The sequence below is a fragment of the Sphingomonas phyllosphaerae genome, assembly GCF_036946485.1.
In the GTDB taxonomy this organism is placed as follows: Bacteria; Pseudomonadota; Alphaproteobacteria; order Sphingomonadales; family Sphingomonadaceae; genus Sphingomonas; species Sphingomonas phyllosphaerae_E.
Genome location: NZ_JAQIJA010000005.1, coordinates 1 through 52,969 on the forward strand (window position 1 = coordinate 1; position 52,969 = coordinate 52,969).

71 protein-coding genes, 1 tRNA gene and 1 pseudogene (1 of these 73 cut by a window edge) are annotated in these 52,969 nt (G+C 66.4%); 38 read left to right on the plus strand and 35 right to left on the minus strand.

Going from position 1 to position 52,969, the window contains the following annotated elements; genetic code table 11:
• The 19 genes and pseudogenes from PGN16_RS08400 to PGN16_RS08490 all read right to left on the minus strand — a co-directional run.
• Nucleotides 1-278: pseudogene (locus PGN16_RS08400) on the minus strand (hypothetical protein); the annotation flags it as partial.
• Nucleotides 275-5,254 (minus strand): phage tail length tape measure family protein, encoded by a 4,980-nt coding sequence (locus PGN16_RS08405; RefSeq protein ID WP_335308961.1) that lies wholly within the window; start codon nt 5,252-5,254, stop codon nt 275-277. The gene PGN16_RS08405 and the pseudogene PGN16_RS08400, both read right to left, overlap by 4 nt.
• Before the next feature lie 48 nt (nt 5,255-5,302).
• Nucleotides 5,303-5,773, minus strand: coding sequence for a hypothetical protein (locus tag PGN16_RS08410; protein WP_335308962.1), 471 nt, complete (start codon nt 5,771-5,773; stop codon nt 5,303-5,305).
• Entirely contained in the window at nt 5,737-6,159 is a 423-nt protein-coding gene (locus PGN16_RS08415) for a hypothetical protein (RefSeq protein WP_335308963.1), read from the minus strand. The genes PGN16_RS08410 and PGN16_RS08415 overlap by 37 nt, the downstream gene beginning before the upstream one ends.
• Before the next feature lie 112 nt (nt 6,160-6,271).
• Complete coding sequence (locus PGN16_RS08420; RefSeq protein ID WP_335308964.1) at nt 6,272-6,718, minus strand: hypothetical protein; 447 nt, start codon at nt 6,716-6,718, stop codon at nt 6,272-6,274.
• Nucleotides 6,719-6,785: 67 nt separating this feature from the next.
• The gene (locus PGN16_RS08425) at nt 6,786-7,223 is read right to left on the minus strand and encodes a hypothetical protein (RefSeq protein ID WP_335308965.1); all 438 of its coding nucleotides are present in this window, start codon (nt 7,221-7,223) and stop codon (nt 6,786-6,788) included.
• A gap of 18 nt (nt 7,224-7,241) precedes the next feature.
• Nucleotides 7,242-7,652, minus strand: a complete 411-nt coding sequence (locus PGN16_RS08430) for a hypothetical protein (RefSeq protein ID WP_335308966.1) — start codon at nt 7,650-7,652, stop codon at nt 7,242-7,244.
• A complete protein-coding gene (locus PGN16_RS08435; protein WP_335308967.1) occupies nt 7,649-8,179 on the minus strand; it encodes an HK97 gp10 family phage protein in 531 nt (176 codons plus the stop codon). The genes PGN16_RS08430 and PGN16_RS08435 overlap by 4 nt, the downstream gene beginning before the upstream one ends.
• On the minus strand, nt 8,176-8,562 hold the full coding sequence (locus tag PGN16_RS08440; protein ID WP_335308968.1) for a phage head completion protein: 387 nt from the start codon (nt 8,560-8,562) through the stop codon (nt 8,176-8,178). Before PGN16_RS08440 ends, PGN16_RS08435 begins: the two co-directional genes overlap by 4 nt.
• A complete protein-coding gene (locus PGN16_RS08445; RefSeq protein WP_335308969.1) occupies nt 8,562-8,867 on the minus strand; it encodes a head-tail connector protein in 306 nt (101 codons plus the stop codon). The genes PGN16_RS08440 and PGN16_RS08445 overlap by 1 nt, the downstream gene beginning before the upstream one ends.
• Nucleotides 8,867-9,712: a hypothetical protein gene (locus tag PGN16_RS08450; protein ID WP_335308970.1), complete on the minus strand. Its 846-nt coding sequence runs from the start codon at nt 9,710-9,712 to the stop codon at nt 8,867-8,869. Before PGN16_RS08450 ends, PGN16_RS08445 begins: the two co-directional genes overlap by 1 nt.
• The gene (locus PGN16_RS08455; protein WP_335308971.1) at nt 9,702-11,111 is read right to left on the minus strand and encodes a phage portal protein; all 1,410 of its coding nucleotides are present in this window, start codon (nt 11,109-11,111) and stop codon (nt 9,702-9,704) included. The genes PGN16_RS08450 and PGN16_RS08455 overlap by 11 nt, the downstream gene beginning before the upstream one ends.
• Before the next feature lie 10 nt (nt 11,112-11,121).
• Nucleotides 11,122-11,313 (minus strand): hypothetical protein, encoded by a 192-nt coding sequence (locus PGN16_RS08460; protein WP_335308972.1) that lies wholly within the window; start codon nt 11,311-11,313, stop codon nt 11,122-11,124.
• A 69-nt stretch (nt 11,314-11,382) separates the two neighbouring features.
• The gene (locus PGN16_RS08465; RefSeq protein WP_335308973.1) at nt 11,383-13,302 is read right to left on the minus strand and encodes a phage major capsid protein; all 1,920 of its coding nucleotides are present in this window, start codon (nt 13,300-13,302) and stop codon (nt 11,383-11,385) included.
• A 13-nt stretch (nt 13,303-13,315) separates the two neighbouring features.
• Nucleotides 13,316-15,115 (minus strand): terminase large subunit, encoded by a 1,800-nt coding sequence (locus PGN16_RS08470; RefSeq protein ID WP_335308974.1) that lies wholly within the window; start codon nt 15,113-15,115, stop codon nt 13,316-13,318.
• Entirely contained in the window at nt 15,063-15,482 is a 420-nt protein-coding gene (locus PGN16_RS08475) for a hypothetical protein (protein WP_335308975.1), read from the minus strand. Before PGN16_RS08475 ends, PGN16_RS08470 begins: the two co-directional genes overlap by 53 nt.
• A 143-nt stretch (nt 15,483-15,625) precedes the next feature.
• Entirely contained in the window at nt 15,626-15,871 is a 246-nt protein-coding gene (locus tag PGN16_RS08480; RefSeq protein WP_335308976.1) for a hypothetical protein, read from the minus strand.
• Complete coding sequence (locus PGN16_RS08485) at nt 15,868-16,062, minus strand: hypothetical protein (protein WP_335308977.1); 195 nt, start codon at nt 16,060-16,062, stop codon at nt 15,868-15,870. Before PGN16_RS08485 ends, PGN16_RS08480 begins: the two co-directional genes overlap by 4 nt.
• A gap of 184 nt (nt 16,063-16,246) precedes the next feature.
• Nucleotides 16,247-16,570, minus strand: a complete 324-nt coding sequence (locus PGN16_RS08490) for an HNH endonuclease (RefSeq protein ID WP_335308978.1) — start codon at nt 16,568-16,570, stop codon at nt 16,247-16,249.
• A gap of 270 nt (nt 16,571-16,840) precedes the next feature.
• On the opposite strand from PGN16_RS08490, the gene PGN16_RS08495 reads away from it, so the two are divergent.
• Nucleotides 16,841-17,029 carry a helix-turn-helix domain-containing protein gene (locus PGN16_RS08495; RefSeq protein WP_335308979.1) on the plus strand — a complete coding sequence of 63 codons (189 nt, stop codon included), beginning with the start codon at nt 16,841-16,843 and terminating at the stop codon, nt 17,027-17,029.
• Here PGN16_RS08495 and PGN16_RS08500 read toward each other — a convergent pair.
• The 7 genes from PGN16_RS08500 to PGN16_RS08530 all read right to left on the minus strand — a co-directional run bounded on the left by PGN16_RS08500 (nt 17,013) and on the right by PGN16_RS08530 (nt 22,330).
• Nucleotides 17,013-17,423, minus strand: a complete 411-nt coding sequence (locus PGN16_RS08500; protein WP_335308980.1) for a hypothetical protein — start codon at nt 17,421-17,423, stop codon at nt 17,013-17,015. The two genes, PGN16_RS08495 and PGN16_RS08500, sit on opposite strands and share 17 nt — an antisense overlap.
• The gene (locus tag PGN16_RS08505) at nt 17,386-18,000 is read right to left on the minus strand and encodes a Panacea domain-containing protein (protein WP_335308981.1); all 615 of its coding nucleotides are present in this window, start codon (nt 17,998-18,000) and stop codon (nt 17,386-17,388) included. Before PGN16_RS08505 ends, PGN16_RS08500 begins: the two co-directional genes overlap by 38 nt.
• A 116-nt stretch (nt 18,001-18,116) precedes the next feature.
• On the minus strand, nt 18,117-18,800 hold the full coding sequence (locus PGN16_RS08510; protein ID WP_335308982.1) for a hypothetical protein: 684 nt from the start codon (nt 18,798-18,800) through the stop codon (nt 18,117-18,119).
• Between the two features lie 38 nt (nt 18,801-18,838).
• Nucleotides 18,839-19,588, minus strand: coding sequence for a hypothetical protein (locus PGN16_RS08515; protein WP_335308984.1), 750 nt, complete (start codon nt 19,586-19,588; stop codon nt 18,839-18,841).
• Nucleotides 19,585-21,111: a YfjI family protein gene (locus tag PGN16_RS08520; protein WP_335308985.1), complete on the minus strand. Its 1,527-nt coding sequence runs from the start codon at nt 21,109-21,111 to the stop codon at nt 19,585-19,587. Before PGN16_RS08520 ends, PGN16_RS08515 begins: the two co-directional genes overlap by 4 nt.
• Complete coding sequence (locus PGN16_RS08525) at nt 21,108-22,124, minus strand: CHC2 zinc finger domain-containing protein (RefSeq protein WP_335308986.1); 1,017 nt, start codon at nt 22,122-22,124, stop codon at nt 21,108-21,110. Before PGN16_RS08525 ends, PGN16_RS08520 begins: the two co-directional genes overlap by 4 nt.
• Nucleotides 22,125-22,129: 5 nt before the next feature.
• The gene (locus PGN16_RS08530; RefSeq protein WP_335308987.1) at nt 22,130-22,330 is read right to left on the minus strand and encodes a hypothetical protein; all 201 of its coding nucleotides are present in this window, start codon (nt 22,328-22,330) and stop codon (nt 22,130-22,132) included.
• A 125-nt stretch (nt 22,331-22,455) separates the two neighbouring features.
• Between PGN16_RS08530 and PGN16_RS08535 the strand changes: the two genes are divergently transcribed.
• From PGN16_RS08535 to PGN16_RS08630, 20 genes are all read left to right on the plus strand, one after another.
• Nucleotides 22,456-23,076: a LexA family protein gene (locus tag PGN16_RS08535; protein WP_335308988.1), complete on the plus strand. Its 621-nt coding sequence runs from the start codon at nt 22,456-22,458 to the stop codon at nt 23,074-23,076.
• A 188-nt stretch (nt 23,077-23,264) separates the two neighbouring features.
• Nucleotides 23,265-23,522 carry a hypothetical protein gene (locus tag PGN16_RS08540; protein ID WP_335308989.1) on the plus strand — a complete coding sequence of 86 codons (258 nt, stop codon included), beginning with the start codon at nt 23,265-23,267 and terminating at the stop codon, nt 23,520-23,522.
• Entirely contained in the window at nt 23,522-23,794 is a 273-nt protein-coding gene (locus tag PGN16_RS08545; RefSeq protein WP_335308990.1) for a hypothetical protein, read from the plus strand. The genes PGN16_RS08540 and PGN16_RS08545 overlap by 1 nt, the downstream gene beginning before the upstream one ends.
• The gene (locus tag PGN16_RS08550) at nt 23,791-24,102 is read left to right on the plus strand and encodes a hypothetical protein (RefSeq protein WP_335308991.1); all 312 of its coding nucleotides are present in this window, start codon (nt 23,791-23,793) and stop codon (nt 24,100-24,102) included. Before PGN16_RS08545 ends, PGN16_RS08550 begins: the two co-directional genes overlap by 4 nt.
• The gene (locus PGN16_RS08555; protein ID WP_335308992.1) at nt 24,099-24,416 is read left to right on the plus strand and encodes a hypothetical protein; all 318 of its coding nucleotides are present in this window, start codon (nt 24,099-24,101) and stop codon (nt 24,414-24,416) included. The genes PGN16_RS08550 and PGN16_RS08555 overlap by 4 nt, the downstream gene beginning before the upstream one ends.
• Nucleotides 24,413-24,634, plus strand: a complete 222-nt coding sequence (locus PGN16_RS08560; RefSeq protein ID WP_335308993.1) for a hypothetical protein — start codon at nt 24,413-24,415, stop codon at nt 24,632-24,634. Before PGN16_RS08555 ends, PGN16_RS08560 begins: the two co-directional genes overlap by 4 nt.
• Nucleotides 24,631-25,278, plus strand: coding sequence for a hypothetical protein (locus PGN16_RS08565; RefSeq protein WP_335308994.1), 648 nt, complete (start codon nt 24,631-24,633; stop codon nt 25,276-25,278). The genes PGN16_RS08560 and PGN16_RS08565 overlap by 4 nt, the downstream gene beginning before the upstream one ends.
• A 14-nt stretch (nt 25,279-25,292) precedes the next feature.
• Entirely contained in the window at nt 25,293-25,643 is a 351-nt protein-coding gene (locus PGN16_RS08570; RefSeq protein ID WP_335308995.1) for a hypothetical protein, read from the plus strand.
• On the plus strand, nt 25,640-26,608 hold the full coding sequence (locus tag PGN16_RS08575; protein ID WP_335308996.1) for a hypothetical protein: 969 nt from the start codon (nt 25,640-25,642) through the stop codon (nt 26,606-26,608). Before PGN16_RS08570 ends, PGN16_RS08575 begins: the two co-directional genes overlap by 4 nt.
• Nucleotides 26,609-26,774: 166 nt before the next feature.
• The gene (locus tag PGN16_RS08580) at nt 26,775-27,065 is read left to right on the plus strand and encodes a hypothetical protein (RefSeq protein ID WP_335308997.1); all 291 of its coding nucleotides are present in this window, start codon (nt 26,775-26,777) and stop codon (nt 27,063-27,065) included.
• The gene (locus PGN16_RS08585; RefSeq protein WP_335308998.1) at nt 27,062-27,280 is read left to right on the plus strand and encodes a hypothetical protein; all 219 of its coding nucleotides are present in this window, start codon (nt 27,062-27,064) and stop codon (nt 27,278-27,280) included. The genes PGN16_RS08580 and PGN16_RS08585 overlap by 4 nt, the downstream gene beginning before the upstream one ends.
• 1 nt (nt 27,281) lies before the next feature.
• Entirely contained in the window at nt 27,282-27,935 is a 654-nt protein-coding gene (locus PGN16_RS08590; RefSeq protein WP_335308999.1) for a hypothetical protein, read from the plus strand.
• Nucleotides 27,936-28,143: 208 nt separating this feature from the next.
• Entirely contained in the window at nt 28,144-28,278 is a 135-nt protein-coding gene (locus PGN16_RS08595) for a hypothetical protein (protein WP_335309000.1), read from the plus strand.
• Nucleotides 28,275-28,499 carry a hypothetical protein gene (locus PGN16_RS08600; protein WP_335309001.1) on the plus strand — a complete coding sequence of 75 codons (225 nt, stop codon included), beginning with the start codon at nt 28,275-28,277 and terminating at the stop codon, nt 28,497-28,499. The genes PGN16_RS08595 and PGN16_RS08600 overlap by 4 nt, the downstream gene beginning before the upstream one ends.
• On the plus strand, nt 28,496-28,675 hold the full coding sequence (locus PGN16_RS08605) for a hypothetical protein (RefSeq protein ID WP_335309002.1): 180 nt from the start codon (nt 28,496-28,498) through the stop codon (nt 28,673-28,675). Before PGN16_RS08600 ends, PGN16_RS08605 begins: the two co-directional genes overlap by 4 nt.
• Nucleotides 28,672-28,833 (plus strand): hypothetical protein, encoded by a 162-nt coding sequence (locus tag PGN16_RS08610; RefSeq protein WP_335309003.1) that lies wholly within the window; start codon nt 28,672-28,674, stop codon nt 28,831-28,833. The genes PGN16_RS08605 and PGN16_RS08610 overlap by 4 nt, the downstream gene beginning before the upstream one ends.
• Nucleotides 28,830-29,096, plus strand: coding sequence for a hypothetical protein (locus PGN16_RS08615; RefSeq protein WP_335309004.1), 267 nt, complete (start codon nt 28,830-28,832; stop codon nt 29,094-29,096). The genes PGN16_RS08610 and PGN16_RS08615 overlap by 4 nt, the downstream gene beginning before the upstream one ends.
• Entirely contained in the window at nt 29,093-29,305 is a 213-nt protein-coding gene (locus tag PGN16_RS08620) for a helix-turn-helix transcriptional regulator (RefSeq protein ID WP_335309005.1), read from the plus strand. The genes PGN16_RS08615 and PGN16_RS08620 overlap by 4 nt, the downstream gene beginning before the upstream one ends.
• Complete coding sequence (locus PGN16_RS08625; RefSeq protein ID WP_335309006.1) at nt 29,302-29,994, plus strand: hypothetical protein; 693 nt, start codon at nt 29,302-29,304, stop codon at nt 29,992-29,994. Before PGN16_RS08620 ends, PGN16_RS08625 begins: the two co-directional genes overlap by 4 nt.
• Entirely contained in the window at nt 29,994-30,371 is a 378-nt protein-coding gene (locus tag PGN16_RS08630; protein ID WP_335309007.1) for a hypothetical protein, read from the plus strand. The genes PGN16_RS08625 and PGN16_RS08630 overlap by 1 nt, the downstream gene beginning before the upstream one ends.
• A 206-nt stretch (nt 30,372-30,577) precedes the next feature.
• Here the strand turns inward: PGN16_RS08630 and PGN16_RS08635 are convergent, their stop codons facing one another.
• Together PGN16_RS08635 and PGN16_RS08640 are read right to left on the minus strand one after the other, a co-directional pair.
• Nucleotides 30,578-31,885: a tyrosine-type recombinase/integrase gene (locus PGN16_RS08635; protein WP_335309008.1), complete on the minus strand. Its 1,308-nt coding sequence runs from the start codon at nt 31,883-31,885 to the stop codon at nt 30,578-30,580.
• 157 nt (nt 31,886-32,042) lie between these two features.
• Nucleotides 32,043-32,132, minus strand: a tRNA-Ser gene (locus PGN16_RS08640).
• Nucleotides 32,133-32,260: 128 nt separating this feature from the next.
• On the opposite strand from PGN16_RS08640, the gene hspQ reads away from it, so the two are divergent.
• The 5 genes from hspQ to PGN16_RS08665 all read left to right on the plus strand — a co-directional run bounded on the left by hspQ (nt 32,261) and on the right by PGN16_RS08665 (nt 34,375).
• Nucleotides 32,261-32,641 carry a heat shock protein HspQ gene (gene hspQ, locus PGN16_RS08645; protein WP_335309009.1) on the plus strand — a complete coding sequence of 127 codons (381 nt, stop codon included), beginning with the start codon at nt 32,261-32,263 and terminating at the stop codon, nt 32,639-32,641.
• A 135-nt stretch (nt 32,642-32,776) separates the two neighbouring features.
• Nucleotides 32,777-33,073 carry a 50S ribosomal protein L21 gene (rplU, locus tag PGN16_RS08650; RefSeq protein ID WP_022687449.1) on the plus strand — a complete coding sequence of 99 codons (297 nt, stop codon included), beginning with the start codon at nt 32,777-32,779 and terminating at the stop codon, nt 33,071-33,073.
• Nucleotides 33,074-33,101: 28 nt separating this feature from the next.
• Nucleotides 33,102-33,371 carry a 50S ribosomal protein L27 gene (gene rpmA, locus PGN16_RS08655; RefSeq protein ID WP_022687450.1) on the plus strand — a complete coding sequence of 90 codons (270 nt, stop codon included), beginning with the start codon at nt 33,102-33,104 and terminating at the stop codon, nt 33,369-33,371.
• Between the two features lie 184 nt (nt 33,372-33,555).
• Nucleotides 33,556-34,107, plus strand: a complete 552-nt coding sequence (locus tag PGN16_RS08660) for a GNAT family N-acetyltransferase (protein ID WP_335309010.1) — start codon at nt 33,556-33,558, stop codon at nt 34,105-34,107.
• Between the two features lie 142 nt (nt 34,108-34,249).
• Nucleotides 34,250-34,375, plus strand: coding sequence for a hypothetical protein (locus tag PGN16_RS08665; protein WP_335309011.1), 126 nt, complete (start codon nt 34,250-34,252; stop codon nt 34,373-34,375).
• A 162-nt stretch (nt 34,376-34,537) separates the two neighbouring features.
• Here PGN16_RS08665 and PGN16_RS08670 read toward each other — a convergent pair whose 3' ends face one another.
• Complete coding sequence (locus PGN16_RS08670; protein WP_335309012.1) at nt 34,538-35,389, minus strand: metal-dependent hydrolase; 852 nt, start codon at nt 35,387-35,389, stop codon at nt 34,538-34,540.
• Between the two features lie 91 nt (nt 35,390-35,480).
• Between PGN16_RS08670 and PGN16_RS08675 the strand changes: the two genes are divergently transcribed.
• The 11 genes from PGN16_RS08675 (at nt 35,481) to lptG (ending at nt 47,020) form a co-directional block, all read left to right on the plus strand.
• Complete coding sequence (locus PGN16_RS08675) at nt 35,481-36,041, plus strand: TetR/AcrR family transcriptional regulator (protein ID WP_335309013.1); 561 nt, start codon at nt 35,481-35,483, stop codon at nt 36,039-36,041.
• Nucleotides 36,042-36,260: 219 nt separating this feature from the next.
• Nucleotides 36,261-37,307 (plus strand): GTPase ObgE, encoded by a 1,047-nt coding sequence (gene obgE, locus PGN16_RS08680; protein WP_335309014.1) that lies wholly within the window; start codon nt 36,261-36,263, stop codon nt 37,305-37,307.
• A 63-nt stretch (nt 37,308-37,370) separates the two neighbouring features.
• Nucleotides 37,371-38,456, plus strand: coding sequence for an RICIN domain-containing protein (locus tag PGN16_RS08685; RefSeq protein ID WP_335309015.1), 1,086 nt, complete (start codon nt 37,371-37,373; stop codon nt 38,454-38,456).
• Between the two features lie 36 nt (nt 38,457-38,492).
• Complete coding sequence (locus PGN16_RS08690) at nt 38,493-39,056, plus strand: Uma2 family endonuclease (protein WP_335309016.1); 564 nt, start codon at nt 38,493-38,495, stop codon at nt 39,054-39,056.
• Between the two features lie 32 nt (nt 39,057-39,088).
• Nucleotides 39,089-40,192 (plus strand): glutamate 5-kinase, encoded by a 1,104-nt coding sequence (gene proB, locus PGN16_RS08695; protein ID WP_335309017.1) that lies wholly within the window; start codon nt 39,089-39,091, stop codon nt 40,190-40,192.
• Entirely contained in the window at nt 40,189-41,088 is a 900-nt protein-coding gene (locus PGN16_RS08700; RefSeq protein ID WP_335309018.1) for an NAD-dependent epimerase/dehydratase family protein, read from the plus strand. The genes proB and PGN16_RS08700 overlap by 4 nt, the downstream gene beginning before the upstream one ends.
• Nucleotides 41,089-41,130: 42 nt before the next feature.
• Nucleotides 41,131-41,373 (plus strand): acyl carrier protein, encoded by a 243-nt coding sequence (locus PGN16_RS08705; protein ID WP_333914478.1) that lies wholly within the window; start codon nt 41,131-41,133, stop codon nt 41,371-41,373.
• A gap of 5 nt (nt 41,374-41,378) precedes the next feature.
• Nucleotides 41,379-42,647 carry a serine palmitoyltransferase gene (gene spt, locus PGN16_RS08710; protein ID WP_335309019.1) on the plus strand — a complete coding sequence of 423 codons (1,269 nt, stop codon included), beginning with the start codon at nt 41,379-41,381 and terminating at the stop codon, nt 42,645-42,647.
• A gap of 47 nt (nt 42,648-42,694) precedes the next feature.
• Nucleotides 42,695-44,644: an ATP-binding protein gene (locus PGN16_RS08715; protein ID WP_335309020.1), complete on the plus strand. Its 1,950-nt coding sequence runs from the start codon at nt 42,695-42,697 to the stop codon at nt 44,642-44,644.
• An 85-nt stretch (nt 44,645-44,729) separates the two neighbouring features.
• Entirely contained in the window at nt 44,730-45,929 is a 1,200-nt protein-coding gene (lptF, locus tag PGN16_RS08720; protein ID WP_335309021.1) for an LPS export ABC transporter permease LptF, read from the plus strand.
• Complete coding sequence (gene lptG / locus PGN16_RS08725) at nt 45,926-47,020, plus strand: LPS export ABC transporter permease LptG (protein WP_335309022.1); 1,095 nt, start codon at nt 45,926-45,928, stop codon at nt 47,018-47,020. Before lptF ends, lptG begins: the two co-directional genes overlap by 4 nt.
• A 136-nt stretch (nt 47,021-47,156) precedes the next feature.
• Here lptG and PGN16_RS08730 read toward each other — a convergent pair whose 3' ends face one another.
• Entirely contained in the window at nt 47,157-48,236 is a 1,080-nt protein-coding gene (locus PGN16_RS08730) for a fatty acid desaturase family protein (protein ID WP_335309023.1), read from the minus strand.
• 120 nt (nt 48,237-48,356) lie between these two features.
• On the opposite strand from PGN16_RS08730, the gene PGN16_RS08735 reads away from it, so the two are divergent.
• Nucleotides 48,357-49,508, plus strand: coding sequence for an N-acetyltransferase (locus tag PGN16_RS08735; protein WP_335309024.1), 1,152 nt, complete (start codon nt 48,357-48,359; stop codon nt 49,506-49,508).
• Between the two features lie 52 nt (nt 49,509-49,560).
• On the opposite strand, the gene PGN16_RS08740 is transcribed toward PGN16_RS08735, so the two are convergent.
• From PGN16_RS08740 to PGN16_RS08760, 5 genes are all read right to left on the minus strand, one after another.
• Complete coding sequence (locus PGN16_RS08740) at nt 49,561-49,812, minus strand: hypothetical protein (protein ID WP_335309025.1); 252 nt, start codon at nt 49,810-49,812, stop codon at nt 49,561-49,563.
• A 156-nt stretch (nt 49,813-49,968) separates the two neighbouring features.
• Nucleotides 49,969-50,772, minus strand: coding sequence for a transporter (locus PGN16_RS08745; RefSeq protein WP_335309026.1), 804 nt, complete (start codon nt 50,770-50,772; stop codon nt 49,969-49,971).
• Complete coding sequence (gene xth / locus PGN16_RS08750; RefSeq protein ID WP_335309027.1) at nt 50,769-51,539, minus strand: exodeoxyribonuclease III; 771 nt, start codon at nt 51,537-51,539, stop codon at nt 50,769-50,771. The genes PGN16_RS08745 and xth overlap by 4 nt, the downstream gene beginning before the upstream one ends.
• A 37-nt stretch (nt 51,540-51,576) precedes the next feature.
• On the minus strand, nt 51,577-51,915 hold the full coding sequence (gene erpA / locus PGN16_RS08755; RefSeq protein ID WP_335309028.1) for an iron-sulfur cluster insertion protein ErpA: 339 nt from the start codon (nt 51,913-51,915) through the stop codon (nt 51,577-51,579).
• Nucleotides 51,916-52,071: 156 nt separating this feature from the next.
• A protein-coding gene (locus PGN16_RS08760; protein ID WP_335309029.1) for a M23 family metallopeptidase crosses the window boundary here: on the minus strand, nt 52,072-52,969 show its 3' portion. 239 nt of this gene lie beyond the right edge of the window; only the last 898 of its 1,137 coding nucleotides appear in the window; its start codon lies off the right edge, out of view; it ends in the stop codon at nt 52,072-52,074.

Sequence of the window (52,969 nt, forward strand, 5' to 3'; positions counted from 1 at the left end):
CTGCGGTAGAAGCCGTAGAGGCTGAGCCATACCGATTGATCGTCGGCGACCCATAGCGCCGAGGTCGCGCGCAGGTCGCTCAACCGGCGATGCACCGCATCGATGTTGGCGGTAGGCACCGCCAGCTTGACCGACATGCGACGGGAGAAGCCCCGCTCGACGACGGTCGTCACCCCGAAGTCGTCGGTCACGCGCCGGCTGAAATCGGTCATGCTGATCGTCGGCGTCGCCTCGGTCACGCCGAGGTCGAAGTCGCCATTCTGCGTCACGACCTTCATGCAGCAGCCATGACGCTGACCGCGTCCCCACCGCTGGCGTCCGTCACATCGTCGAACTTCTTCGCGACGCGGCGGGCGGCGCTGGCAGTATCGGCGTGGCCCGCGTTGTTCTCGTTGCGCATCGCGGCCACCTCTTCCTTGAGCTGCTGCACCAGCGCCATGAGCCCATCGTTCGCCGCCGCCGACGAACCCGCCGCCTGTGTCGTCGTGGCCGCTGCGGCCACCTGATCGTCAGTAGACGTGCCGGTTGCGACCGACATGCGGCTTACCGCCGCATAGGTGGCTTCGAGCGACGCGGCGGTTTCCGCCTGCACCCGGTCGAGTTCCTGACGGCTGGTGGCGACCTGCCCAGCGGCGGTGATGAGCGCCTGCGACAACTGCGGGAGGCTCTTCGCGGCATCCTGATCGCCGGCACGCGCCGCCTCGCTCGCGGCATTGAACCGCGACATGAGGGTTGCGAAGCCGCCCGACGTGTCAGAGCCGGTCAGCCCGCGAATGCGCTCGATCTCGGTCTTGATGCCGTCGCCGACCGACGCCCACGCCTGACGCAGTTCCTCCGCCGCCTTCGCCGCATCCTGCGCGTCCTTCACTGCCCAGATTTCCTGCTGAAGCGCGCGGTTGCTCGCATCCAGCTTGGCGAGGTCGAGGGCGCGGATCGCCGTGGTGTCGCCGCGAAGCTCAAGCAACTGGCGTTCGAGGTCCTGACGTTCCGACAGAATGTCGGCTGCGGACTTCGCCCCCTCCATCGCCCCCTTCAACTCGGCGAAGGCCGGGGCAAGCTGGATCAGGGTGGCGTAGGTCGCGCGCCCCGCCTCGGTGTTGAGGTTCTGCGCCTCCACCAGCGCCCGGAAACCGGCAACGGTGTCGGGCATGGTAGCGCCGAGCCCGGTGATGACGGTGCCGAGCTGCGCCAGCTTCGCGGCATTGCGCTCGGCGGGCGTGTAGAAGGCATCGGCGTAAGCATCGATCGCCGACTGCATGACCGACAGGCTCTCGAACTCCCCGGCCAGCCCGACCTTGGCATCGACGCTCAGCCCGCGCGCGGACGTGCCGAGGGTGTCCAGCGATGCGGTCACCTGTTCGACTGTCGACGAAACGCGCACGATCGTCTCGAACAGTCCCTCGCCGACCTTCTGGAACCGCTCGAAGCCGGGGAACGCACCCGACGCCATTCGGTCGGCCGCAGCGCCGAAGATCGCGGTCAGCTTCTCTTGTATCTGCTCGCCGGTGAGCCCCTTCAGGTCCACCTTCCCGATGTCGATGACCATGTTGTTGAGGCGCGACGTGATGTCGTCTGTCGCCACGCCAAGCGGGCCAGCCGCAGCGACCATCGCGGTATTGAACTCGCGCAAGATCATCGTGAACTGGTTTTCCAGCGCCGCGTCGGCTCCGGTGTACGAAGTCGAATACTTCGTGCCGGTGGTGATCCCGAGGAACTTGGAGGTCTTCTTCGAGTCCGTGTAGTAGGATGCATCGAAGCCATTGTTCAGAATGCTACCGAGCGACTGCGCCTTGCCGTACAGGCCGCCGCCGACGATTTCCGTCTTGCTACCGAACAGGCCGCCGAGGATGCCGCCAATCAGCGGAATTTTGCTCAGGACGGAGCCGATCAGGTTCTTCTGGAAGCCTTCGGAGATGGTCGCGTCGGCGTTGACGTTCCCGGCGCGCACCACCAACGACGCCACCCCGCCGATTTGCCCCTCGATCGTTCGGAGCGAATTGGCCATCTGGCGCGAATAGGTCAGCATCAGCAGGTCGACGTCCTTCAGGCCATCGATCGCGTTCTTGATCGACGCCGACTGCTTGTCAGGATCGCCGAGGACAGTGCCCGTGCCGGTGTTCGCCTTCGCGAGCGTGTTTCGTCCGCCGCCGCCGATCGCCCCGGCCACCTGGATGCCGATCGCTGCCAACGCCGCAATCGTCGCCGCGCCGGCCGCGAGGTTGGCGGGGAATGGCAGCGACGCAATTGCGTGCGCGACCGCCGTGACACCATGCGCCGCGGCTTTCGCCGCGCTCATCGCGATGGACTTCCCGGTTTCGAGGGCGTTCTGCGCCATTGCCTTCACGGACAACGCGAACTCGATCGCGCGGAACGCCTTTTCGGCGGCCGACACGACTGCGTAACCCTTGCTCTTTTCGTCGAAGAAGCCCTTCGCCGCCGAGGTCATGTCGCCAAACAGCCCAATCTGCGCGGTCATGTTGCGACGCTCGAAAAGGGCATTCTCGCGCGCAATTTCGGCGCTTCGTTGCTCGCTGGCGGGAAGCTGTTTCAGATAGCGCAGCCGGCGCTCATGAGCGTCAGCGACGCGCTGCTGATCGGCGAGGTACCGCGAGAAGATCGCAGCGGTGTCGCCGAGCGCGCGCCCCGCTTCGCCGAACGCATCCGCCATACCCCTCGCGGCATTTGCGGCGTTCCCGGCGATTTCGTCGAGCAAGTCCGCTTGGCGCTCCAACGCCTCATTTGCGAGGTCGGTCTTTACCTGAAGCTCGACCTGCGCAGCCGCGATCTCGCCCTGCGTCTCAATCCAACGCGCGCCATCAGGACCGGTTCGGTTCGTCCGAACCGCTTCCTGAGTGGCGTTGAAGATCGCCAACGACCGGGCGCGAGCCGCATCGGTTTCGCCAATCAGGCGAATTTCCTCACGAAGCGCAGCCAGCCGATCATCGCTGGCGCTCTGCGCCGCCTGAAGCGCCGCCCGCCGCTCGGAGTCAGTCAGACGGTCACGCGCCGCGCGACTATCTGCAAGCGCCTTGGTCGCCTCTTGAACTGCCTTCGTACCTTCCTGCCCCTTCAGCGTGCGCGCAGCCTCCAAGGCGGTGAGCAGCGGAAGATCGGCCATTCGGTCTTTCAGCAACGCAGCCGCGCGTTCTGCGGGAATGACCCCGTCAGCTACAGCGGTGTTGACCAAATCCTGCTGCTCGGCTTGCTCGCGCATCGCCGCTGCGGATTTCGCGCTGTCGGCGATCCGTTGCGCGATCGTCAGACGAATTTGCCGATCAACGAATGCCGCGATCTCGCCCTGCTTCGTGATGGCAGCGGTGGTTGCCTTCGTCTCCGCCTCGGCGGTGAGTGCCGCCGCACCAGAGACGCGATAGGCTTCGGCCACCTTGTATAGCCCGGCAATCTGCGCCTCTTGCGCACGCGCTTCACGTTCAAGCGTCTCGGCGTGCTGATCGGTCTTCGGCTTCGGTGGATTGTTGAACCCGATCTTGTCCGCCAACCGGTCGCGAGCATTGTCGACGGCAGCTTTGCGGATACGCCCGCCCAGCTTCGTCAGATACTTGTCGGCGGTGTCATAGGCAGCACCGAAGGTCTTCTCCAGCAGCTTGGGATCGCCCTGGCCGATGAGCGTCTTCGCGAGCCCGGTGAAGCCGCCCTTTTCCAATTCGCCGAGATAGGACTTCATGCCGGCGACGCCTGCATACATGCCTGCCAGCGCTTGCCGGCCATAGGACGTGATGTCGTCGAGCAAGTCCTTTACGTCCTTACCCATCGACTTCATATCGCCGACGAAGACGGACATCACGTCCTTGCCGACCACCTCGAACATCGCCTTGGACGTATCAGCCCAAGTCACCGTCTCATCCTTCAGCTTGAACAGTTCGGCCTTGGTCGCATTTGCACCGCCGGTGATCTTGCCGAGGTCGCGGGTCAGGTCGTCGTTCTTGACGCCCTCGTTGACCCAACGGTTGAACAACGCGAACCCGGCCGTTGCCGCGCCGATCAGGCCGATGAGCGGCGCGAAGCGGAGCGCGAACATGCCGATCTCGGAGGCAAAGCCGCGAATGCCGCCCTGCGCCATCATGGCGATCTGCACGAGCTGACCGCCCTGCTGGATCAGAACCGTCATAGGCTTCTGCCCGGTCAGCAGACCTTGAATGATGTCGGGCGACTGGATCGCCAACTGCTGGACCGCGAACCCCTGTCGCCGCACCGATCGCTCGATGTCGTCGACACCCTGCGCGAACCGCCGCGTGTCGCGCGCCACATCCTCGCCCGCGCCGGCCACCTGTCGCGCGTGCGCGCCCAGCGCCTCGCGTGCGCGCTGCGTCTCTTGCGCATATTCGCGCTGACTGATCGCACCGGCCTTCAACAGCCGATCGGCGCGGGTCATCTCGTCATCGAACCGGCGCTGCGCGGCGTACATCGGATCGAGGGCGGCGCGCACCTCGGCGGCCTCGCGTGCGATCGTCGCCTCGGCCGCCGCCGCTTCCCGTGCGGCTTGCGCCATTTGACGGGCGTGCGCCTCAAACATCTGGAAGCCCAGCGCGGCGCTTCGCGCGTCCTGCGCTACCTTTTCCAGTTCGAGCGCGCGCGCCGCCGCCTCCGCCTCGCGCATGGCGCGGGCACCATCGCGCACCCGAGCCTCGAACAGTTGATGCGCCAGCGCCGCAGAACGGACCTCCTGCGCATGGCGCTCGGCCTGAAAGGCGCGCTCGGCTGCCTCTGCTTGGCGCAGCGCATCCATGCCCTTCCGCGCCGCGGCCTCGAACATATTGTACGCCATCGCGGCCGAGCGGGTGGCCTGCGCCTCCGCCTCCGCGCGCGCCACCGCCGACGCGCGCTGCTGGTTCAACAACGTCTCTTCAGCGCGCAGGCGGCCCACCGCCTCGGTCATGCCAAGCTGCTCGGCCTTCAGGGCCGCCGCTGCGACCTTGGCGGACTGGATTTCCTGACGCGACATGCCGAAGGTGCTGTTCTGGCGCTCAAGGGTGCGGGTCAGCCCCTCAATCTCACGCTCGACCTTCGCCATTTCCTGCGCCGCGCTGCGCGTCTCGCGACCGAGGGCAACCCACTCCTGCGACGCAGCCTTCAGGTCCATGCCGCCCGCGACCGCACCCTGAATGCGCCGGAACTCGTTGACGGCGCGCGCCGCCGTCGCGCCGATCAGGTCGTCGAGGGTCTTCAGCCCACCGAAGCTGTCGCCGAAGTCGATGCCGAAGCTGACGCCAAGGCCGGGAGTGTCGTCGTTCATACGTCGCCCCCCCTCAAAGTGTGGAGCGCGGACGGATTTCGTCCGCGCTCATGGTCCGAACAGCGCTTCAAGCGCGGCTATTTCGAGATCGATTTCGCGTTGCGTGATCGGCGCGCGCCAAGGTGACGGCGCGTTCTCGGACTCGGACCTGCGGCCTTCCGCGACATATTCGATCGACAGCGCGCGGATCAGCCGTGCTTCCCACGGCTCAAGCCGGGTGTGCACGTTAGTCTGCCACGCGCTGATTTCGCCCCAACTGAGCGGCACCGCGCCGCCGGCACCGGACTGCATCAGACCGATCTCAATGAGACGATGCGTGATGTGCGGTGCGGAGTTCGGTGGAAATTGGACGGGCACACCGTCCGCTTTCATCTTGTCGAGCCGGGAAACCTTGTTCGGCTGGCGCTCAACCTCGGCGCGGCGAGAACCGGGGGGCGGCTGCGGCACGGCGTTGAGCCATGCCAATTGCCGCACCCACAGCTTTAATTCGTCGCCGAGCCGGGCGTGAACTTTCCCCAATCACCGAGAAACTTCAGCGCCTGTTCCTTGATCCAGCCGAGTGACGGGTCGGAATACACGGCGAGGTAGAGCGCCTGCCCCGACAGCGGAGTGCCTTCGGGGCCGTCATGCTCGATGTGGCGGAAGCCAGACGTCAGCGTGACGAGATCCTGCGCGTTCTCGATCCGCAGCTCGTCGAGCGGCACATGCGCGATCTTGTTGTCGTTCTCAGCCATGCGCTTGATCGTGCGCGCCGAGCGTCGCTCTTCGACCTGGCCGTATTCGGGCGAGCCGGGACTGAACAGGTCGATGCCGACCTTCTGGCCGTCCTCGTACAGCAGCGTGCCGTCAGGCCCCTTGAGGTGCAGGAAAGCGGTCAGCGCGACGGCGTACTGTTTGATCTTCATGATGGGTTATCCTGTCGCGGGAATTTCGCGGGATGCACCGACCCGCCCCGTCCCGCGAAGCGCAGGGCGGGCCGATGCCCATGATCCGGCTGGACGCCGGAAACGGGTTGGATCAGGCCTTGATGGGCTTGGTGGTGATGCCGATGTCAGCGTTGGTCATCAGCACCGAGTCCGCGCCTTCGATCGTGTCGGGTGCGCTGAAGACGCGGCCCTGCGCATAGACCACCGTACCGTTCGGATAGGTGGTCTTGAACGAATAGAGCTTCTGCGTCTCGTCGGCGGCTGCGGCGCGCAGCAGCGTCTGACCCGCGTCGGCGTCGTCATACGCCGCCGAAGGTGCCATCGAGCCATAGTCGGCGCTGCCCTTCAGCTTGTCCTTGCCGCCGACGAGCGGCTGGAACTCGACCTTGGCGAAGGTCGCGGAAGGAACCGGCCCGATCTTGTCGAGGCCGCCGATGACGGTGAAGGCGAGCGCGGCGAAGGCCGCTGCCGTCTGTGCGGACGGCGTACCGGCCGAGATGGCGAGCGTCGAGCCCGCCGCAGTGGTGGAACCGGGCATTGATATTCTCCAGTTGGGCGAGCCGGACGGGCCGGCGGATCATCGCCCGCCGAAGCGGGCGAAACGGTCAGGCGTCAGCAGGCTTGCGGCGGCGCGCCGGCTTGCTTGCAGCGGCTTCCGGCTCTGCTTCGGCCTGCGCCTCGGGCGCGGCGTCGGCGGACGCTTCGGCATCGACCGGGGCAGTCGCGTCGGCTTCTGCGGCGGGCTCGACGACCTCTGCGGCGGGCTGCTCCACCTCGGTGGCGCTCGACGGCTCGATCGCAGCGGTTTCGGCTGCGGGCGATGCTTCCACGGCGGCGACCTCGGCGGGGGCCGCGAAGTCAGCGGGGGTCGGCGCGGCGGTGTCGACTTCGGCGACCGCATCCGGGTCTTCATCGGTCACCAGCTTGGCGGCCTCATAGTTGCCGAGAACGCCGTCACTCACGCCGGTCATCGGCTCGCCGCGCGCGAAGCTGCGGCCCGTGCCCGCGTCCTTGAAGTCGCGGGCAGCGTACATGGGTTTCATGATCGTTCTCCTTGGGGGTCAGTCGTCGGCGTCGAAGGCGTCGAAGGCGACGCGGAAAGTCTGGGTCTGCTCGAAGGTGTTGCCCGGCCCGATCACATCAGGGCCAAGGCCGGCGGTGAGCACGACGACGTTGCGGGCAGTTCCGACGGTGCCGACCGCCTTCTTCGGCACCGCACGCACCAGACGAATGGCTTTGTTCTGATCGTCATAGGACTCGGCACGCACCATCACGGACACGAGCGCGTCGGATCGAAACCAGCCGGGGTGAACGAGCGGCTGACGGTCCAGCAGGCTGACGACGCGCACCAGAAGCGAAGGAAGCGCTGCGCCGTCAGGAAGCCGGCCACCTTTGATGCGATTGGTCGGGATGAACGCAGTCAGCGGCGCTTGAGCGTAGAGCAGCACGCCAAGAACCTCGGCTCCGGTCATTCGTCATCTCCGGCGACCGACCCGCCAGCGATAGCGCCGTTGCGGATTTGCTCATCTATGTACGCCTGCGCCGCCCGCGTCGCCTCGGCCAGCTTCAGGTGAACCGCGGGGCGCAGGAAAGGGGCTTGCCGTGCGCCCGGATGCCAGACAGTCGCACCAACCGGCTTGCCGTTGATGACCAGCGTGCCGGTCTTCGCCAGCGTGTTCACACGGCGGGTTGTGCGACCGCCCGACTGCTTCGCATCCACGCTGATGTAGTGCCCGACCGTGCCATATTCCGCCCAGATGGCGAGGGAGCGGCCCCAGCCGGGTTTAACGTCGATCGTGACCCGAATGTGGTCGTCGAGGATTTCGACCGTCTTGAAGATGTTCTCGCGCGTTTCGTCAGCCGGCGCTTCCGCCTTTGCTTCAGCGACGATTACCCGCCCGCCCGCGTGCCCCGCTCCGCGTAGAATGCGCTTGATGCGATCCGGCGCGTTCCGAATATACCGCTGAACATCGTCCAGCCCGGTGACAGCGACCGTCACGCCGCGTTCCCGGCCGGACTATAATCCTCGACCATCATTTCTAGCCCGTCGCGCCGCCCGAGTTCGGCGGGCACGGTGGTGATCTGCATGATGCGATCGGCCGGAACCCATGTGTCGGTAGCGCCGTCGTAGCGCAGCAGCACAATCCGCATCGCCGCGGTCACATCGGTACGGTACCGCATCCGCACGCGCGCAGGGCGGGTGGTGGCATTCAGACCGTCCGCCAGTCGTTCGCCGCGGCTCGGTAGCGCATCCTGAATGCTGGCGCGCGTGTCGGCGACCTTCGCCCAGGTGCCCGCGCCCGCGCCGGTGAACGACGCGCTGGCGACAGGCCTCTCGATCCGCACGCGGCGGTCGAGGCGGCCGAGCCGAACGCGGGCCATCAGGCCGTCAGCCGCTTGAGTGGCCAGAGCAGCCAAGACACGGCGAGCGGCAACTCGACGACCGCGGAGTTGGCGGAGACTGCCTCGGGATTATCGTACCATGTGCGGATGAGCAGGAGAGCGGCCATCGCAGCGACCGGCTTGTCGTCACCGAAAGTCGTGGGGCCATCCGCAAGCGTCCGACCGGTCTGCAATTCGATCGTGCGCGAAGCAGCGGCGATGAGCCCGGTAAGCAGCGTCACGTCCGCGCCCTCGTCGAGATCGAGGTGTTCGCGGACCTGATCAATGGTGACGAGATCGGCCATCAGCCTCGCTCCGCATCACGAACCGCGGCCGACCGTACCGTCTCGGCAAGCGGGTAAAGGTCAGCCTTGACCTCGGTGCCGTCGTCGCGGGTGATCGTGAGTTGCATATCCTCGTCGACAAAGGCTGCGAGGATCGATGCGCCGTCCTTACCGCGCTCGCCATCAGCGCCTTGCGGGCCGCGCTCACCGCGGTCGCCCCGCTTGCCGCGCGACGCCGATAGCATCCAGCCATCGCCGGGCAGTTCGCCGGGATCGTCGCGCTTGGCGCGCCATTCCGAACCGTTGAAACTGACCACGTCCATCGCGCGGTAGCTGGCGTCGGGGTCGAATAGTCCGCGGGCTTCGCCGGCATAGGCATCTTTCCCGTCGATCCCGTCACGACCGGGCTCACCCGGTGCGCCCGGCTCACCGTCCTTGCCGTCAGCGCCCGCCGCACCGTCCGCGCCATCAGCGCCATCGCGCCCATCAATGCCGGGCGCGCCATCCTTCCCGTCAATCCCGTCCTTGCCCGGCGCGCCGTCCTGACCGTCACGGCCATCAGCGCCCGCTGCGCCGTCTTGACCGTCCCGGCCGGGCTCGCCCTGCGCGCCCGGCTCGCCACGATCGCCCTTCTGCCCGTCAGCGCCGTCCTTGCCGTCGACCCCGTCGCGAACCGTGGCGAGGCGATCTTCGACCCGCCGGGTAAGCGCGGATAGCGCTTCCCGCTGCTCAGCCATGAAGGCGCGATGCTCGGCGTCGCGCAGCCGCTCGGCGGCATCGGCTCGCTCTCGCAAGTCGGCGATGACGCGGCGAACCGCGTCGCGCGATCCTTCGATCAGCGCGCGAAGTTCAAGCTCAGGTGCCATGAAAGAGTTCGTCCGAGACGGAGCGGATGAGGTCGGGGAGCTGCTGGCGGGATGCATTGGGCTCCTCCGGGGGTTCTGGCGCGGGCGGCGCAGGTTCGGTGGGCGCGGGCAGCGCCTGCGAGCCGTCCAACATGCCGAGCGGGATGTCCTGCTGCTGGCCGAAGATCTGATCGCCGCCGTCGATCTTGCCCAGCTCGAAGTCGGCGCGGGCCTCGTCGCTTGAGAAGATGCGGCCCTTAACGCCCTCGACCCACGCCTTCACGCGCGTGCTGAAATCCGAGCGCAGCAGCACCGAGGTATCGAACTCGGTATATTCGACGAGCCCGCCGGGAAGACCGAACAGCCGGTCAAAGCCCTGCTCGATGTGGTTCAGGCAGAAACCCAAGCCGCTGGCGAGCCACGACGTCATCATTAGCTCGGTGGTCGAGAACTTCTGATCTCCGATCCCGAGCACCTGCAACGGCACGCGGTACGCCAAAGCGACGTTCTGCTCGCTCATCTTCATGATCTCGGCGAACTGCGTGTCCTTGGCCGCGACCGTCATCGGGGTCCACGTCAGCCCGTTGGCGAGGATCGGCGTGCCGCCCGCGTTCAGCCCCCGCGACTGCTCGTCCCAGCGCTCCCGCAACTCCTTGACCTGATCTGCCGTGAGGCTGTTGGAGGTGTTCAGCGTGCCGGACGGCCGCGCCTGCCGATCAAAAAACGCAATCGCCTGCCGCGCCATCGCGTTGGACATGGCGAGATCGAGCATGGCGGCGGTCAGCGGTGTTTCGCCGATGAGCGGGTGCCGTGGCGTCTCTAGATGAACGTGCAGCACGTCGCGCGCCGGCACGGCTTGGAGAGCGCCCGGCGCGAGCTGACGTTCAACAACCTCGTTACCGGATAGCGAGTAGAAGACCGAGCCATCCACCGCGACGAGCGGCGCGCACGCGCCGGTCATGATGTGCAACTCGACGATCTCGAACCGTGCGTTGCGCACCGCCAGCGCATAGGCATTGCCGCGGCGGTAGAGCAGCGAGGTGAGGTTGAGAATGAAGTCGGAAGGCGACTGGTAAGCGTTGGGTCGCAGCAGGATGCGGGACAGTGCCGAGTTGGTCACGCGGTCACGTCCCCCGTCCGCGCGCGATTTCCAGTGCGATCCAAGACACATGGCGGCGGTCTGGGCATAGGCGGAGACGCAGGCTTGCACGATCGCCGTGCCCCCGCCGCGCTCAACGTCGTATCCCATCTGCCAGAAATTCAGGTTCGATCCGACATCGGCCGAAAGCCAGCCGCCGCTGATCGGGAGATAATAGGGACCGTCGCGGTACGCCCCCTCCGCCGCTTTCGCGACAACGCGAGACGCGTCATAGCGCGCCTCGGCCGCCGCGGCGCGCGCGGAGAGGGTGTAGCTGGTCACCGGTTAGGGCTCAGTTCGCCTTGGCCTGACGGGTGCGATACCCGCCAGCCTTGGCTACCGGCTCGCCGCGCTTGGCTGCGTCGAGTTCGGCTTGCGTCGGCGTCGGCACCTCGGCGTCGGCCGCCTCGGCCTCCGCGACCGCGCGCGCACGCACGTCGTCCTGCTCGCCGGCTTCCACCGCCGGCTTCGTCTCGTCTGCCATCGTTTCTCTCCTGCTGATGGTCGGGTTGACCCGCGCGCGAAGGGCGCACGCGCGCGGGTCCGAGGCGCGTTACCAGCTCACCGACTGGACGAACGCGACCATGCCGGCGCGGCGCATCGACCAGTTCAGGTCCATAATCATGCGCAGCGCGAGGCTGTCGGTCTGGAACATGGACCGGATCGGTGCGGCCACGACGTTGGGGGTGCCCGCCGCGGAAATCTGCTGCGGCGTGGTATCCTCCATGTGGAGCACCGCCTGATCGCTGACCTCGAACCGCGGCTCATCACCGGTGGCGGTGAAGAAGTCTGCGGCGTCGACCAGCGCGACGGTGCCGAGCGGCACGGTCGCCGACTGCGCGACCGGATACCCGAGCAGGGTGCCGTTGCGCAGGTCGGCCGCGAACGGGAAATCGCCCGCGCCATTCTGCGTCAGCGAGATCGACAGCGCTTGCACCGGGTTCATGACCCAGACCGGCTGACGGATGTTGCCGCCCGACGAGACGATCAGCGCCGCGACGAGCGCCTTCAGGTCGGCCACGAGCGCGTTGAAGCCGCCGCCGGCCGTCGCGGTGACACCGGTCACGCCGTTGCGCAGGCCCGCCGGGCGGATCGTGGTCGCAGCGTTCGCGTCCAGCAGCACGGTGTCGATCGCGACGCCCGTATCTTCCTGAATGGCGGTGCGCAGCACCTGCTCGATGTCGGGCGTCGACTTCTCGGCGATCTCGCGCGTGAAGGTGGTGATGACCGCCATCTTCTTCGGCGTCAGCGACGTGGCGCTGAAACCCGCCTGACGCACCGGGATCGGCGCGCCCTGGCCGACGAACGAGCCGGCAACCGACGGCGTGGCCGAGCGCGCCGGGATCGACACGACGCCGTTGCGGCCGAAGGTGAACCGTCCGCCGAGGTCGCGCAGCACCGGGTAGACCGACTTGGCGACCAGCGTGTCGATGAAGTCGAGCGTGGCGGTCTGCACCAGTTCGGCGGCCCAGCCCGTGGTCGTGGTCGTCGCGGGCGCGGTAGCGGAACGGGTGGTGACATCGAGCATCGTCTTGATGCTGTCGTCTTCACCGTAACGCGCGGTCAGCACGTCCAGCACCGAGCGGCCCTCGATGCGCGCCAGCACCTGCACCACCGCCGAGCGAACGATCAGGTCACCGGGCGCGGTCTTCTTTGCCGGCGCGGCGAACGGGCGGCGCGGGTCGGTGCCCTTCGGCTCCTGCTTCTCGGTGATCGTACCGAGCGCCTTCTCCGCGCGCTTCAGCGAAGCGACGGCGGTTTCCTGCTTCTCGATCTTGTCGGCGAGTTCGATGGTGACGGTTTCGTCAGCATCGTCGGCCTTGACGTGTTCGGTCAGCGCATCCTTGAGACGCACCAGTTCATTCTGCGCATCAACGATACGCTCGGCGAGAGTAGCCATCTTCACGTTCTTTCGATTGGGGGTGGAAGCGGCGGTCTCGCCGGATGCTCCGCGCCGTCCGTTGTCGTCGATCTCGTCGGCGGACTTGCCAAAGATCAACTGACGAACGTCGTCGGAAAGGTTGAGCGACTTGGCGACTGCCAGCGCGTTCGGATTGGCCGGGATCGACACCAAGCTGCATTCCATCAGCTCGGACGCCTTGAAGCGGACGCCCCCGACCTTTGATCCCTCAAGCGGCTCGGCGACCAGCGGGCGGAAGCCTACCGATACGGCGCGCATCATGCCCGCGGCGACGAAAGCCCGCATCTTGTCGGTGATCGGGCAAGCGCCTTCCGGGCCGAACTCGAGTTCGCCGACAAGCTGGCCGCCTTCGACGCGCACGTTCTTCCAACGGCCGATCGGCATGTCGCTGTCGTGATTGAACAACGCCATCGGGTTGTTCTTGAAGTTGCGCAGCACCCAGCCGTTCTGCTCGATCACGTCGCCCATGCGATCGACGGTCGCGTCGGACATGACGAACGTCAGCGGGTTTTCGCCGGCCGGCTGGGCCGTCGACTTGCGGACTGGCTGCATCGTAGGAACTCCCTCAGCCGAGCATCGCGGCGACTTCGACCTGCGCATCAGGCGGGACGATCATTGGGGCGATGGCGTTCAAGGTCGCATCGACGCCGTCGATCTTCTGCGGGCTGTTCGGCGTCTCCTTCTTTGGAAGGATGCTTCCGTTCACCCGACGATCAACCACGGCGTTGCCGACCATCCACGTCATGACCGCATTGGCGTCGTGACGAAGCCGGGCCAGGCCGGACTTCACGCGCGCCTCGAAATTTCTCGCAGGATCGGTGATATTGTTGGCGTTCTTGGCCAACTGCGAGGCGAACGCTTCGCCGCCGTCGTCGAAATCCTGATTGAGCCGCGACGCCATTGCGAGGGCGCTGTTCCACTGGTCGAAAGTCGCGCGGCGCACCGCAAGCCGACTCTTCAACTCGCGTATCTGCGCCTCGATGACGTTGTGATCGATGAAATCACCCTCGGTCGCTGTCAGCGCGCCTTCGGCGACCCAGCCCTTGTAGAGATCGGTGACCTGCTTGAGCGCCGGGTTCACATTCTCCAAGCGCACTTCGGGCACATAGAACCACGGCTTGACCAGCAACTGCCCGGCGGGTGTCTCCGCGGCCAGCACCAGCGCCGAAAGATCGTCGACATTCGAGAGATCGCCGCCGAGATAGCAATCAAGGCCGACGAAATCGTCGAGCGTCAGCGCCGGGTCTGCGCATTTCGCCCACTGCGTCACGTTCAGCCAGGCAGACGCCGCGCCCAGCCACATATTCAGGTGCTTCGTCTTAAATTCGCCCTCGGCCGCCGGGCTGGCCTGCGCTTCGATCGCGCGTTTGGCGACCTCGTCACGCAGCGGTCGCGACGCCTCGATCAGCGGGTTCGCCTTGATCCACTTCGAGGCATCATATGGATCGTCGCCGTCCTTACGATCGTCGCCGTAATCCTCGGCCCGGTCGATCGTGAAGATGATCGCAAACATATGCTCGGCGATGACCGTGCGCTCCAGCACCTTCGTCGCCAGCGTGCGCTGCTCGTAGCATACCCCGTGCAGGTTGAAGCCCGCGGTGGTGATGATCCACATGAGCGGATTGCGCCGGGCACCGAACGCCGAGTTCATCACGTCGAACAGGCCACGGTCGGAATGCGCGTGCAGCTCGTCCATCGTGACGAGGTGCGGGTTGTGTCCGTCCTGCGACTTCGCTTTCGAGTGCATCGGCTGGAGGTATCCGCCGTTGTCTCCGCAGGTGATCGACTTCGCCCACGGGATCAGCGCGAACGCTTCCTGCAAGGCCGGGGTCTTCTCGACCATCCGCTTGGCCGGGTGGAACACCTTCTTCGCCTGATCGAACGTCGTTGCCGCGGTCAGAACCTGCGGGCCGGGCTCATCCTCGCACGCGAGGCAGTACAGCGACACGATCGCGGTCTTGGTCGACTTCGCGTTCTTGCGCGCCTCTTCCTCGTAGACCGAGGTGAACCGCCGGCCGCCGGTGTCGCGCCGCCGCCAGCCGAACACCACGCACAGGATGAAGATCTGAAACGGTTCGAGCGTGATCGTCGGGGTGTCCCAAACGCCCTCGACGTGAGGCAGCTTCTCGGCGAAGTCGCAGATGTCGTTCGCGTGCCAAGGGTCGAAATGATAGCCCCATGCTGCGTCACGCTGGCGCGTCAGGTCGTCTAGATGGCGCTGCGCGGCAAGCCGAACCCATTTGCAATGGCGCTTCTGCTTCTTGTCCGCCGCCGCCGCCTTCGCATACGCGAGGGCGATGGCGGCATAATTCCTAGCGTGCCCCGCGTCCGTTGCGGGCGAAGGGGTTGCTCGACTTCGCGGCATCCGCAGCACTCCCGCCACCAACGCGGCTCTTGGGTCCGGCAATGCGGAGCAGTTCTTCGTGCTGGCGAAGCACCGTCAGATAAGCGGCCGGCGGCGGCTCGCCGCCTGCGTTGAACGCCTTCCGCACCAACGCCTCAAGCGAACAGTATCGGGCGAACAGCGCGCTATCGACTTCGGTGACCCCGGCCGACATGACCCGCCCGATTGCTTCCTGCCAGACGATGATTGCCTCGGCGGTCAGATAGTCAGGCGCGATCGGCGGATTGCCCGGCACGACGAACTCTGTCACACCCGCGTCGCGGAAAGGCCGGAGCGTCCCGGTCGCCGCCTTCTCCGTCGGAGTTTTGCGCTTGGGTCCGGGCTTCATAGCCGCCTCAAAATTTAATTCGGCCCAAAAGTTTAATTCGGGCGCGCGATAAAAGACCCCGGTTTACGGTCCTAGGCCGGATCAACCCGAAAGCCGAACATACCCCCCCCCTATGCCCGGCTATTGCCGGGCGACGGGGTCGGTCACGCTCTCCACTCGACCGTCACGACGCCGCCCACCATCTCCATCGCGATAATGTCGCCATCGAGGTAGATCTTGCCCGCGGCGTCGTGCTTGCATCGCGTCACGGTCTGGGCGTCGAGATCGTAAGCCTCGGCACGGCCATGCTGGTCGACGCCATCAAGCCGCACGGTAAGGCGCTCGCCAATGGACGGGTCGTAGTCTGGATCGCTCACAGACAGCCGCCGCGGCACGCTCACCCCGCTCATATGGTCTTCACCAGATCGAGCGCCTGCGCTTCGGTGAAGCCCTCGGCGACATAGGCGAGGAAGATGGCGCGCTTGGCGTGCGCCACGTCAGCGGCGACCTCGGCAAGCGACGACCACAGCGTCACCATGTTCGACACCGCCTCGGGCAGGTTGTCGCGCGGGCGATCGGCGCGGGTCGGCTCGGTGGTCATAGCTCAGCCTCAAGGTCGACAGGGCCGCCGAGGACGACGGCCGCTAAACCGATGATCCGCGCAGCGACTTTGACACGCCACAAGGCGCGCCGCTTACCGCGGACGCGCACCCGGATATGCATGGAGGTGAGCGCGTCACTCGCGTCGACGGTGACATCTGCGAAGCCAACACCCTGAGCCATCGCTACTTCCTCGCCCTTGCCCGCGCACTTTCCTGCGCCGTCTTCGCCTTGCTGCAGGGCTTGCACAGCCCCTGATAGTTGCTGCGATCGTCCGTGCCGCCTTCAGCCTTGGGAATGATGTGGTCGGCGATCTCGGTAGTGGCGACCCGGCCGGCGGCGAGGCAGGCGCGGCATAGCGGCTCTTCCCGCAACACCTGCGCCCGCATCAGTTCGTGCGCCCGGCCATAGCCTCGCGCTTGCCGGCTCTTTCGGGTGGTGCCCCATGACGACAGCTTGCGCGCGGCGGTGATCTTGCGGGGGCGCAGGCTGGGCGGCTTGCTCGGCATCGGCGCGCCCTCATATAAATAGTGACTGACTCACGATTTCCGTTGACGGATAGTGAGTCAGTCACTACTAATCATCTCACCGGACGGCGACGGTATGGTGCCCAGCCCGCCGGTGACCTGAAAGGAACCACGATGCACTTCGTGATCCGGTTCAGGATTTGGAGGATCTCGATCTCCCTAGTGGAAATCAAGATCACCTAACCTGAACCCCCACCCCGGACTGGTACTCCGGGGTGGGATAGGGTCGAAGATACGGAGTGGCGACGAACCATGCAACCCGACGAATTGAAGGCAATCCGCAAAGCGCTCGGCCTATCGCAAGCCCGGCTGGGCGAGGTGCTGGGCCTGACCGGTCAGTTCGTCGGGTTCATGGAGAACGGCAAGGCGGCGATCGAACCGCGAACTGCGCTGGCCGTTCTCTACCTCTCCGAACATCCCGAGCTTATTCGTCCGAGCTAGGCTTGGTTTGACGGAAAACGCGCGAGCCGAGGAATGCCACGATTGCGACGACTACTTTACCCATCAACTCATCTAGCTTCGCCGGCTCTTTGATCTGGTCGACTAGCCAGAAGCCAGCCGCAACGAGCGCTCCGATCGCGACCAGAACGCCGCCTGCCACGATGACGTAGCCAAGCCAGCGTATGCAGATAACCCGCATATCAGCCCACGCCTTGTCTTCATCGGTGCGGTGTTTACGGCGTCGGCCCTGCTCTTCCTCAGGCGATATGCCGGATACGTCTTGAGAGGCTTGCCCGACCTCACGGTCGGGCGTGTCCCGCAGTTCGTCCAGCGTTTGCTGGCGTTCTTTAGCCGGATCAGGCGGCGGCAGTGCTGGGCGAGCGGGCAGCGTCAAGAATGCGCCTGATAACCGAAAAGAAATGCGGCCGGATCACTTCATCGGGGATTACCCGATCACGTTCCTTCGGATCGTATGTGACGCTCCAAGGCGTACCGGGCTCGTGCGTCTTCTGGCGAAGCTGCCACCCAGAAAACCGGCGGTATGCCGCCCACACCTTATCCAAAATCAGCGTTGTGTCGGCGTCACTCTCGGGAACGCGCGGCTCAGTCGTTTCGAAATTATCGAGGTTGAACTCCGTCGCCGGCTCACGGATCGCTGAATTACCGAAGCGCTTGAACTCGTTATAGAGCGACCGGATCACGGGGCCGTGATCCCAAGCCTCAATAGGCTCCTCGAACAGCCGCTTACCGGTCAACGCCAGCGCCCAGCCATAGGCAATATAGACCAGCTTTTGCAGCTTCATCTGGGTAACCGGCGAGCCTTCCTGCGCCGCTCGGTCGAGGAAATAGTTCGCTATGTGCTGTGGCGTGTAAGCCATCGCTAACCTCGCCTCTTGCGTGAACTGCCTTGAGGTAAGGTAGGTGATCCAAAACGGAAACACCAGAGGAAACGAGCCGGGAGACAGGCTCATTTCAAGACTTCGTTATATGTCCATACCGCAGGACACCCGCGCCGGGCATGACCGACTGAGTTTGAACGGGGATGCGGAAGAGCAACACGGCTCCACATCGTCTTTCCCCTGCGCCGTTATGCGGCGGTGCCCGTCAAGGCTGTCTCGCTCCTTACAGGATTGTCCCGCAATCTCCAAGCCTCAATCGTCATCGTCAGCGCCCCGCCGAAATGGATCACCGCGGAGGTGCCTTTGCCCTCCACCACCTTCCCGACCAGCCCTTCGAGCGCCGGCATCCCGTCGACTGTCACCTCTTGGCCACCATCCAGCGCCTTCGTCTCTCGGCGCAACGCCGCTCGGCGCGCGCGCAAGGTGCCGAGACGTTCGGCACGCGCTCGGTGTGCCGCTGCGCGCGTCTCCGCCTCGCGCTCGGCGGTGATCGCGGCGAGGGCTTCGGCCTCGGCCTCACGTAGCCCGGTCACCGCTGCGTCGCGCACCAGCGCGGCCCGCTGGGCAACGCTGAACACCGTGAAGGGCGGACACGGCCCCTGTTGCTGATCCGACAGCCGCCACAAGTCGGCGAGGTCGTCCTCGGGCGCGAATACCCAATTCGCCAGCATCGGTACGGTGACTTCCACCATCACCTTGCGCTGGCCGAGCGCCAGCCGCCGCCGGTTGCCAGGCGCATCACGCTTCACGGTTCGGCTGGGTGTCCACGCTGCAATACCTTCACCGCGTAGCGCCGCGGCCAGCGCCAACGTCTTCGACGCGGTGGTTTGAAGGATGCACCAGCGCACCGCCTTGGCTGCCCCGTCGTTCATAGCTTTGCCCTCCAACGCCTTACCCATCTCGATCCTCGTCACACGCCTTCCCCCGATGCCGGTTGACAGGGAGCGGGCGGTCGGGGTAGCGCTGAAGGCGCTTCCCCGGCCCCCTCCCACCGGCTTGCCCCCGCGCCTACGGCCCAGAGCGGCACCGCACCGGGAACCATCCTCCGTCGCCTGTAGGTCAGCCGATCCTTGCCGCTGTGGAGGATCAAGGCGCTATCGCTGTCGACCGCTTCCACGACCGCACCGGCGACGAAATGAACCAACCCAAGGCGATCCAGCCGCCGTGCGGCCGGGTCTAGTTCCGATCCCCACACGTCGAGCGTCGACCAGCCCAGCGCGATAAGGTCCGATCCCCACAAGCGCAGGAGGTGCGCCGCCGCCGCGACGGTCGCCCGCCACTCGCGCGCATTCGCACCGGTGGGGCAGCGCATAGCGCGCGCCGCCGCGACACCCCGCTCCCAATCTGCGACAGTTGCGACGCCTGCGACAGTAGGGCGGGCACCGCCCTCAACACCGCAGAAATCCGCCGCTTTCGGTGTCGCAGGCAGTGTCGCAGGCACCGCGACATTTGGCTGCGACAGCAACCGCTCAGGGCGCTGCCCCTCGGTTTCTGCGACACTTGCGACACTTGCGACACCGCCGTCTAAAAGGTCGGGATTACCAGCCTTTTCCAAGGCGCGACCTTGCCCCTGTCGCGTCGCAACGACTGTCGCATCGGTTTGCGACACCGGCTCCGCCTCGTCCCATACGAAGCCGCCACCGAACAGGTCGCCGGTCATGCCGGGTCCATCGGTACGACGGTGTACGCTTCGGCATAGGTCTTCGGCTCGCCTTCAAGATCGAGCAGCGCAGGGCCGTTGATCTTGACGAGGTGCTGATGCTCAACCAGCACCTCGATCGCGCGTTTCAGGGCGGTGGCGGCGCGCACCTGCGTCGGGCCGCGGCGGTTCAGGTATCTGACGCCGACAGCGGCGTGTCCCTTCTTCCTGATCCACTCGATGAGAAGCGCGGCATTGTGCGTGTCGTCGTCAACCGCGGACGCGCCATAGAGGCGCGCCGCCTCGCCAGCATAGAACTCCACCAGCGCGATCCCTGCCTTTGCGGCATTGAGGCTCAGTCCGTCGCGGATCAAACCCCTGCCCGCCTGGAAGAACGCGACGACCGCCGCCAACCGCACCGCGTTCTCGGTCATCTTCGACGCGAAGTCGGCAATCTGCTCATACTTGCCGCCCGGGCCGAGCTGGCGTTCGCAATGGTCGCTGAACTCGATCAGGTGCTTTCGGGCGTCCGGGGTCAGGTGGACGACGGCAAGGTCAAGAGCGCGCGACGTGTCGTCTCGATATTGGAAATCAAGCTCAAGCAACCGTCCTAAGCGACCCTGATAGTCGCGGAGATTGGTGCGGTGCTCCTCCGACGGCTCTTCATAGAAACGTGAGCCCTTCAGGCTGCGCGGAGCGGCGACGAGGATACGGCTCAAAAGCCCCTGATTTCGCACCGCCTGATTGCCCAGCAGCTTTCCAGCGATGTCCGGTTGCACCATCAGGTGCAGGCATAGACGACGCCCATACAGGATCTGCGTGCCATTCTCTTTGTCGGCGCGAATGCGCTTGATCGGCGATCCGTCCCACAGCTTCGACAACATGCCGCCGGTGGAGGCTTGGTTCTCGTCTTGCATCGACCAGCCGCCAAGGAAAGTCGCGCCCTCATCCGAGAACAATCCCAGCGCCGGCATCGCTTCCGCGAAAAGCCTTTGCAGACCGGGGCCGGTCGGCTCGTCCGCAGTCAGAAGTGGCTGGATAGGCGGGCGCGGCGGCGGCCCGACGTTCTCCAGCGCCTGACGTATCTCATCCCGGCTCTTGTTGCCGCCCTTAGCCTTCGTGATTGACGTTTTGTACGCTGCATCGTCGATCGCGTAGCTATTCTGCAAAACGTTGAACCGCTCTGCGAGCAATTCCTCACGTTCCTTTACCGGCAGGATCGCGAACCGATCTGACGTTGACTTGCGGTCGCCTGACGCGGCGATCGTGAACAGGAACAGCGAAACGGGACAGAATTGCCCGGTGATTGTCTCGACATTGATGTGCGGCTGCGCGGCGAGTGATGCCGCGCCCATCACCGATTGCGCGGCGAGCGATACCGGCACCTGCGCTATGGCGACGATTGCCTCAATCGCCCTGCGCAGCAGCGGGCTCAGCGCGGCGAGCGGATATTCTTCGGCCTCCCCAAGCTGCGCCTTGATGTCGAGCGGCTGCGGTACTGCGCGAACGCCCTCGTCATAGCGATCGTCGAACATCCCGCTCATGACCGGATGCCCCGGAGCTGATCGTTCCAGTCCTTAAACTCAGGCTTCGGATAGATGACCCGCGCGGCGAACCCGCGCTCCAGCAGCGGCCCGCGCGTGGCCTCCGCCGCCGTGCGGCCCGGCCCATCATTCTGGCCTGCGACCACGATCGACCGCACGGACGGCGGGTACTGCACCTCCGGCATCATGGCCGTTCCCAAGGTCACCCAGACCGCCGCCGCCGGCATCTCTTGCATAAGCGTCAGCCCGTCTTCCGGTCCCTCGCAGACGATTACTTCGGCCGGATCAGCGTGCGCGGTCAGGCGGACGGCGGAACCCCGCGGTCGGCCAAGGCTCAACTTCGATCGCTTTCCCCAGCGCTTGTCGGTGCCGTCATCACGCAGGAAGACCCGTTGCAGCCCGATGATGTCGCCGCCGCCGTCCGTGCAGGCAAAGACCGCCGCCGGATATGGCCGCTTCCACGCGCCGTTCTCATCCCGCGAGGTCGGCACCCGGCCAAACCGCACCGTTGGCGGTAGCGGGGCCGAAATCGCGCGCGCTTCCCGTAGGTAGCGCTCCGCAGGCGTGCCGATCGGCGAGACGCACCGGTCCCACATCATCCGCGCGTCAGCGATGGCCGCAGCACGGCTCTCGGCTTCCTCGGCGGCGGCGCGCGCCTTCTGGGCAGGGTCAACCGCCGGAAAGGTGTCGTTGGTCAGCGCCTGATATGCGTCGCGGAACGCCAGCCCGTCGAGCAGCTTGAGCGCGGTGAAGTGGTCACCGCTCGCGCCGCACCCGTGGCAATGATATGTGCCCTTCGCGTCGTTCACCTCGAAGCTGGGCGACCGCTCCTGATGGAATGGGCAGAGCCCGACCAGCTCGCGCGCGCCGCGGCGCTTGAGGCTGGTATGCCGCTCAAGCACGTCGGACAGGTTTCGCCCCGCCTTGGCTTCATCAATAAGCGCGCGGAACCGGGCCTCATCGAGATGAGACCGCACCGCGCTTCCCCGCCCCCGGCGGCGCGCACCCTGCATCGACCTTACTCCGCCGCGGCGGAATAGAGGTCGGGAAGCTGCACCTTCCCGCCCGTCTCGCGCACGATCGCATTGCGAACATTTTTCGATCGCGGAACGCGACCGTCAGCGTAGCGCTTGACCACGCTACCGTTGGCAACGCCTATCCGCTTGGCAAACGGGCGGTATCCCGTGCCGGTGTCCGTGAGCCACTGCTTCAATGTCATGCGCGCATGGTATCCGTAATGGATACTTACCGCAAGCATGTTGTCTCATTGCGGGAAACCCGGCCCATTCCGAGCGGGCAACTCTGCTATTCACAAGCGTATCCGTTACGGATACGAACCGGCTCATGACTGATCCTGACCTTCAGCAGAGCCTCGCCGAGATGCCATTCGGCCTCCGCGTCCGCACCCTTCGCGTCATGGCGAACATGACGCAGGAAGAGCTTGCGGAGAAGGCGGACACCACCAAGGCTACGATCAGCAAAATCGAGCGCTCAACGACGAAGGTCAGCTACGATTGGGCGCGCCGGCTGGCCGCCCCTCTGAATTGCAGCGTCGCCCTTCTCCTGATGGGCGAGGATCTGCCCGACAATAACCCGGTCATGGTGCCGGTCATCGGCCTCATCGCCGCTGGCAACTGGCGGGAGGCTATCCAGCAGCCGCTTGACCGCATCGCCGTCGTCGGCGCGAAGCCGCATATGTTCGCGCTCCGCATCATCGGCGACAGCATGGACCTGCTTGCGCCCGAGGGCGCCAACGTCACCATCGACCCTACCGACCCGAGCCTCACGGACGGCTCGCTCTACGCCGTGCAGAACGGCGACGGCGAGGCCACCATCAAACGCTTCCGCCGTTCGCCCGATCGGCTCGAACCCGTATCGAGCAATCCGGTGCATCAGCCGATACTGCTCGGGGCGGAGCCGATCACCGTAATCGGTCGGGCGACCTCGGTCACTTGGTCGCTGTAGTTTCCGAAAAAGATACTGTCCCTCGTTGACACGGTTTCCGAAATGGATACATTGGCCGTGTCAGGTGAGCGCAGCCGTTAGGCCAGCCGACCCTGATCCGCAGGGTTAGGAAAGTCGTGCTCGGCCGCCAGAGATAGGGGCCAGCCTCCGCCGATCCACCTGCATCACTCATGTAGGGAGGTTGGCTCATGGCCGCCGAAGCACAACGCGCACCCTTGGTGCGTGAAAGGACGAGCTTTGCCGCAGCACTGCGGCGTTTCATCACCGCAGTCGAGCCTTGGTACAATTGGGGCGAGATTAGCGTCGAGCGGATGCAGAAGCTGCGCCTCGACGATGGTGGTCGCGTCTGCTCGGGTGGTGAAGGCGAAGTCCGCTTCTTCGAAATTCAGTGGCTGGGAGTTCACTTCGCCGTCCAGGTCGGCCGCACGCCGAAGGCGGTGCGCTAATGGCCGCCGCCGCACAGATGCTTGATGCTGCGGTCGCGCAGCGCGTCCTCAACCTTCACTCGACCGCTGATTACGTCGACGTGCTTACCGACATCATCCGCAACGAACTGTGGGACTTGCGCCAGCAGGTGGAAAATCACGGTGCACTGGCCGCGCAGCGCGAGGGATGGGGGCAGATGGAAACGCTGCTCAACCTGCTTTCCGATCAGGGGCGCGTTGTCGGCAGCGTCGCCGAGGCTTTTGACGCCGCTTGGTTGCAGGTGGCGGCATGAGCGGCGCGGCTTACGAGCAGCGGATCGACGCCGAGGCGGCTGCAATCAGCACGCTGGGCAAGGTCACCTTCAACAACACCACTCCCTTCGACGGGAGCGCTGACGACCTCGCTTGCACCTCGCTGACCATAGCGCATTCGCTGACGCTGGTCCTCGGCAACGCCATCGCTGATGCCGGCGATGGCTGCCTGAGCAGCCGGAATTGCCACCTATCGGGCGTTCTGGATGCCATCTCGCATTTCGTTTCCCTCGCCTACGTAGCGAACCGGGCGGCGCTGCGTGAAGCAGCACGGGAGCGGGCAAAGTGACCGCGCCCGACCCGCTTTTGTCGTTCCTCTGCACCCGCAATCTGGTGATGCGCGAAGCGAACGACCGGTCGCCGATGTCGGACGACGAGATGAATGGCTTACTTGATCGCGCCATCGCGCTTGAGAAAGCCATCATGGCGACGCCGGCCACCAGCGTCGAAGGCTTCGCCGCCAAGCTGATGTTGCAGATCGAAGTCGCGATCGAGGGCTTCGAGGTCAACGACGATTTCGCTCGCGCCCTGATCCGAGAAGGCCGGGACGCCTTCGGCATCGGCGACTTCATTACCCCAGCATTGGAAGGTGTCGCGCAATGACGACGACGACCAACGCCGATCGCAGCATCAAAGAGAACGATCTTTGGGCGCAGGCGGCCATCGCCTCACAGATCGCGGCTCTCTGCAAGACGATGGCAGACGCGCTCAGTGCTGACCCCGACGCTTCGGGCACTGCTGATGCCGTCGATGGCTTGGGCACGCTTGCGCGGCACCTCTCCGAGAACCTGAACACACTCGCCGCGGGAGAAGCATTGTGACCCAGCAGCAGCTTTGGGCGACGGCGCACGCCGCATGGTCGGCGGCGCTCGGCGAAGAGAACGTCTATGACCGCGACATCTGGTTGCCCGCCCATAACGAAGGCGCGCTGACAGACGCGATGGATGCCGAAATCGAGCGGCTTCAAGAGCGACGCTGGACGGCGGAAGATGCGCTTCTCGCCATCCCAGCCGTCAACGCGCAGCAGCTCGCCACGAAGGTCTTGATGGCCTTCGACAATGGTCGCGAAGGCGGCGGCTTCGTCCCGCAGCTTCTGACCGACAGCCGCCGCTTCGCCGACAGTAGCCTGACGCATGGCGATTTGAGCCCTGACAACGTGGCCTCCTCGCTGAGCGATGCCGGGCACCGCGGATGGATGCGCGAACACGTTGCCGCGCTCGAAGAGGGGGTTGCCGACCAGAGCGAGGAACCGCCTGCATTCAGGCGCGCGGCGACGATGGCGGAGATCGTGCTGTCGACTCCTGCGGTCACCGACGACGATGTCATCTCGCGAATGGTGATGCTGACGATGGAGGTCGCCGCTGGCGGCTGCGCCAGCACCGACCATGCGCGTTCGATCCTACGCGAAGCCATCGCGCACTTCGGCATCGGCTCGACGGCTGATTTCGAGGGGGTGCGGTCGTGACCGCCTCCCCCCAGATGCTCGCCGCCTTTCAGGCATGGAAGCTGGCAGAACTGGCGATGCACTATGCGTCGCCGTGCCCCGACGAGATCATGGATCATCTCGTTCAGCAGACATACGTCACCTTCGACGCCTTGCAGGCCACACCCGCCGAAAACGCGGACGACGTGCTGCTCAAGCTCTATCCGATCATGCTTCGCGAGTTCGAACCGAAGAAGGGTGAGCCGCCCCTGCGGCTCAGCGGGTCGAGTTCCTACGAGTACGATGAGGCGTTTCGCGATCGGCTGAATGCTGACCTCTGCGGAGTGTCCGCGCAGATCGCCGCCGCCGCCGCGGAAGTGAACCCGCATGGGCGGAGGGCGGCATGACCCAGCCGCTCAACTACACGCCCAAGGCGATCGAGGCGCTGCTGTCGTATCCGTGCCCCGGCGCTCCGGGGACCGCCGCAGCGATGCAGTATCTCGCGGGGAAGCTGCGCGAGGCGCAGGTCTTCGTGCTGTCCGATCATGGCGAACTGCTCGACCGGTCCAAGCCGCGCCCGCAGTTCCCCGGCTTAATGCTCAAGCCTCCGTTCCCGGTGATGGCCCTCGAATACACGGCGCAGCGCGCGACGGGGGGCGATGACCACTACACCGGCGCGTCTTGCACGAAGCGGATCGCGCTCGTGTGGGAATGGACCGCCGACCTTCCGGCCTTGCATCGCGTCGCCTTCGGCCCGCTCGATCTCGGGCCGGGCGTCGTGATCGCCTCCCTCGCCTTCTATGACGATCAGCAACTCTGGATGCCGGTCGCCGCGGCGATGCACCTGCCATTCGATGCTTTGTGGATGGAGGAAGACGCAGAGATCGCGCCGTTCGCCCGCGCAATGCTTGAGGCGGGCAGGATCACCAAAGAACAACTCCTGTCGCCGCGCTTGGCAGGGACCGCCATTCCGCTGTTGCTCGAACCGTTGTTGCAGATGTCGATGGCGCTCGGCGGCATGTCGGCCGCGCTCGACACCGTTGCGTCTGACGTGTCCGATGAGGTCGCCGCTTACATCGACCTTTGCAGCGCCCTCGCCTGCAAAAACGTCGGCACCCGCGCCACCGCTGCGCCGGACAAGCTGAACCGCCAGCGCATCAAGGCGGGCAAGGTGCCGCTGAAAGGCTTCCACGTCCTTGAGCTGGCTTCGGGTGTGAACCTGCCTGGGCAGGGTGGCATCGGTGATCGTTCAGGGCCGCGCTCACACCTGCGCCGCGGGCATATTCGCCGCTTACCCGGCGAGCGGGTGACATGGGTCAACAGCGCGATCGTCCGCGGTCGCGGCTTTGTCGACAAGGTGTATGCGGCGTGAGCGGCGGAGATGAGCGCGGAACCGTGATCCCGTTCCCGACCCGGCCGGAACCACTCGCCTTCGCGGCAGGCGTCCCCCCTTTCGACCGCACGAACCCCGCGCACGTCCGAGCATGGAACGCGCTGTGCGGCTTCGGGCAGGTCGCATCCAATTGGAAGAGCGACACATGATCCACGAGGACATGCGCTGTGCAACGTGCATCTTCTGGAGCCGCACGCTGCCCCCTATCACCACCGGGCACCGCCGCCCCTGCGGCGCTGACGACGATCTTGGCACCTGTCAGGTCAATGCACCTGTGGTGCTGGTGATCGGCGGCGCGGCGGTGTCCATGCAGCCCAGCACGCACGCGACGCGCGCCTGCATGGACTGGAAGGGTGACGCTGGCGACCCCGATGGCCCGGGCGGCGGTAGCGAAGCCGAGGTGATTGACCTTGCTGCGCGGAGGGACGCGGCATGAGCCGGGGCGACTTCGACGTGATCGCCGCCGCCGGCCCGTACCGCGTCCAGTTGGACGGACGCCGCCGCGGTGTCGCGCACGATCGCTTTGCCGCCGCCGAGGCGGAAGCCCTGCGGCTGGTGGCGGCAAATCCCGGTGCCAGCTTCGTCATCACGCAGGAGGTCGCGCGCGTGCAGCGCGCCGGCCACCGCGCTTCGCATACCAAGGGGCGCTGACGTGACCGCGCCCATCACCCCCGCAGAGGCGGCGAAGCGCCGCGAACTATACGATCGCGGTCTAAGCGATGCAGTCATCGGCGAGGCGCAGGGCGTCTCTGCCAATGCCGTGCGACGCTGGCGCATCCGCAACAACCTCCCATCGAACTGCAACCGCCCGGTGCGGCGATCAGGAAATTTGAGCACCGCTGAAAACGCGGCTCGGATGCTGCTCTACCAAATGCGCTATTCGGATCGCCGCATCGCGCGAGAGCAGAAGGTCGTATGGACCAGCATTCAGAAGTGGAGGAACCGGCGGGGTCTTAGTCCGCATGGACTATCACGCGCCAACTGGGATCGTCGCGCAATGAAGCGCGATACGACGCTGGAGCGTATCAAGCGCGCAATTGGGCGACAGCTTCCCGGCGACATCGCAGATGATGCAGTCGGCGACCTCTACATGGCCGTTCTCGACGGGACGGTGTGTCTCGACAAGATCGAGGCAGAGGCTCGCCGCTTCGGCAATCGTGTCCTCAACAACTTCGCCAGCAAGTTTGGCCCTCGGTCACTGGATCAGGAGCTGGGCGACGACGGCGACGGCTTTCGCATGATCGACCTGATCCGCGACGACCGATCGTCGTCGTGGCTCGAAGAAATGGGAGCGACGGTATGGTGACGGCCTCAGTGGAACGGGCAATCGCGCTCACACACATCGTCGCTCGATGTAGTCCGACACCCGGAAGCTATTCCGACCGTGCGATCGTCAACACCGCCCGCAAGGTGTCGCGCGCGCTTGCGGCCGATGGTCATCAAGCCGCAGCCGACCTCCCCCCGCTACCGCGCCCCGAGACGTCGTCCGGCCTTCCCATCGTAAAGAGAAACGCATGAACGATCTCACTGCAATCAGCATCGTCGCTGCGTGGGCGGCGTGGTCCCTCGCGAACCTGTCGGCACGCGCCGGGCGCATCGCCGCCGCAGTCGAGGCGCTGCGCGACATGGCAGAAAGGAACAGGCGATGAAGCGCCTTATCAACTGGTCGCTGGTCGGGGTGCTCCTGATGATGCTGTACGGCATCGGATACGGAGAGGGCGCGCGCGCCGCGCGCCGCGCCGCCGCACAGACCTGCGCGCGCGAGATGACCCCTATCTGCGCCGCCGTGTTGCTGGCGAACCTCAAGCAGGTCGAGCGGATCATCGCAGCCAAGAACCGGAAGCCGATCGTGGTGGAGTGTCGTCGATGACCGGCGGTGTCGTTGTCTTGCGCGCCGACGAATGGCGAGCGGCGCTCGCAAGCGAGGAAGCGACTGCTCGGTACATTGAGCGCGTCATAGAGCAACTCGACGAAGCCGCCGGCACCCAAGGCTATTGCGGCCCGCGGATGCCGTGGCACGAATGGCTGAAGGATCGCCGAGGATGAGCGCGCAGGGCTGGAACCCATCCGATTGGCTGGCAGCAGGCGCGGCCGACCTATCCGACGAGCAGACTCGCGCACCTCGAAACCGCATCCGTTACCGGATCGCGCGTCACCCGCTGCTCAAGCGCGCGCGATCCCCCGACAAGGTCCCGTCGAAATGAGGATACCCGAGATCCGTGATCGGATGCACGCGCTTGCCGACGAGCACGGCATCGCCGAGCTGCACGACCTGGCCGAGCAGACGCGCCGGCGCAAGCCGATCCGGCGCGCGCCGCCACGCTGGCCGCGCCTGACCGAGAACCAGAAGGCCGCGGTGCGCGACGCCTTCGCCGCCAATCCGAAGCTGGGCGTGCGCGAACTCGCCGACCGCTTCGCCACGTCCATCGGCCGCATATCCGAGGCCATCAGGGGATTTCGAGAATGAGCCAAGGGGTCGATCGCAGTCGCGACAGCCTTCTGCGCCTCACCGAGGTTCGCAAGCGCACGGCGCTTTCCCGGACCACGATCTATCGCCGCATAGCTGCGGGCACTTTCCCGGCATCCACGCCGATCAGCGACGGGCTGGTGGCGTGGTATCAAGCTGACATAGACGCTTGGGTCGCGAACCCGATGGGTTGGCGTGCCGGAGCATGACCCGTTACGTGAAGATGAAATCTTCAGGAGAGCGAGTCGTGTCGGTCGAGCATCACTTCGTGGAATGTCGCCGTAAATGGGTGCAGGCCATCCATGAAGCCGTTGGCCCGACGCCTCCCCAAACCTCAGTCTGGCGGGGGCCGTCCGCTATCGCAGAAGCGATCCGCCCCTTCCTTGCCACCACGAACCACCTTCATTTCGCAACCGGCGGCGGGCACGATCTCGCTGATGTCAGGCTTGGGCATGAGCCGGGAACGCTGGAGTTCGTTGTTTCTGAGAAGGTCGTCTACTTGGGGCGCCCTAGCTCCATGACGCTCGAGTATATCGCGGCCGAGCCCGCCGAGTCCTTCCTGATGATTGAACTCGATCCCCTTGCGCCTAGCGGTGTTTACGAAGCCGACCGCGTCGCACGAGACGAGGAGATCGTCGAACTGGCACCTCGGCAATATGTCGAGCGAGCCGTATGGGATCACGGCTACATCGGTCATGATGGCGACGGGTGCGAGACACCGCTTCCCGCATCTGCCCGCCGAGTGCACCGAATGTTCGACGGGAGGCTGATGCTTGTTACTAAGGGCAGCATCTGGAACGGCATTCCAGCCACCTACAACGGGATGCACGACCAGATGTCGAACGACGAAATCCGGCGCAATCTTGAGCGGGTAGTCACCGCTGGTGAGGATGACTGATGCTCAGCGATCAGGAAATTGACGCTGCGAAGAAGCGGCTACCTCGCTCGCCCGACACGCTACACGAGCACAATGATTGCATTCGGCTCGCTTACCAGTGGCTCGATGCACAGAAGACGGTGGCAAGCGCGCCTAAAACTTACTTGCCCCTGAAGCACATGATTGAACATTGGGCTGGCCGATATGTCAGCCAATCTGATGTGGAGGTCGCAGCGCTTCTGCATCCTCGCATTGAGGGCAAATACCCAAACTACAACCTTAGCCGTCGCCTCACCCGACCGAGCGATCGACGCTTATCGGGCATCGGCGAGGCGCTCAAGCATGAGCAATATCGCGAGCGGCTTGATGAAGACGGTTACAAGCTAACCGAAGAATGATCGTCTAAGGGGGTATTGCAGATGAAGACCATATGGTACGTGAAAGTTACGACGTTGAACGGAGAACTGCACTACTACGCAGGTGCCACGAACGCGGCCGACGCAATGCTTATGGCCGCTCGCGCCGGGTTCGAGAGCGATGAGGTAGAGGTTCACGAAATCCCCAACAAATTCGGCATTGTGGCAGGCGAGTTTAGACGCGTTGTCTAAGCGCCGCGGCGGCGGCCTTCTATCAGCGCCGCCGCCGGCTTCATGCCCCTCATCAGCAGGTCTGCCCATTCCTGCGACAGCTCCCGCCTACGCTCCATGTGCCCGGCCCGATCATAAGCGGCCTTCACCTTGTTTTGCGGGACGTGGGCAAGCATCAGCTCGATCACCTTCTCGTCGCCCATGCGCTTCTGTCGCACCGCCAGACCGTTCATCGTCGTCGAGAACGACGACCGCCAGCCGTGGGGTACGTGCCGGCCGTGATACCCCACGCGATTATAGAGGTAGCCGATCGCGTTCTCGCTAAGCGGACGATGGCTGTGCCGCTGGCCGGGGAAGATGAGCCGATTGCGCCCGGTCAGGCGGTGGATCGTGCGCAGCACGTCGACCGCCTGCCAGCACAACGGGATCAAGTGCTCGAACGCTTCCTCGTCCTTGAGATCCATCACCAGTTTCATGCGCGCCGCTGGCACGCGCCACATGGCGAGATCGGGACCATATCGCCGATCATCCCAATCCACGCCCTCGATCTCGTCCCACGAAACGCCGCGCACCATGCCGGGGCGGCTCTGCGTCAGCGCGAGAAAGCGTGACGCCAGCTTCGTGATCGGCGATGCGCCGGACGCTTCGGCATCAAGCAGCACCTGACGCGCCTCGTCGGGATCGGTGATCGCCGGCTGCCTGCCCTTCTTCGGCAACGGCTTGAGCGCGTTGCCGACTGCCGCCGCCGGATTGATCTCGGTCACACCTTCGGAGATGTGCATGTCGTAGACGGCGGAGATGCGCTGACGCAGTCGCTTGGCCGTTTCGATCGATCCGCGGTTCTCGACAGCGCGCAACGTCGCCAGCACGTCCGGTGCCTTGATCGCCACCAGCGCGCGGGCACCAAGCGTCGGAAACACGTCACGCACGAGGCTGGTGATGACATCCTCGCTATGAACCGGGGTCCACCGGCCGCGCTGCATGTCCCACCAGCGCCGCGCCGCTTCCTCGAATGTCAGCAGCCGCGCCTGCTCGGCCCGCGCCGCCGCCCGCTCTTCCTCGGCCCGCTTGCGGGCACCCGACGGGTCGATGCCGCCGCGCAGCTTCCGGCGCGCCTCGTCGCGCTGGTCGCGGGCTTGCGACAGCTTCACGTCGGGATAGGTGCCGAAGGTCAGCAGCTTTTCCTGCCCGCCGACCTTGAACTTCATGCGCCAAGACTTGAGCCCGGAGGGGGCCACGTACAGGTAGAGGCCGCCGGAGTCGGCCATCTTGTACGGCTTCTCCCGGACCTCCGCCTTTTTCACCGCCGCGTCTGTCAGCGCCATCGTACCCCACTCCGCGAAATCGATACCCCGCTTGATGCCCCCCGATACCCCGCGCTTCGGCGGAACAGATCGGGTTCATCTGGGGCAAGGCATAGCGCAAAAACGCACGCAAATCAGCGGTTCTTGGTATCGTTCGGGCTTAGCTGGAAAGGGTAAGTGGCGGAGAGGGTGGGATTCGAACCCACGGTACCCGTGAGGGCACGCCGCATTTCGAGTGCGGTGCATTCGACCACTCTGCCACCTCTCCGCGAGGGTCACCGGCGACTTCGAAAAGCGCCCGGCGGTTGGTCGAGGCGCGGCCCCTAGCGGCTTGCGATACGCAGCGCAAGCGCATCTCGTGTTGTGCTGCACGATTTCTGCACTAGATACGCTGGCATGACCCGCGATGCGCTGGCTGATACCCGCCTCCCTGACGATCCGATCGCGCCGCCGATCGCTCATGCCCGTTTCTCGATCGGCGACGTGGTCCGCCACCGGATGCTCGATTTCCGGGGCGTGATCTTCGATGTCGATCCCGTCTTCTCGAACAGCGAGGAATGGTATCAGTCGATCCCGGAAACGCTGCGCCCTGCCAAGGACCAGCCCTTCTACCACCTGCTCGCCGAGAATCTCGAATCGAGCTACGTCGCCTATGTCAGCCAGCAGAACCTGGAGCATGACGACAGCGACGAACCCGTCGAACACCCCGCGATCGCCGGCTTGTTCGACCGGCTGGACGATGGCCGCTACGGACTGAAGCGGCTGCACCGGCATTAACCCTGCGGCGCGGGCGGGGAATCGGTTGACATCCCGCAAGTGCTATCCTAACCGCCACGCTTCAACCGTGCGGCACGGCCGTCGCGGTCCATGACATTTAGGGAAGCAATTCCCGTTGAAGGAAACATCGTAGCCATGTTCGCAGTCGTGCGCACGGGCGGCAAGCAGTACCGCGTCGCCGCCGGAGACAAGATCGTCGTCGAGAAGATCGAGGGCGAGGCCGGCGCGTCGGTGACGCTGGGTGACGTGCTGCTCGCTGGCGAGGGCGCGGAACTGAAGGACGTCGCGGGCCTGACCGTCGCCGCCGAAATCATCGCCCAGGCGAAGGGTGAGAAGGTGATCGTTTTCAAGAAGCGTCGCCGTCACAACTATCGTCGCCGCAACGGCCATCGCCAGAACCACACGATCCTGAAGATCGTCTCGGTCGGCTGAGCCCCAAAGCGCGAAAGGAACAGACACAATGGCACATAAGAAAGCAGGCGGTTCGTCGCGTAACGGTCGTGATTCGGCCGGCCGTCGCCTTGGCGTGAAGAAGTTCGGCGGTCAGGAAGCGATCGCGGGCAACATCCTCGTGCGTCAGCGCGGGACGAAGTTCTACCCGGGCCGCAACGTCGGCATCGGCAAGGACCATACCCTGTTTGCGCTCGTCGACGGCCGCGTGGTGTTCCACGACGGCAAGCTCGGCCGCAAATTCTGTTCGGTCGACATGATTGCGGCCGCGGCCGAATAACATCGGGTGACCATACGGGTTGCCCACCAGGGCGACCCGGGGTTCCGCGACGGAACCCAGCCAGACAAGGGAGACGGGTCCGCCCCGGCTCCCTTTTTTCTTGCTGCTCCCTCCCCTTACCCGTTCCCGTGTCGCGCGCGCGTCATCGTCGCGTGCCACGGGCCCGCCGCAGGAGATGGAGCACATGTTCGCGTTGACGCCCCGCTTGACGTTACGGCCCGGCTGGTTCGAGGACGCGCCCGCGCTTGCGCAGGCGATCGGCCATGAAGCGGTCGTCAACCGCCTCGCGCGCGCGCCCTGGCCTTATACGCTGGAGGATGCAGAGACCTTCCTGTCGCTCCCGCGCGGTGCGACCGAGCCGCGTTTCGCGATCATCGAACGCGGCGGCGCACATCGGCTGATCGGCGGGATCGGACTGCACCGCGCCGACAATGGCGATCACGAACTCGGCTATTGGCTGACGCCCGACGCTTGGGGCCGCGGCTATGCGACAGAGGCGGGGCGCGCCGTGATCGACATCGCGCGCCATGCGCTCCCGCTGACGCGGCTCACCGCCTATCACCACGCCGACAATCCGGCCTCGGGGGCAGTCCTGCGCAAGCTCGGCTTCGTCGAAACCGGTCGGTCGCCGCGCTGGTCGCTGGCGCGCGGCGGGATGGTCGAGGCGGTCGACTTCGCGCTCGATCTCGACGCGCAGGCCGCCCGTACCAACGCGGCGATGCCGATCGCGGCGTGAGCGTCCATCGGCCCAAATCCTGAATCGTCGCCCCGGACCCGATCCGGGGCGACGGTCTTCGGGAGCGGTTCTCGACCCCTTCAAAGCCCACATCCGAAGGGCATGAACCATCGCTATCGGGGCATAAGCGCAAACATCGGCGATGCAGATCGGCGACAGACCGGCGCAGGGAGCGGGCAAGCCACCGCCCTTCTCCCACACCACCGAGATGCGTCACGTCGCGACCGAGACGATCCCGCCTAACGAAGATTGCCCGGCGTCGAAGTGACGTGCGCGGCCACGCGGTCCTACAGCGCCGCCTGCGCCCTATACACCTGCCATGGCGTACCCTGCACCTGTCCCGCTGGCCGCTCAGCCGGCACCGAAGCCATGTGCGCGACTTTTTCCGGCGCGCTGCGCAAACATCGCCAACTTCCAGCCGACAGCGCGCTCAGGCGGTCCGCGGCAGCACCGCCGCCTCATAATCGCTCTCGGCCAGTCCGATCAGCGCGCGGTCGTCGTGTTTCCACGGGTGGAAGCCGGGCAGGAAATACGCCAGCCACACCCCGGCCACCTTCCGCGCCATCCCCGGATAGCCGAACGCATACCACGCCATCCGCGCCCACACCTTCGGCCCGGTCAGCCCGTCCTGCCGCAACAGCTCGGTCATCCCGCGCGCGCGGCCGTGAACGAACCGCCACGTCGTGATCAGCATCACCAGCGCCTTGACACGCCAGCGCGTGAAGCGCGGCCAGTCACGCGTCGCGTGCAGCCAGGTGTCGTAGGCGACGCCCTTGTGCTCGATTTCCTCGGCGGCATGCCACAGCCACAGCGCGCGCGCCTGCTCGTCGCCGCCAGCCAGATGGCGCGGGTCGGCGATCAGCTCGTGCGCGAGCATCGCGGTGAAATGTTCGAGCGCGGTGGTGGCGGCCAGGCTTCCGATCGGCGGCCGTCCCTTGGTCAGCGCCAGCGCGGCATCGACGTCGCGATCGAGCAGGCTCGTGTCGCACCCCTGATCGGCGACATGCCGGTTGAAGGCGACATGTTCGCGGGTATGCAGCACCTCCTGTTTGATGAAGGCGTTGATCTCGCGCTCCAACCGCGGCGGGGTGCCGTCGCGGAACGTGCGGACGCTGTCGACGAAGAACCCCTCGCCCTTCGGGAAGGTCACCGACAGCGCGTTGTAAAAGGCCGTGGCATAAGGGTCGTCGTTCAGCCACCAGCGCCGGATCGTGGCACCGCGCCCGAATCGCCGGTCGCGCGGGGTGATGGTCAGGTCGGCGGGCGTGGTTGCTTTCGCCACGGAAACCTCCACTAATGACGGGCATTATCCGTTTACTTACAATGGTGTCAGTTAATTGCCCCCTGCTGCGATTGCAACCCCGCGCCGACGGTTGAGCCCCGAGGCGTCGCGTGATGCGGCGCTGGAGGCAGCGCGCGTGCTGCTGGTCGAACAGGGACCGCAGGCGGTGACGCTGAAGGCGGTGGCGGGGCGGATCGGGCGGACGCACGCCAATCTGCTCCACCATTTCGGCTCGGCGGACGGGCTGCAATCGGCGCTGATCCAGCGGATGACCGCGCTGGTCGTCGCGCCGATCCGCGATGCCGCGCGCCGCTCGCGCGAACGCAAGGACCCGGCCGAGCTGGTCGACGTGGTGTTCGACGCGTTCGGCGCGAACGGCGCGGGCGCGCTGGCGACGTGGATGATTCTCAACGGCAATCAGGACGCGCTCGACCCGATCCTGACCGCGGTCCACGATCTGGTCGAGGAGCTGTCGCGCGAGCAACGCCGGGACGCGCCGATCAAGGACGAGACGCTGCAACTGGTGCTGGCGGCGCTGGGCGATGCGCTGCTCGGCGCCCCGATGGCGCGCGCGCTGGGGCTGCCGAGGGACCGCGCACGGGCGATCGCGCGGACGATGCTGCTGCGGGATCGCGGCGTGGTGGAGGCGTAGCCCATCCCATGTCGCCCCGGACCTGATCCGGGGCCCCGCTTCTTCTGCAACATCGGCCAGTAGCGGGACCCCGGATCAAGTCCGGGGTGACGGTGAAGGGCAGCGGGTCGTGAACAATCCGCCGCGGCCAAGCCGCGTCGTCGGTCGCGGGCAGCGCCCGCGCCGGCCGGGCGCGCTCCGATATCGCTTTAGCCGCGCTAAAGCGGTACGGAGCACGCCATGCACTTTCTCGATCAAGCCAAAATCTTCGTCCGTTCCGGCGCGGGCGGCCCCGGCGCCGTCAGCTTCCGGCGCGAAAAATACATCGAATATGGCGGCCCCGATGGCGGCAACGGCGGCAAGGGCGGCGACATCGTCTTCGAGGCGGTCGCCGGGCTGAACACGCTGATCGACTTCCGCTACACCCAGCATTTCCGCGCGCCGCGCGGCATGGGTGGCTCGGGCAGCAACCGCACCGGCGCGGGCGGCGACGATCTGGTCATCAAGGTGCCGGTCGGCACGCAGATCCTCGCCGACGACGAGGAGCGCACCCTGCTCGCCGACATGACCCGCGTGGGCGAGCGGATCACCTTCCTGCGCGGCGGCGACGGCGGGCGCGGCAACGCCAGCTACAAGACCTCGACCAATCGCGCGCCGCGCCAGCACGGCACCGGCTGGCCGTATGAGGAGGCATGGGTCTGGCTGCGGCTCAAGCTGCTGGCCGACGCCGGGCTCGTCGGCCTCCCCAATGCGGGAAAGTCGACCTTCATCAACCAGGTGACCAATGCGCAGGCCAAGGTCGGCGCCTATGCCTTCACCACCACCCGCCCGCAGCTCGGCGTCGTGCGGCACAAGCAGCGCGAGTTCGTCGTCGCCGACATCCCCGGCCTGATCGAGGGCGCGGCGGACGGCGCGGGGATCGGCGACCGCTTCCTCGGCCATATCGAGCGCTGCCGCGTACTGCTCCACCTGATCGACGCCAACGACAAGGATGTGGCGGAAAGCTACCGGATCGTCCGCGACGAGCTGAGCGCCTATGGCGGCGGGCTCGACGAAAAGCCGGTGGTGGTCGCGCTCAACAAGATCGACACGCTCGACGACGAGCTGATCGCCGCGCTGTCGGCTGAGCTGGAGGAAGCGAGCGGCGCGGAAGTGATCCCGATCTCGGGCGCGAGCGGCGTCGGGGTCGACTGGGCGCTCGACCGGTTGCTCGAGGCGATCCCCGCCCCCGATCGCCCGGTCGACGACGACGGCGAGGAACAGGAAGTCGAATGGTCGCCGGTGTGATCTGAACCGGCCCTTCCGCTCGCCGGGGCAGCGCCTATCTCTTATGCGAAAGGTAGGTTGCTGATGCAGGTGAGGCGCGCGCGGAACTGGGCGTGGACGATGGCGCTGGCGGTCGCCGGATGCGGCGGCGGATCGTCGGACACGCCGACCGGCGCCGCGCCCCTGTCGACGCCTTCGCCGACGCCCTCACCGACGCCCTCACCGACGCCGTCGCCAACGCCCACGTCGACACCAACGCCGCTCCCGACCCCGACCAGCGCAGCGGTCGAGCCCTATACGCTCGGCACGCTGACCTACACGCTGGCGCCCGATATCCCTGCGGACAAGCTGTCGGCGATCCGCGACGCGATGGATTTCGCGATCGGCCACACCAACACGCTCGGCGCGTTCGCGGGCACCATCAACGTCGTCTATGGCGCGAACACGCCGACCGCCGATGCCAGCTATCGCGGCACGATCCGCTTCGGTGGCGCGATCAGCCGCCGCGTCGCGCTCCACGAACTGGCGCACTGGCTCGGCTCGGGTTCGACCGCCGCCTGGGCACGGACGATCAGCGATGGCCGCTTTACCGGCGCGACGGCGGTGGCTCGGATCAAGGCGTTCGACGGCGCGAACGCCGTCCTCAACGCCGACAGCCAGCATTTCTGGCCCTATGGCCTCAATTACGACGGCGAGACCAGCGACACGCAGCGCAACACGCAGCTCGTCAGCGCACAGGTCGCCGACATGGCGCTCGGCGACGACGCGACCGCGGCGATCGCGGGCCTCCGGCGCTTCCAGAACCGCTCGAGCGGCCTCACGCTCCGTGCCGACAGCGCCGCACCGGCGCAAGCCACGCCCGCCGACGGCACTGCCCAGCGATGGCGCGTGATCTTCGCCGACGGCTTCATCACGCTCGCCAGTACAGCCGACGACCGCCGGATCACCGCGACGGCGCGCGGCGACGATGCCGCGGCGACGCTCACAGCTGCCGCGGGAACGCCCGAGCAGCAATGGGAGATGTTGCCGACCGGCGACGGCTGGTTCGTGCTCCGCAATCGCGCGACCGCCACCTGCCTCGACAATATCGGCAACCTCGCGCCCGGCGCCGCGATCCGCCTGTGGAGCTGCGGTGCTCACCCGAACCAGCAATGGCGGCTGATCCGCTGACTGTCTTTCGCCCTCGTCAACGGTTATGATACGCGCATGGCCGCGCAGATCGCCCCCGAGTATCCGATCCTGACTGCCGCCGAGTTTCTCCAACTCGATTTCGGCGACCTGAAGGCGGAACTGGATAATGGAATCATCCGCATGATGGCGGGCGGTTCGGCACGGCACGCCGAGGTGGCCGGTAACATCTTCGTCGCGCTCGCCAACCGGCTACGCGGCAGCGGGTGCAAGCCCTACACGTCGGACATGGCGACCCGCACCCACGACCTGTCGGTGCGCTATCCTGATGTCTCAGTGTTCTGCGGCAAGAACGATCCCGCGCACGATAGCGCCAAGGCGTTCGACGACCCGCGCGTGCTGTTCGAGGTGCTGTCCGCCACCACCGCGCGCACCGACCTGCGGACCAAGCTCGACGAGTATAAAGCGCTCGACAGCGTCGACACGATCGTCTTCGTCGACATCGCAAGCGAGCGGCTGCGCGTGATCCAGCGCACCGGCCCGCACGGCTGGAGCGACGTCGCGCATGACGAACCGTTCGACGTGCCGCTCCCCGCCCTGTCGCTCACCCTGCCCCATGCCGAGATGTTCGCACGCGATTGAGCGCCGCCGCGCGCCGCGCTAACGCCGCGGCTATGTCGCTCTTCCCCCCCGCCGCCTGCCCGCGATTGATCGTCAAGATCGGCTCGGCCTTGCTCGTCGATCCCGAAGGCGGGGTGCGACGGGCGTGGCTGGAGGGGATCGCGCGCGACATCGCCGAACGCGCCGCCGCCGGGCAGCAGGTCGCGGTCGTCTCGTCGGGTGCGATCGCGCTCGGCGCGCGGCGGCTCGGGCTCGCCAAGGGTGGCCGCGCCAGCCTTGAGGATGCGCAGGCCGCCGCCGCCACCGGGCAGATCGCGCTGGCGGGCGTGTGGGCCGACGTCCTCGCCGCGCAGGGGCTGACCGCCGCGCAGATGCTGGTGACGCTCGGCGATCTTGAGGAGCGCCGCCGCTACCTCAATGCCGCCGCGACGCTCGGGCGGCTGCTCCAGCTCGGCACCGTGCCGGTCATCAACGAGAACGACTCGGTCGCCACCGAGGAAATCCGCTTCGGCGACAACGACCGGCTCGCGGCGCGGATCGCGCAGGCGGCGGGCGCGCAGGGCGTCGTGCTGCTCTCCGACATCGACGGGCTCTACGACCGCAACCCCGCACAACCCGGCGCGCAGCACATCGCGCGCGTCGAGCGGATCGACGCCGGCATCGAGGCGATGGCCGACCGCGGCTCAGCCTCGGGCATGGGATCGGGCGGGATGGTGTCGAAAATCGCCGCCGCGCGGATCGCCAATGCCGCCGGTGCCGCGCTCGCGATCGCCTCTGGCCATGCTCCGCAACCGCTGTCGACCGCCGCGCGCCACACCCTGTTCGTCGCCGAACGCACCGCTCCCGCGCGCAAGGCATGGCTGGCGGGCGGGCTGACCGCGGCGGGAACGATCCACGTCGATGCCGGCGCCGCGCACGCGCTCACCGAAGGGCGCAGTCTGCTCGCCGCGGGCGCGACACGCGTCGAGGGCGCGTTCGCGCGCGGCGATCTGGTCGCGATCACCGGCCCGGCTGGCCCGATCGCGCGCGGCCTGTCCGAATATGATGCCGCCGACGCCGCACGGCTGCTGGGGCGGCGCAGCGACGAACATGCCGCGCTGCTCGGCTACGCTCCGCGTGCGGCGCTCGTCCACCGCAACCATATGGCGTTGCTGTGATCCTCGCGCTGACCGGCGGCACCGGCTTCGTCGGCGGCGCGCTGATCGAGCAGGCGCTCGCCGCCGGGCATCAAATACGCGCGCTCGCCCGCCGCCCGCAGCCGCCGCGCAACGGCGTGACGTGGATCGCGGGCGCGCTCGACGATGCGCCAGCGATTTCCGCGCTGGTCTCGACTGCCGAGGTCGTCATCCACGTCGCCGGTGCGGTCAACGCGCCCGATCGCGTCGCCTTCGCCGCCGCCAATATGGCCGGCACCCGCAACGTGGTCGAGGCCGCGCGGACGTGGGACGTCCGCCGCTTCGTCCATGTCTCCTCGCTGGCGGCACGCGAGCCTTCGCTGTCGAATTACGGCTGGTCGAAGGCCGGGGCGGAAGACGTGGTGACCGCCAGCGCGCTCGACTGGACGATCGTTCGCCCGCCCGGAGTCTACGGTCCCGGCGACATGGAGCAGCGCGACCTGTTCCGCGCCGCGCGCCGCACCGGCGTGGTGCCGATCCCGCCGCGCGGGCACCTGTCGATCATCCACGTCGCCGATCTCGCCCGCGTCCTGCTCGCACTCGCCGAAGCGCCCGGCGACCACGCCATCTACGAACCCAGCGACGGCCACCCGCTCAGCTACGCCGACTTCGCGCGCGCGATCGGCGCGGCGGTCGGGCGGCGCGTGCGGCCGCTTCCCCTCCCTGCCGCGCTGCTCCGCACCGCCGCGCGCGCGGACAAGCTGCTGCGCGGCACAAAGGCGAAGCTGACCGCCGACCGCGTCGCCTATATGGTCCATCCCGACTGGACCGCCGACCCCGCCAAGGCCCCGCCGCCCACGCTCTGGCAGCCGCAAATCGCCGCCGCCGACGGGCTGGCCGAAACGGCACGATGGTATCGCGCCCACGGCTTGCTATAGCGCGGCCAGACAACCGCCGCATTTCAGGGCCAGAGCATCCGCATGACCGACCGCACCGCCATTCTCGACACGCTGCGCACGCAGATCGAACCCTTCAACAAGAAGGGCGTCGCGATCACCGAAGCGACCAGCTTCCAGGGTGACCTGGAATGGGATTCGCTGACCGTGATGGACTTCGTCGCCGCGATCGAGGACGAGTTCGACATCATCATCACGATGAACATGCAGGCCGAGATCGAAAATGTCGGCCAGCTCGCCGACGCGGTCGAGAAGCTGAAGGGCTGAATCGCATGACCGAGACCGGCCTCCAGAGCGAGAAGCTGCCCGCCGAACCCGTCGCCGCGCCGCCCGCGCGCGACCTGTTCGCGAAGTTCGATCCGCTGCTCGCCGAGCGCGAGGCGCTGATGAGTTCGGGCGTGCGGGATCCGTTCGGGATCGTCATGGAGCAGGTCACCTCGCCGACCACCGCGGTGATCCGCGGGCAGGAGACGATCCTGCTCGGCACCTACAATTACATGGGGATGACGTTCGACCCGGACGTGATCGCCGCCGGCACCCGCGCGCTCGAACAGTTCGGCAGCGGCACCAACGGCAGCCGGATGCTCAACGGCACCTTCCGCGATCACGTCGAGGCGGAGGAGGCGCTCAAGGAATTCTACGGCGCGAGCGGCGCGATCGTCTTCTCGACCGGCTATCAGGCCAATCTCGGCACGATCTCGACGATGGCGGGCCGCGGCGAATACGTCATCCTCGACGCCGACAGCCACGCCTCGATCTACGACGGCTGCAAGATGGGCGATGCGGAAATCGTCCGCTTCCGCCACAATTCGGTCGAGGACCTCGACAAGCGGCTGGGCCGCCTGCCCAAGGAGCCGGGCAAATTGGTGGTGCTGGAGGGCGTCTATTCGATGCTCGGCGACATCGCCCCGCTGCGCGAGATGGTGCAGGTCTCGAAGAAGCACGGCTGCATGGTGCTGGTCGACGAGGCGCATTCGATGGGCTTCTTCGGCGAGCATGGCCGCGGCGTCTACGAGGCGCAGGGGCTGGTGCTGGGTGAGGACGTCGATCTGGTGATCGGCACCTTCTCCAAGTCGGTCGGCACGGTCGGTGGCTTCTGCATCTCGAACCATCCCAAGTTCGAGGGGCTGCGCTTCTCGTGTCGCCCGTACATCTTCACCGCCTCGCTGCCGCCGTCGGTGGTCGCGACCGCCGCCGCCTCGGTGCGCAAGCTGATGACCGCGCACGATAAGCGCGCGCGGCTGTGGGACAATGCCCGCCGCCTCCACGCCGGGCTGAAGGGGCTTGGGTTCGCGCTCGGTACCGAGACGTGCGATTCGGCGATCGTCGCGGTGATCCTGCAGGATCAGGCGCAGGCGGTGGTGATGTGGCAGGCGCTGCTCGAGGCCGGGCTCTACGTCAACGTCGCCCGCCCGCCGGCCACGCCGTCCGGCACGTTCCTGCTGCGCTGCTCGATCTGCGCCGAACACACGTCGGAACAGATCGACCGCGTGATCGCGATGTTCGCGGCGGCAGGCCGCCTCGCCGGTGCGACCAAATGATGGCGCGTTCGCCTTCCTTTAACGCTTGTTAACCTAACGTCGCGGCCGTGACCGATCGCGACGACATCACAGGACGACTGACCGGCGCCTGGCGCACCATCACGCTCAGCGTGATGGCGATCGCCGGCGCGGTCGTGCTCGCGCTGCTCGTCGTCACGCTGGCCGAGGTGAACGGCCAGCGTGACCGCGCGCTCGCGTCGCAGCGGCACAGCTACGACGTGATGATCCTGGCCCGCACCGTGCAGGGCACGATCGCCCATGCCGAGGCGTCGCTGGGCCGGTACGTGATCTCGGGCGATCAACAGCTCGGTCAGATCTATTATGACGACTGGCGGCGCGCGAAGCAGGCGATCGGTCGGCTTGCCAAACTGGTGCACGACAATGACGTGCAGCTCACGCACGTCGCGACCTTGCAGGAGGCGTTCCGCACCCGCGGCGACGAACTGGCGCTCACCGCGCTCAGCACCAATTACGGCAAGAACAACCAGGCGCTTTCGCGCTTCTATCAGGCGCGACAGAGTGATGCGCTCACCCGCATCAACGATTCGCTCGACGGGATCATCACCGACGAACGGCTGCTGCTCGAAATGCGCACCGCGCAGGCACGCGCCTCGGTGCGCCGCTCCACCACCATCGCCAAGGTGCTGGCGGTGTTCGGCGTGATGCTGGTCGGCGGCGGGATCACCATGGGCTGGATCATGGTCGAGGCGCTCGCGGACCGCGCGATCGCGCGCAGCGAGGCGGAAAGCGAACGGCTCCGCGCCGACGAGCTGGCCGAGGCGGTCGCGCGCGCGACCGATGAGTTGCGCGAGCAGGAAGCGCGGCTGCGACAGGTGCAGAAGATGGAGGCGGTCGGGCAGTTGACCGGCGGCATCGCGCACGATTTCAACAATATGCTCGCGGTGGTGCTGAGCGGCGTCGAACTCGCCGCGCGCCATTTGCCCCCGGGCGCGAGCGAGGCGGCACGGCATCTGGACGGCGCGCGCGAGGGAGCGGACCGCGCCGCGGCGCTGACCGCACGCCTGCTCGCCTTCGCGCGCGAAACCGCGATCAACCCCGAACCGATCGCGGCGGCGGCGCTGTTCGACGGGCTCGGCGATATGCTCACCCGCTCGCTGGGCGACGGCATGACGCTGGTGCTGGAGGACGATAGCGCCGGCTGGTGCGTGCGCGTCGACCGCGTCCAGCTCGAGAACACGCTCGTCAATCTCGCGGTCAACGCGCGCGACGCGATGGACGGTCGTGGCACGCTGACGATCCGCGCCACGCGCGCGACGCTGCCCGGCGGCGATGCGACCGGCCCGAGTGGTGATTTCCTCGCGCTCGCCGTCACCGACACCGGCTGCGGGATCACGCCCGAGGTGCTCGATCGCGTCTTCGAGCCGTTCTTCACCACCAAACCGCTCGGCAAGGGGACCGGGTTGGGGCTCAGCCAGACCTTCTCCTTCGCGCGCCAGATCGGCGGGGAGGTGACGATCGCCTCGCGCGTCGGGGTCGGCACCACGGTCACGTTGCTGCTGCCGCGCGATCAGCGTGGCGAGGAAGCCGTTCGCGCCCCCTTACCGCCCGCACCGCTCGTCGCTGCGCCCTCCGCCGCGGTCCCGCCTGGTGCCGGGCGCGCGATCCTCGTGGTCGAGGATGATCCCCGCGTCCTGGCCTCGACGATGGAGGCGCTCACCGACCTCGGCCATCTTGCGGTCGCCTGCGACGATGCGACGCAGGTCGCCGCGGTGCTGGAGGCGATGGAGCGCGTCGACCTGATCCTGTCCGACGTCTTGATGCCGTCGCTGACCGGGCCGGAGATGATCGCGACGCTGCCACCCGCCTTCGCACATGTGCCCGTGCTGTTCGTTACCGGTTTCGCGGGCGGGGCGAACGGCGGAATCGAGCTGGGCGACCATCCCGTGTTGCGTAAGCCCTTCACCTTGGCCGCTCTCGACCGCGCGGTGGCTGCGGCGGCGCGCGGCGACGATCCGGCACCGCTCGCCGCCGAATGACCCAAATCGGCTGCTGACGCGCCCGTTTGCGCATCCTATAGCCGGTCGTCCCGTCTTCCCACGCAAAGGCAGCGCCGTCCCGCCCATGACATCGATCGACCGCTACATGGCCCGGCTGATCGCGCTGCCGCTGTTCTCGACGTTGCTGATCGCGGCGATGCTGCTGATCCTCGATCGCATCCGCCGCCTGTTCGACTTCGTGGCGACTCAGGGCGGGCCGGTCAGCGTCGTGTGGAAGATGCTGGCTAATCTGCTTCCCGAATATCTCGGGCTCGGCATTCCGATCGGGCTGATGCTGGGCGTGCTGCTCGCCTTCCGCCGGATCGCGACGTCGAGCGAGCTGGACGTGATGCGCGCCGTCGGCATGAGCTACGGCCGCCTGTTGCGCGTGCCCTATTATTACGCGATCGTACTGGCGGCGCTGAACATCGCGATCGTCGGCTATGTCCAGCCCAAGGCGCGCTACGCCTATGAGCAACTCCGCTTCGAACTGCGCACCGGGGCGCTCGGTGCGTCGATCAAGGTCGGCGAATTCACGCACCTCGGCGATCGGATGACGCTCCGTATCGAGCGCAGCCAGGATCGCGGGCGCCAGCTATCGGGCATCTTCGTCCACGCCGAAAGCCCGAAGGGCGACTGGGTCGGCGTCACCGCCGCGACCGGTCAGTTCCTCGCCACCGACGATCCCAACGTCATCATCTTCCGCCTCACCGACGGCACGATGATCCACAATCGCCCGGATTTCGTGACACCGCGCACGCTGACCTTCACCTCGCACGACCTGCCGATCAATCTCCCCCGCTTCGAGAGTTTCCGCACCCGCGGCGGCAAGAACCTCGAATATACGCTGCCCGAACTCGCGAAACTCGGTCACGCGCCGGCGCGCAGCGAGGAGCAGCGTGACGGCAGCCGCGCCGAATTCCACTTCCGACTGGTCGAGGTCGCGTCGATGTTCCTGTTGCCGCTGCTCGCGGTCGCACTGGGCGTGCCCCCGAAGCGCTCCACCTCGGCGCTGGGCGTGTTCCTGTCGATCGTGATGGTCGTCACCTATCACAAGATCAACCAATATGCCGCCTCGCTGGGCGAGCGGGGCACCGTCGACCCGGCGATCGCCCTGTGGGTGCCGTTCGTGATCTTCGCCGCGCTGATCCTGTGGATGTACCATACGATCGCCAATGTTCCCGGCGGACAGCCGATCGGTGCGCTGGAGCGGTTCTTCGGCAAGGCATGGGCGATGGTCGCGCGCTACCTGCCCGGACGGCGCCGCAAGGAGGCCCGCGCATGAGCGCGCTGTTCCCGTCGCGCACCGTCGCGATCTACATGGCGCGGCTGTTCCTGACGCGCACCTTCGGCATCCTGTTCGGGCTGGTGCTGGTGCTCCAGACGCTCGACCTGCTCAGCGAGAGCGGCCGCATCCTCGCCACCGCCGGCAATGGCGATGCGGAGGTGTGGCGCTACGTCTCGCTGCGCGCGCCGCAGTTGATCTCCACCTTCCTGCCCTTTTCGGTGCTGCTCGGCACGATCCTGACGCTCATCACCATGAACGCCAATAGCGAGGTGGTGGCGCTGAAGGCCGCTGGCCTGTCGGCGCATCAGGTGCTCGCGCCGCTGGTGATCGCCAGCGTCGGGATCGCCATCGTCACCTTCGCCTTCAACGACCGCGTCGTCAGCCGCGCCACGGCCGAGCTGAGCGCGTGGCAGAAGGTGAATTACGGCACGATGCCGATCGACCGCGGCAATCGCACCAACGTCTGGGTACGCGCCGGCGACGATCTGATCCAGGCCGATGCGATCGGCGGACGCGGCGCGGGCGCGCGATTGGGCGGCGTCACCGTCTATGAGCGCAACCCCGACGGCGGGCTGCGCGGGCTCATCAACGCGCCGCGCGGCGTGCGCGACGGCGATGGCTGGCGGATCTGGCCCGCACGGCGCTTCGACGTGGCTTCGGGTGCGGTGACGCGGCTGGGCGCGACGGTGGTCGGGCGCGGCGTAACGCCCGATCAGTTCACGCTCGCCAACGTCGACGGCGACGCTTTGTCGTTTCGTGGCCTAAGCGAGGCGATCAGCGATCTGGAGGAAGCCGGCCGCCCGACCAAGGCCTTGGAAGGCGTGCTGTGGCACAAGCTGTCCGGCCCGCTGTCGTCGGTGCTGATGCCGCTGCTCGGCGCGGTCGCGGCGTTCGGGATCGCCCGCTCGGGTGCGCTGTTCGTCCGCGCGGTGATCGGCATGGCGCTGGGCTTCGCCTATTTCGTCGCCGACAATTTCGCGCTCGCGATGGGCAATCTCGGCGCCTACCCGCCGTTCCTCGCCGCTTGGGCACCGTTCCTGCTGTTCCTGCTGATCGGCGAAGCGGTGCTGCTCAGGACCGAGGAATAAGCGCAACGTTTACACGGATATGCGCCAAGTTCGTCATTGCGAGCGGAGCGAAGCAATCCAGAGCCGGACAAAGGCGCCCTGGATTGCTTCGCTCCGCTCGCAACGACGGCCTACTTTAGCTGAGGCGACCGACCCCTTACCGCCCCCGCAGCGTCGCCATCGTCAGCTTGCCGACCAGCCCCGGCAGCCCGCGATAGTTCGCCTTGTAATAAGGCGACTCCGGCTCCAGCACCCCGATCAGCCGCTTATGCGCCTCGCCCAGCGCGTGATACGGCACGCCCGGCAGCAGATGGTGGAGCGCGTGGTAGCGCAGCCCGACCGGCGCCCACAGCACCGGCAGCAACGCCGGCGGCGGCACGTTGACCGAGTCGAGATATTGCGCGGTGACGGTCATCACCTCGCCCTCATTCTCCCACAGATGCGCAACCAGCGTCCGCACCTGATTGATCAGCGCCACGCCAGACCCGACCGCAAGGAAGATCAGGAACGCCTTGAGCGGCAGCACGCCGGTGGCGGTCAGCACGATCAACGCCAGCGCCCACACCGCGGTCGCCGCCTCGACACGGTCCCAGCGCGTCTTCTCCTCGCCCTGCGGCATCCGACGGCGGAACTGCGGGTTGATCGACAGCGCCGAATACCGCGACACCACCGCCGTCCGCAGCTTGGGCGACAGCGCCGACAGCGGCGCCAGCACGCCGAAGCGGATCAGCAGCCCGACCGGCGCCAGCGCCGAAACGATGATGAACACCGGCAGCGTCCACGGCTTCATCAGGGCGAGCGGCAGGTATTCCGGGTCTTCAGACGTGCCGTAGCGCGTCTTGGCATGGTGCAGGTTGTGCACGCCTTCGTACATGAACGACGGGATCATCATCGGCACGCCGATCAGCGCGTTCCAGCCCGCGCGGAAACCGGGCAGCGCCGCGTGCTTCACGTGCGTCAGCTCGTGGATCATGCTCATCCCGCGATACAGCGCGAGCACCGCCACCACGCCCGCGACGATCGCCAGCGCGGTCGAGGTCGAGACGATCGCCACCGCCAGCGCGCCATAGCCGACCACCGAAGAGGCGATCAGATCGGCCCAATAGATGCCGGGACGCGGCTTCAGCAGGTCGCGGGTCAACTCGGCGGCGGCCTTCAGCATCGCCTTGTCGTCGGCGATCACCGGGCGCGGCGCGCGGACGGCGGCCGCCGCACGATCGAGAGTCATGGTGTTCATGGGCATATCCATTGTCCGAACATAGTGGCGACAGCGTGACCGGAACAGGACCGGGGGGCTCGCCATTCTGGATAATTGTTCACTCGCTATGATCGAGTGACCCGTTTACACGCCAGCAACATGGCTGAGCTTTCGATCACTCCCGTCCTGACCAAGAGCGACCGCAAGGCGTTCGTCGACCTGCCGTTTCGTCTTTACAAGGACGATCCCTATTGGGTGCCGCCACTCAAGGGCGAGGCGCTGGGGCTCATCACGCCGGAAAAGAACGGCTGGTTCAGCCACGCCAAGGCGCAGCTTTTCCTCGCGCGCCGCGACGGTCGGGTGGTCGGCCGCATCTCGGCGCACATCGACACGCTCGGGCTTGAGATGCCGGCCGAGCGCGGCTTCGGTCCGGGCTGCGGGCAATGGGGGCTGATGGATGCCGAGGATGAAGGCATCTTCACCGCGTTGCTCGCCCGGGCGGAGGGGTGGCTGCGCGAACAGGGGATGACGCGCGCGCTCGGCCCGATCAGCATGTCGATCTGGGAAGAGCCGGGCCTGCTCGTTCAGGGCTATCACCAGTCGCCGACCGTGATGATGGGGCATCACAAGCCCGAATATCGCGACTGGATCGAGCGCGCCGGCTATCGGCCGGTCAAGCAGCTCATCACCTATGAACTGGACATCACGCAGGAATTCCCGCCGCTGGTAAAGCGGATCATCCGATCGGGCGACGCGAACAAGAGCATCGTCGTGCGCGAGGTCGACAAGCGCAAGTTCGAGGACGAGGCCGCGATCATCCTCGACATCCTCAACGACGCATGGTCGGACAATTGGGGCTTCATCCCGCTAACCCCGCCCGAGATCAAGGACGTCGGGGTCAAGCTGAAGCCGATCGTCTTCAACGACCTGATCCGCATCGCGGAACTGGACGGCAAGCCAGTCGCGTTCATGATCACGCTTCCCGACCTCAACGAAGCGATCAAGCCGCTGAACGGCAATTTGCTCCCGTTCGGCTGGGCGAAGCTGCTGTTGTGGCTCCGCAAGCCGCGCGTGCAGACGATGCGCGTGCCGCTGATGGGCGTGCGCAAGGAGCTGCAAAGCTCGCGGCTGGCCGGGCAATTGGCCTTCATGATGATCGAGGCGATCCGGCAGGCCTCGGTTGCCAATTATGGCGCGACACGCGGCGAGATCGGCTGGGTGCTCGACGACAATCAGGGCATGAACTCGATCGCCACCGCGATCGATAGCCGCGTCAACAAGGTCTATCAGGTCTACGAACGCACGTTCTGATCTGTAGCGGCGGGTTTCCGGCCGGCGCCGGAGACCCGCCGGGTCCCGGCGATCACAGGTTCTCCGGGACGATGACACCCATGTGCTTCCAGGCATCGCGGGTCTTGCAGACGCGCGACAGGATACGCGAGCCGGTCAGTTCGGTGTTGTAGCAATAGCGGGTATTGGCGTTGCGGGCCGGCGACGGCATGGCGGGGGCAGTGGCGGTCGGCGACGGTTCGGCGGTCGGCGCGCTCTTCGGTGCGGCATAAGCGGGGGCGACGGCGAACAGGCTGGCGATGACGGCGGTAGCGATGGTCTTCATGGCGGGTCTCCCTGCCCCGTTGATCGGGGACGCAGGACACATTGCAGCCATCGTGCCAAATCGAAAAAGTGGCGGAAAACCGCGCTTTTCCGTAGATGTCAGGTGTATTGCACTGGTATGTCACGCCAATATCCGGCGCGTTTCACCGATTGGCGGTCAAAACAACAAGGCACCACCCAGGGCCACCCGCGCGTCCGGGGCATCATGGTTGAGTCCGGCCACTGCGAGCACATCCAGTTGCGTGTGCTTCGTGGGTTTCCACGCCACCGATGCCGCTGCCAGCGTGCGCACGACATGGTCCGCCGGATCCTGATCGCGCTCGATCGACAGCTCGGCGTTGGCGGTCACGCTGTCGGTCAAGGCATAGCCGACGCCGAACACCCCCGTCGCGTCGAAATGCCTGCCGTGCCCATCCTCGTCGACCGCCGCCGCCAATTGGCCGGTGAAATCGACGCTCCACTTCTTGTCGATCCGCCACATCACCGGCAGCACCGCTCCCGCCGACCAGTCGCCGTCGCCGATCCCGCTGCGCCCGACCGGCAGCGTCACATAAGGCTGCACCGCGGACGACAGCTTCTTGCCATCGGGATGGCTCAGCGCACGTCGCCAGCCGAGCGTGAGGTCACCCGCGCCGGTCTGCCGCATGACCTCACCGCTGGCCTTGTCACGCGTCCGCAGCGTGCCAAGCGGCGTCCAGCCGATCTGCGCCTCGCTGTCGCGCGTCAGCCCGATCCGCGCAGTCACTTCGCTGCGGATCAGGTCCTCGCGCGTCTCACCGTCGTCGTCGCGCTGCCAATCGACCCCGGACAGCTCGACCTGCACCTGACCGGGCAATGTCGTGCACCCGCTCGCGCCCAGCGACGGTCGATTGGGACAAAAACGCACACCAGGTGAATCCTGCGCCGCCGCTGAGCCTGCGATTGTCGCCAGCAGCGCAACCGCACCCCATTTCAGCCTCACCGCAGGCGCACCCACGTCGGCGCATGATCGCTCGCTTTCTCGCGACCGCGATACGCCTTGTCGACGCCCGCATCCGCCAGCCGATCGGCGACCGCCGGGCTGAGCAGCAGATGGTCGATGCGAAACCCTGCATCGCGTTGCCACGCACCGGCCTGATAATCCCAGAAGGTCCATATTCCGCCCTTCGGGTTGCGCGTCCGCAGCGCATCGGTCCAGCCCTGCGCCAGCAGCGCGCGATAGCCGTGGCGGCTTTCGGGCTGCATCAGCGCGTCCGCTGCCATCGCCTTCACCGAAAACGTATCGTCGTCATTCGGTATGACGTTGTAATCCCCCGCCAGAACGACCGGCACCTCTTCCGCGAGCAGCGCCCGGGCGCGCTCCTGCAATCGTCCGATCCAGCGCAATTTGTAGTCGAATTTCGGCCCCGGCACCGGGTTGCCGTTGGGCAGATAGATCGATGCGATCACCAGCCCGAACACCGAACATTCCAGATAGCGGCTGTGCTCGTCCTCCGGTTCGCCCGCCAACCCGCGCTGCCGTTCGACCGGGTCTACCCCGTGCGCGAGCACCGCGACGCCGTTGAAGCCCTTCTGCCCGTGCCACACCGCGCCATAGCCGGCGGCACGGATGTCGGCCTCGGGGAAGGTGTCGTCGCTCGACTTCAGCTCCTGGAGACAAACCACATCGGGTTGCTCCTCGGCGAGATATTCGAGCAGGCGAGGCAGCCGCGCCTTGATGCCGTTGACGTTGTAGGTGACGATCTTCACGCGCGCCGGTCTAAACGCGGCCGGCGCGCTTGTCTAACTACACCGAAAAGCTGGTGCCGCACCCGCAGCCGCTGGCGGCATTGGGATTTTCGACCTTGAACGACGCGCCGCCGAGCGACTCGACATAATCGACGCTGGCGCCCCGAACGAGGTCGAGGCTGATGTCATCGACCACCAGCCGCACGCCATCCGTCTCGGCAACCAGATCGGCCGGCTCGGGCGCGTCGGCGAAGCCGAAGCGATACTGAAACCCCGAGCAACCGCCACCCTCGACCGACAGCCGCAGGATCGCGGGCTTGTTCTGACGCGCGGCGATCGCCGCCACGCGCGCCGCGGCGGCAGGAGTCAGGATGATGTCGGGTGCGAGCGTGGCCATGGCATCAAGATAGGCGCGACTGCCGCAAACGGAAAGAGTATCTCCTTCTTCGTCATCCCGGACTTGATCCGGGATCCCGCTTCTTACCGTAGTTGGCGGAAAGAAGCGGGGCCCCGGATCAAGTCCGGGGCGACGGTATGAGGGAGTCGCCCCGCCTCAGTCCTGCGGTGCCGGCCCGCTCGTTGACACCGGGATCTGCCCGACCGCACGATCCTGCGCCGCCATCAGATAATCGGCGGTGGTCAGGAACGGCACCGGGTTCACCGCATGGCCGTCGATCCGCACCTCATAATGCAGGTGCGGCCCGGTCGAGCGCCCGGTCGACCCCATCAGCGCGATGAGCTGCCCGCGCTTCACGCGGGTGTTGTCGGCGACGATGATCTTGGAAAGGTGGCCGTAACGGGTCGCGATGCCCTTGCCATGGTTGATCTCGACCATGTTGCCGTAACCGCCCTGCCGGCCGGCGTGGCTGACGATGCCATCGGCGGTCGCGTAGATCGGCGTGCCCGACGGGCCGGGAATGTCGACCCCGGCGTGCATCGCGGCGGTGCCGCGGAACGGGTCGGATCGGATACCGAAGTTGCTGGTGAACTGCAGCTTCTGGACCGGCTGCACCGACGGGATTGCGATCACGCCCTGCTCCAGCCGATCGAGCTTCTTCCAGGTCATGAACAGCGAGCGGAATTGCTGATCGGCGGCGAGATCGGCGCGCGCCTCGGTGCTGGTCGCCTCGACCAGCGGGCCGCCCATCGCCGAACCGGCCTTGGCGACGCGGGTCGGCGCGATGCCGCGCTGGCGAAGCTGCTGCACGGTCGCGGCATAGCGGTCGAGCAAATGCTGCTCGGCGCCCTGTGCCAGCGCCACCTGCCGGCGCTCGACCTTCAGGAACGGGCGGATCGTGTCGGCGGCGACGCGCGTCGCCTGCGGATCGACCGCCAGCGTCGCCAGCGCCATCCGGCGCGCATCGCCCTGCCCGGTCAGCGCCGCGGTCAGCAGTTCCTGCCGCTGCTCGATGCGCGCGGCATGTTGCTGCGCGGCGGTGCGGATCGTCGCG

Coding starts and splice junctions, on each gene's coding strand:
- PGN16_RS08405 (WP_335308961.1), bottom strand. CDS start 5,254: ATGAACGACGACACTCCCGGCCTTGGCGTCAGCTTCGGCATCGACTTC.
- PGN16_RS08415 (WP_335308963.1), bottom strand. CDS start 6,159: ATGAAGATCAAACAGTACGCCGTCGCGCTGACCGCTTTCCTGCACCTC.
- PGN16_RS08420 (WP_335308964.1), bottom strand. CDS start 6,718: ATGCCCGGTTCCACCACTGCGGCGGGCTCGACGCTCGCCATCTCGGCC.
- PGN16_RS08425 (WP_335308965.1), bottom strand. CDS start 7,223: ATGAAACCCATGTACGCTGCCCGCGACTTCAAGGACGCGGGCACGGGC.
- PGN16_RS08430 (WP_335308966.1), bottom strand. CDS start 7,652: ATGACCGGAGCCGAGGTTCTTGGCGTGCTGCTCTACGCTCAAGCGCCG.
- PGN16_RS08440 (WP_335308968.1), bottom strand. CDS start 8,562: ATGGCCCGCGTTCGGCTCGGCCGCCTCGACCGCCGCGTGCGGATCGAG.
- PGN16_RS08445 (WP_335308969.1), bottom strand. CDS start 8,867: ATGGCCGATCTCGTCACCATTGATCAGGTCCGCGAACACCTCGATCTC.
- PGN16_RS08450 (WP_335308970.1), bottom strand. CDS start 9,712: ATGGCACCTGAGCTTGAACTTCGCGCGCTGATCGAAGGATCGCGCGAC.
- PGN16_RS08460 (WP_335308972.1), bottom strand. CDS start 11,313: ATGGCAGACGAGACGAAGCCGGCGGTGGAAGCCGGCGAGCAGGACGAC.
- PGN16_RS08465 (WP_335308973.1), bottom strand. CDS start 13,302: ATGCAGCCAGTCCGCAAGTCGACGGCCCAGCCGGCCGGCGAAAACCCG.
- PGN16_RS08470 (WP_335308974.1), bottom strand. CDS start 15,115: ATGCCGCGAAGTCGAGCAACCCCTTCGCCCGCAACGGACGCGGGGCAC.
- PGN16_RS08475 (WP_335308975.1), bottom strand. CDS start 15,482: ATGAAGCCCGGACCCAAGCGCAAAACTCCGACGGAGAAGGCGGCGACC.
- PGN16_RS08480 (WP_335308976.1), bottom strand. CDS start 15,871: ATGAGCGGGGTGAGCGTGCCGCGGCGGCTGTCTGTGAGCGATCCAGAC.
- PGN16_RS08485 (WP_335308977.1), bottom strand. CDS start 16,062: ATGACCACCGAGCCGACCCGCGCCGATCGCCCGCGCGACAACCTGCCC.
- PGN16_RS08490 (WP_335308978.1), bottom strand. CDS start 16,570: ATGCCGAGCAAGCCGCCCAGCCTGCGCCCCCGCAAGATCACCGCCGCG.
- PGN16_RS08495 (WP_335308979.1), top strand. CDS start 16,841: ATGCAACCCGACGAATTGAAGGCAATCCGCAAAGCGCTCGGCCTATCG.
- PGN16_RS08505 (WP_335308981.1), bottom strand. CDS start 18,000: ATGAGCCTGTCTCCCGGCTCGTTTCCTCTGGTGTTTCCGTTTTGGATC.
- PGN16_RS08510 (WP_335308982.1), bottom strand. CDS start 18,800: ATGAACGACGGGGCAGCCAAGGCGGTGCGCTGGTGCATCCTTCAAACC.
- PGN16_RS08515 (WP_335308984.1), bottom strand. CDS start 19,588: ATGACCGGCGACCTGTTCGGTGGCGGCTTCGTATGGGACGAGGCGGAG.
- PGN16_RS08520 (WP_335308985.1), bottom strand. CDS start 21,111: ATGAGCGGGATGTTCGACGATCGCTATGACGAGGGCGTTCGCGCAGTA.
- PGN16_RS08525 (WP_335308986.1), bottom strand. CDS start 22,124: ATGCAGGGTGCGCGCCGCCGGGGGCGGGGAAGCGCGGTGCGGTCTCAT.
- PGN16_RS08530 (WP_335308987.1), bottom strand. CDS start 22,330: ATGACATTGAAGCAGTGGCTCACGGACACCGGCACGGGATACCGCCCG.
- PGN16_RS08535 (WP_335308988.1), top strand. CDS start 22,456: ATGACTGATCCTGACCTTCAGCAGAGCCTCGCCGAGATGCCATTCGGC.
- PGN16_RS08540 (WP_335308989.1), top strand. CDS start 23,265: ATGGCCGCCGAAGCACAACGCGCACCCTTGGTGCGTGAAAGGACGAGC.
- PGN16_RS08545 (WP_335308990.1), top strand. CDS start 23,522: ATGGCCGCCGCCGCACAGATGCTTGATGCTGCGGTCGCGCAGCGCGTC.
- PGN16_RS08550 (WP_335308991.1), top strand. CDS start 23,791: ATGAGCGGCGCGGCTTACGAGCAGCGGATCGACGCCGAGGCGGCTGCA.
- PGN16_RS08560 (WP_335308993.1), top strand. CDS start 24,413: ATGACGACGACGACCAACGCCGATCGCAGCATCAAAGAGAACGATCTT.
- PGN16_RS08570 (WP_335308995.1), top strand. CDS start 25,293: ATGCTCGCCGCCTTTCAGGCATGGAAGCTGGCAGAACTGGCGATGCAC.
- PGN16_RS08575 (WP_335308996.1), top strand. CDS start 25,640: ATGACCCAGCCGCTCAACTACACGCCCAAGGCGATCGAGGCGCTGCTG.
- PGN16_RS08580 (WP_335308997.1), top strand. CDS start 26,775: ATGATCCACGAGGACATGCGCTGTGCAACGTGCATCTTCTGGAGCCGC.
- PGN16_RS08585 (WP_335308998.1), top strand. CDS start 27,062: ATGAGCCGGGGCGACTTCGACGTGATCGCCGCCGCCGGCCCGTACCGC.
- PGN16_RS08595 (WP_335309000.1), top strand. CDS start 28,144: ATGAACGATCTCACTGCAATCAGCATCGTCGCTGCGTGGGCGGCGTGG.
- PGN16_RS08600 (WP_335309001.1), top strand. CDS start 28,275: ATGAAGCGCCTTATCAACTGGTCGCTGGTCGGGGTGCTCCTGATGATG.
- PGN16_RS08605 (WP_335309002.1), top strand. CDS start 28,496: ATGACCGGCGGTGTCGTTGTCTTGCGCGCCGACGAATGGCGAGCGGCG.
- PGN16_RS08610 (WP_335309003.1), top strand. CDS start 28,672: ATGAGCGCGCAGGGCTGGAACCCATCCGATTGGCTGGCAGCAGGCGCG.
- PGN16_RS08615 (WP_335309004.1), top strand. CDS start 28,830: ATGAGGATACCCGAGATCCGTGATCGGATGCACGCGCTTGCCGACGAG.
- PGN16_RS08620 (WP_335309005.1), top strand. CDS start 29,093: ATGAGCCAAGGGGTCGATCGCAGTCGCGACAGCCTTCTGCGCCTCACC.
- PGN16_RS08625 (WP_335309006.1), top strand. CDS start 29,302: ATGACCCGTTACGTGAAGATGAAATCTTCAGGAGAGCGAGTCGTGTCG.
- PGN16_RS08630 (WP_335309007.1), top strand. CDS start 29,994: ATGCTCAGCGATCAGGAAATTGACGCTGCGAAGAAGCGGCTACCTCGC.
- PGN16_RS08635 (WP_335309008.1), bottom strand. CDS start 31,885: ATGGCGCTGACAGACGCGGCGGTGAAAAAGGCGGAGGTCCGGGAGAAG.
- hspQ (WP_335309009.1), top strand. CDS start 32,261: ATGACCCGCGATGCGCTGGCTGATACCCGCCTCCCTGACGATCCGATC.
- rplU (WP_022687449.1), top strand. CDS start 32,777: ATGTTCGCAGTCGTGCGCACGGGCGGCAAGCAGTACCGCGTCGCCGCC.
- rpmA (WP_022687450.1), top strand. CDS start 33,102: ATGGCACATAAGAAAGCAGGCGGTTCGTCGCGTAACGGTCGTGATTCG.
- PGN16_RS08660 (WP_335309010.1), top strand. CDS start 33,556: ATGTTCGCGTTGACGCCCCGCTTGACGTTACGGCCCGGCTGGTTCGAG.
- PGN16_RS08665 (WP_335309011.1), top strand. CDS start 34,250: ATGCAGATCGGCGACAGACCGGCGCAGGGAGCGGGCAAGCCACCGCCC.
- obgE (WP_335309014.1), top strand. CDS start 36,261: ATGCACTTTCTCGATCAAGCCAAAATCTTCGTCCGTTCCGGCGCGGGC.
- PGN16_RS08685 (WP_335309015.1), top strand. CDS start 37,371: ATGCAGGTGAGGCGCGCGCGGAACTGGGCGTGGACGATGGCGCTGGCG.
- PGN16_RS08690 (WP_335309016.1), top strand. CDS start 38,493: ATGGCCGCGCAGATCGCCCCCGAGTATCCGATCCTGACTGCCGCCGAG.
- proB (WP_335309017.1), top strand. CDS start 39,089: ATGTCGCTCTTCCCCCCCGCCGCCTGCCCGCGATTGATCGTCAAGATC.
- PGN16_RS08705 (WP_333914478.1), top strand. CDS start 41,131: ATGACCGACCGCACCGCCATTCTCGACACGCTGCGCACGCAGATCGAA.
- spt (WP_335309019.1), top strand. CDS start 41,379: ATGACCGAGACCGGCCTCCAGAGCGAGAAGCTGCCCGCCGAACCCGTC.
- lptF (WP_335309021.1), top strand. CDS start 44,730: ATGACATCGATCGACCGCTACATGGCCCGGCTGATCGCGCTGCCGCTG.
- lptG (WP_335309022.1), top strand. CDS start 45,926: ATGAGCGCGCTGTTCCCGTCGCGCACCGTCGCGATCTACATGGCGCGG.
- PGN16_RS08730 (WP_335309023.1), bottom strand. CDS start 48,236: ATGAACACCATGACTCTCGATCGTGCGGCGGCCGCCGTCCGCGCGCCG.
- PGN16_RS08735 (WP_335309024.1), top strand. CDS start 48,357: ATGGCTGAGCTTTCGATCACTCCCGTCCTGACCAAGAGCGACCGCAAG.
- PGN16_RS08740 (WP_335309025.1), bottom strand. CDS start 49,812: ATGAAGACCATCGCTACCGCCGTCATCGCCAGCCTGTTCGCCGTCGCC.
- erpA (WP_335309028.1), bottom strand. CDS start 51,915: ATGGCCACGCTCGCACCCGACATCATCCTGACTCCTGCCGCCGCGGCG.